The 49,297-nt window shown below is 61.4% G+C and carries 46 protein-coding genes and 1 pseudogene; 19 read left to right on the top strand and 28 right to left on the bottom strand.

Annotated features, from left to right (window positions below; translation table 11 throughout):
- Positions 1 to 203: 203 nt before the first annotated feature.
- Positions 204 to 551, bottom strand: coding sequence for a DUF6455 family protein (locus MXB90_RS13935; protein WP_250045904.1), 348 nt, complete (start codon positions 549 to 551; stop codon positions 204 to 206).
- 275 nt (positions 552 to 826) lie between these two features.
- Between MXB90_RS13935 and MXB90_RS17860 the strand changes: the two are divergent.
- Positions 827 to 934: pseudogene (locus tag MXB90_RS17860) on the top strand (IS110 family transposase); the annotation flags it as partial.
- Positions 935 to 942: 8 nt separating this feature from the next.
- On the opposite strand, the gene MXB90_RS13925 reads toward MXB90_RS17860, so the two are convergent.
- The 7 genes from MXB90_RS13925 to dctP all read right to left on the bottom strand — a co-directional run bounded on the left by MXB90_RS13925 (position 943) and on the right by dctP (position 7,100).
- Positions 943 to 1,287 carry an IS110 family transposase gene (locus MXB90_RS13925; protein WP_462982310.1) on the bottom strand — a complete coding sequence of 115 codons (345 nt, stop codon included), beginning with the start codon at positions 1,285 to 1,287 and terminating at the stop codon, positions 943 to 945.
- 127 nt (positions 1,288 to 1,414) lie between these two features.
- The gene (locus tag MXB90_RS13920; RefSeq protein WP_250045902.1) at positions 1,415 to 2,035 is read right to left on the bottom strand and encodes an EthD domain-containing protein; all 621 of its coding nucleotides are present in this window, start codon (positions 2,033 to 2,035) and stop codon (positions 1,415 to 1,417) included.
- A gap of 23 nt (positions 2,036 to 2,058) precedes the next feature.
- Positions 2,059 to 2,862 (bottom strand): sugar phosphate isomerase/epimerase family protein, encoded by an 804-nt coding sequence (locus MXB90_RS13915; protein ID WP_250045901.1) that lies wholly within the window; start codon positions 2,860 to 2,862, stop codon positions 2,059 to 2,061.
- A 9-nt stretch (positions 2,863 to 2,871) separates the two neighbouring features.
- On the bottom strand, positions 2,872 to 3,786 hold the full coding sequence (locus tag MXB90_RS13910) for an SDR family oxidoreductase (RefSeq protein ID WP_250045898.1): 915 nt from the start codon (positions 3,784 to 3,786) through the stop codon (positions 2,872 to 2,874).
- A gap of 27 nt (positions 3,787 to 3,813) precedes the next feature.
- Entirely contained in the window at positions 3,814 to 5,121 is a 1,308-nt protein-coding gene (locus tag MXB90_RS13905) for a TRAP transporter large permease (RefSeq protein WP_250045897.1), read from the bottom strand.
- Positions 5,118 to 5,660, bottom strand: coding sequence for a TRAP transporter small permease (locus MXB90_RS13900; protein WP_250045895.1), 543 nt, complete (start codon positions 5,658 to 5,660; stop codon positions 5,118 to 5,120). Before MXB90_RS13900 ends, MXB90_RS13905 begins: the two co-directional genes overlap by 4 nt.
- A gap of 138 nt (positions 5,661 to 5,798) precedes the next feature.
- Complete coding sequence (gene dctP / locus MXB90_RS13895; protein WP_250045894.1) at positions 5,799 to 7,100, bottom strand: TRAP transporter substrate-binding protein DctP; 1,302 nt, start codon at positions 7,098 to 7,100, stop codon at positions 5,799 to 5,801.
- Between the two features lie 330 nt (positions 7,101 to 7,430).
- Here dctP and MXB90_RS13890 point away from each other — a divergent pair, with 330 nt between their 5' ends.
- The 4 genes from MXB90_RS13890 to MXB90_RS13875 all read left to right on the top strand — a co-directional run bounded on the left by MXB90_RS13890 (position 7,431) and on the right by MXB90_RS13875 (position 11,690).
- The gene (locus tag MXB90_RS13890; protein ID WP_250045892.1) at positions 7,431 to 9,386 is read left to right on the top strand and encodes an oxidoreductase; all 1,956 of its coding nucleotides are present in this window, start codon (positions 7,431 to 7,433) and stop codon (positions 9,384 to 9,386) included.
- An 89-nt stretch (positions 9,387 to 9,475) separates the two neighbouring features.
- Positions 9,476 to 9,883, top strand: coding sequence for a hypothetical protein (locus MXB90_RS13885; protein WP_250045891.1), 408 nt, complete (start codon positions 9,476 to 9,478; stop codon positions 9,881 to 9,883).
- A complete protein-coding gene (locus tag MXB90_RS13880) occupies positions 9,880 to 10,209 on the top strand; it encodes a MaoC family dehydratase (protein ID WP_250045889.1) in 330 nt (109 codons plus the stop codon). Before MXB90_RS13885 ends, MXB90_RS13880 begins: the two co-directional genes overlap by 4 nt.
- Positions 10,206 to 11,690 (top strand): class I adenylate-forming enzyme family protein, encoded by a 1,485-nt coding sequence (locus MXB90_RS13875; protein ID WP_250045888.1) that lies wholly within the window; start codon positions 10,206 to 10,208, stop codon positions 11,688 to 11,690. The genes MXB90_RS13880 and MXB90_RS13875 overlap by 4 nt, the downstream gene beginning before the upstream one ends.
- 21 nt (positions 11,691 to 11,711) lie before the next feature.
- Here the strand turns inward: MXB90_RS13875 and MXB90_RS13870 are convergent, their stop codons facing one another.
- The 8 genes from MXB90_RS13870 to MXB90_RS13835 all read right to left on the bottom strand — a co-directional run bounded on the left by MXB90_RS13870 (position 11,712) and on the right by MXB90_RS13835 (position 20,432).
- A complete protein-coding gene (locus tag MXB90_RS13870; RefSeq protein ID WP_250045887.1) occupies positions 11,712 to 13,940 on the bottom strand; it encodes a 3-hydroxyacyl-CoA dehydrogenase/enoyl-CoA hydratase family protein in 2,229 nt (742 codons plus the stop codon).
- On the bottom strand, positions 13,940 to 15,076 hold the full coding sequence (locus MXB90_RS13865) for a thiolase family protein (protein WP_250045885.1): 1,137 nt from the start codon (positions 15,074 to 15,076) through the stop codon (positions 13,940 to 13,942). The genes MXB90_RS13870 and MXB90_RS13865 overlap by 1 nt, the downstream gene beginning before the upstream one ends.
- 74 nt (positions 15,077 to 15,150) lie before the next feature.
- Positions 15,151 to 15,963: a sugar phosphate isomerase/epimerase family protein gene (locus tag MXB90_RS13860; RefSeq protein ID WP_250045884.1), complete on the bottom strand. Its 813-nt coding sequence runs from the start codon at positions 15,961 to 15,963 to the stop codon at positions 15,151 to 15,153.
- Positions 15,964 to 15,966: 3 nt separating this feature from the next.
- Positions 15,967 to 16,668, bottom strand: a complete 702-nt coding sequence (locus tag MXB90_RS13855; RefSeq protein WP_250045882.1) for an ABC transporter ATP-binding protein — start codon at positions 16,666 to 16,668, stop codon at positions 15,967 to 15,969.
- A gap of 5 nt (positions 16,669 to 16,673) precedes the next feature.
- Positions 16,674 to 17,438, bottom strand: coding sequence for an ABC transporter ATP-binding protein (locus tag MXB90_RS13850; RefSeq protein ID WP_250045881.1), 765 nt, complete (start codon positions 17,436 to 17,438; stop codon positions 16,674 to 16,676).
- On the bottom strand, positions 17,419 to 18,321 hold the full coding sequence (locus tag MXB90_RS13845; RefSeq protein WP_250045879.1) for a branched-chain amino acid ABC transporter permease: 903 nt from the start codon (positions 18,319 to 18,321) through the stop codon (positions 17,419 to 17,421). The genes MXB90_RS13850 and MXB90_RS13845 overlap by 20 nt, the downstream gene beginning before the upstream one ends.
- Positions 18,318 to 19,208 (bottom strand): branched-chain amino acid ABC transporter permease, encoded by an 891-nt coding sequence (locus MXB90_RS13840; protein WP_250045878.1) that lies wholly within the window; start codon positions 19,206 to 19,208, stop codon positions 18,318 to 18,320. The genes MXB90_RS13845 and MXB90_RS13840 overlap by 4 nt, the downstream gene beginning before the upstream one ends.
- 81 nt (positions 19,209 to 19,289) lie before the next feature.
- Positions 19,290 to 20,432 (bottom strand): ABC transporter substrate-binding protein, encoded by a 1,143-nt coding sequence (locus MXB90_RS13835; RefSeq protein ID WP_250045876.1) that lies wholly within the window; start codon positions 20,430 to 20,432, stop codon positions 19,290 to 19,292.
- 301 nt (positions 20,433 to 20,733) lie between these two features.
- Here MXB90_RS13835 and MXB90_RS13830 point away from each other — a divergent pair, with 301 nt between their 5' ends.
- Together MXB90_RS13830 and MXB90_RS13825 are read left to right on the top strand one after the other, a co-directional pair.
- A complete protein-coding gene (locus MXB90_RS13830; protein ID WP_250045875.1) occupies positions 20,734 to 22,362 on the top strand; it encodes a class I adenylate-forming enzyme family protein in 1,629 nt (542 codons plus the stop codon).
- Entirely contained in the window at positions 22,359 to 22,742 is a 384-nt protein-coding gene (locus tag MXB90_RS13825) for a nuclear transport factor 2 family protein (RefSeq protein WP_250045873.1), read from the top strand. The genes MXB90_RS13830 and MXB90_RS13825 overlap by 4 nt, the downstream gene beginning before the upstream one ends.
- Before the next feature lie 42 nt (positions 22,743 to 22,784).
- Here the strand turns inward: MXB90_RS13825 and MXB90_RS13820 are convergent, their stop codons facing one another.
- Together MXB90_RS13820 and MXB90_RS13815 are read right to left on the bottom strand one after the other, a co-directional pair.
- Positions 22,785 to 23,102, bottom strand: coding sequence for a 2Fe-2S iron-sulfur cluster-binding protein (locus MXB90_RS13820; RefSeq protein WP_250045872.1), 318 nt, complete (start codon positions 23,100 to 23,102; stop codon positions 22,785 to 22,787).
- 60 nt (positions 23,103 to 23,162) lie between these two features.
- Positions 23,163 to 23,687, bottom strand: a complete 525-nt coding sequence (locus MXB90_RS13815; RefSeq protein WP_250045871.1) for a VOC family protein — start codon at positions 23,685 to 23,687, stop codon at positions 23,163 to 23,165.
- Between the two features lie 125 nt (positions 23,688 to 23,812).
- Here MXB90_RS13815 and MXB90_RS13810 point away from each other — a divergent pair, with 125 nt between their 5' ends.
- Genes MXB90_RS13810 through MXB90_RS13800 form a run of 3 tightly spaced genes read left to right on the top strand, consistent with a single transcriptional unit; the run spans position 23,813 to position 26,730 of the window.
- The gene (locus MXB90_RS13810) at positions 23,813 to 25,060 is read left to right on the top strand and encodes an aromatic ring-hydroxylating oxygenase subunit alpha (protein WP_250045866.1); all 1,248 of its coding nucleotides are present in this window, start codon (positions 23,813 to 23,815) and stop codon (positions 25,058 to 25,060) included.
- Positions 25,061 to 25,066: 6 nt separating this feature from the next.
- A complete protein-coding gene (locus MXB90_RS13805; protein ID WP_250045865.1) occupies positions 25,067 to 25,867 on the top strand; it encodes an enoyl-CoA hydratase-related protein in 801 nt (266 codons plus the stop codon).
- Complete coding sequence (locus MXB90_RS13800) at positions 25,864 to 26,730, top strand: SDR family oxidoreductase (protein WP_250045864.1); 867 nt, start codon at positions 25,864 to 25,866, stop codon at positions 26,728 to 26,730. The genes MXB90_RS13805 and MXB90_RS13800 overlap by 4 nt, the downstream gene beginning before the upstream one ends.
- Positions 26,731 to 26,779: 49 nt before the next feature.
- On the opposite strand, the gene MXB90_RS13795 is transcribed toward MXB90_RS13800, so the two are convergent.
- Complete coding sequence (locus MXB90_RS13795; protein ID WP_250045862.1) at positions 26,780 to 27,517, bottom strand: SDR family NAD(P)-dependent oxidoreductase; 738 nt, start codon at positions 27,515 to 27,517, stop codon at positions 26,780 to 26,782.
- Between the two features lie 72 nt (positions 27,518 to 27,589).
- Between MXB90_RS13795 and MXB90_RS17805 the strand changes: the two genes are divergently transcribed.
- From MXB90_RS17805 to MXB90_RS13780, 3 genes are all read left to right on the top strand, one after another.
- Positions 27,590 to 28,546, top strand: a complete 957-nt coding sequence (locus tag MXB90_RS17805; protein WP_250045860.1) for an AMP-binding protein — start codon at positions 27,590 to 27,592, stop codon at positions 28,544 to 28,546.
- 96 nt (positions 28,547 to 28,642) lie between these two features.
- Positions 28,643 to 30,394 (top strand): FAD-dependent oxidoreductase, encoded by a 1,752-nt coding sequence (locus MXB90_RS13785; RefSeq protein WP_250045859.1) that lies wholly within the window; start codon positions 28,643 to 28,645, stop codon positions 30,392 to 30,394.
- Positions 30,395 to 30,399: 5 nt separating this feature from the next.
- Positions 30,400 to 32,112, top strand: a complete 1,713-nt coding sequence (locus tag MXB90_RS13780; protein WP_250045857.1) for an FAD-dependent oxidoreductase — start codon at positions 30,400 to 30,402, stop codon at positions 32,110 to 32,112.
- Here the strand turns inward: MXB90_RS13780 and MXB90_RS13775 are convergent.
- Genes MXB90_RS13775 through MXB90_RS13755 form a run of 5 tightly spaced genes read right to left on the bottom strand, consistent with a single transcriptional unit; the run spans position 32,098 to position 38,232 of the window.
- Positions 32,098 to 33,468, bottom strand: coding sequence for an FAD-dependent oxidoreductase (locus tag MXB90_RS13775; RefSeq protein ID WP_250045856.1), 1,371 nt, complete (start codon positions 33,466 to 33,468; stop codon positions 32,098 to 32,100). The genes MXB90_RS13780 and MXB90_RS13775 overlap by 15 nt on opposite strands.
- A 9-nt stretch (positions 33,469 to 33,477) precedes the next feature.
- A complete protein-coding gene (locus tag MXB90_RS13770) occupies positions 33,478 to 35,097 on the bottom strand; it encodes a GMC family oxidoreductase (protein WP_250045854.1) in 1,620 nt (539 codons plus the stop codon).
- Positions 35,090 to 36,031: an aldo/keto reductase gene (locus MXB90_RS13765; protein ID WP_250045853.1), complete on the bottom strand. Its 942-nt coding sequence runs from the start codon at positions 36,029 to 36,031 to the stop codon at positions 35,090 to 35,092. Before MXB90_RS13765 ends, MXB90_RS13770 begins: the two co-directional genes overlap by 8 nt.
- Positions 36,032 to 36,041: 10 nt before the next feature.
- Positions 36,042 to 37,469, bottom strand: a complete 1,428-nt coding sequence (lpdA, locus tag MXB90_RS13760) for a dihydrolipoyl dehydrogenase (RefSeq protein ID WP_250045851.1) — start codon at positions 37,467 to 37,469, stop codon at positions 36,042 to 36,044.
- A 1-nt stretch (position 37,470) separates the two neighbouring features.
- Positions 37,471 to 38,232, bottom strand: coding sequence for an enoyl-CoA hydratase/isomerase family protein (locus MXB90_RS13755; protein ID WP_250045850.1), 762 nt, complete (start codon positions 38,230 to 38,232; stop codon positions 37,471 to 37,473).
- A 304-nt stretch (positions 38,233 to 38,536) separates the two neighbouring features.
- Between MXB90_RS13755 and MXB90_RS13750 the strand changes: the two genes are divergently transcribed.
- The 3 genes from MXB90_RS13750 to MXB90_RS13740 are packed head-to-tail and all read left to right on the top strand — an operon-like array spanning position 38,537 to position 41,794.
- A complete protein-coding gene (locus tag MXB90_RS13750; RefSeq protein ID WP_250045846.1) occupies positions 38,537 to 39,298 on the top strand; it encodes an SDR family NAD(P)-dependent oxidoreductase in 762 nt (253 codons plus the stop codon).
- Between the two features lie 10 nt (positions 39,299 to 39,308).
- Entirely contained in the window at positions 39,309 to 40,130 is an 822-nt protein-coding gene (locus MXB90_RS13745; RefSeq protein ID WP_250045845.1) for a ThuA domain-containing protein, read from the top strand.
- A complete protein-coding gene (locus MXB90_RS13740) occupies positions 40,127 to 41,794 on the top strand; it encodes a class I adenylate-forming enzyme family protein (RefSeq protein ID WP_250045843.1) in 1,668 nt (555 codons plus the stop codon). Before MXB90_RS13745 ends, MXB90_RS13740 begins: the two co-directional genes overlap by 4 nt.
- A 2-nt stretch (positions 41,795 to 41,796) precedes the next feature.
- Here MXB90_RS13740 and MXB90_RS13735 read toward each other — a convergent pair whose 3' ends face one another.
- Entirely contained in the window at positions 41,797 to 42,717 is a 921-nt protein-coding gene (locus tag MXB90_RS13735) for an SDR family NAD(P)-dependent oxidoreductase (protein WP_250045842.1), read from the bottom strand.
- 320 nt (positions 42,718 to 43,037) lie between these two features.
- On the opposite strand from MXB90_RS13735, the gene MXB90_RS13730 reads away from it, so the two are divergent.
- Positions 43,038 to 43,688 (top strand): GntR family transcriptional regulator, encoded by a 651-nt coding sequence (locus MXB90_RS13730; protein ID WP_250045840.1) that lies wholly within the window; start codon positions 43,038 to 43,040, stop codon positions 43,686 to 43,688.
- Between the two features lie 75 nt (positions 43,689 to 43,763).
- On the opposite strand, the gene MXB90_RS13725 is transcribed toward MXB90_RS13730, so the two are convergent.
- The 3 genes from MXB90_RS13725 to MXB90_RS13715 are packed head-to-tail and all read right to left on the bottom strand — an operon-like array spanning position 43,764 to position 47,150.
- Complete coding sequence (locus MXB90_RS13725) at positions 43,764 to 45,158, bottom strand: 2-oxo acid dehydrogenase subunit E2 (protein WP_250045839.1); 1,395 nt, start codon at positions 45,156 to 45,158, stop codon at positions 43,764 to 43,766.
- Between the two features lies 1 nt (position 45,159).
- Positions 45,160 to 46,173, bottom strand: a complete 1,014-nt coding sequence (locus MXB90_RS13720) for an alpha-ketoacid dehydrogenase subunit beta (protein ID WP_250045837.1) — start codon at positions 46,171 to 46,173, stop codon at positions 45,160 to 45,162.
- Positions 46,174 to 46,184: 11 nt separating this feature from the next.
- Positions 46,185 to 47,150, bottom strand: a complete 966-nt coding sequence (locus MXB90_RS13715) for a thiamine pyrophosphate-dependent dehydrogenase E1 component subunit alpha (protein ID WP_250045835.1) — start codon at positions 47,148 to 47,150, stop codon at positions 46,185 to 46,187.
- A 133-nt stretch (positions 47,151 to 47,283) separates the two neighbouring features.
- Here MXB90_RS13715 and MXB90_RS13710 point away from each other — a divergent pair, with 133 nt between their 5' ends.
- Positions 47,284 to 48,447, top strand: a complete 1,164-nt coding sequence (locus MXB90_RS13710; RefSeq protein ID WP_250045833.1) for an acyl-CoA dehydrogenase family protein — start codon at positions 47,284 to 47,286, stop codon at positions 48,445 to 48,447.
- Positions 48,437 to 48,781, top strand: coding sequence for a Rieske (2Fe-2S) protein (locus MXB90_RS13705; protein WP_250045828.1), 345 nt, complete (start codon positions 48,437 to 48,439; stop codon positions 48,779 to 48,781). Before MXB90_RS13710 ends, MXB90_RS13705 begins: the two co-directional genes overlap by 11 nt.
- The last annotated feature ends 516 nt before the right edge of the window (positions 48,782 to 49,297 follow it).

The following is a 49,297-nucleotide window of genomic DNA, read 5'->3' as shown; positions in this document are numbered from 1 at the left end:
TCTTCATCGGAATCTCCTCGTCCATCATGCCGAGAAAATTCTACCTTCGCATCCCCTTAACCACGGGGAGGATTACCCTTACAAGACCTCCATCTGCTCACGCAGGCCTTCTCACAGGCGTGTCACGCGTCAGGAACACATCAATTCAATGGGTCGGAGCCACCGTATACGGACCACGTTTGCGGCAGCGGGTCCATGCCTGTTTACTCGGCCAGTTGTTGGTACAGTTCATAGTTCGGACAAAACCTGGCCGAAGCCTCCGCAGGTACATCCGAGGCCAGGTAACTGGCGCATTCCTCTACGTGGCCACATTCCGCGCAGGCCTTATTCGACGCGATCAGGTCCTGGGGATGCCGACGCAGGCAATAGGAATCAAGCCCGTGACGCTCGGCCATCGCCATCTGGCGAGTATCGACTTCGGCGCCGAAGCCAACGATGGATCGCAACTCGTTGCGCGACACGCCCATGTCGTTCAGGTCGACATCTGATATCATTCTGATCTCGGCAAGATCGCGGGTCTTCTCCTGCCACTTCTTGATACGTTCGAACATTGCGCTTCCTCTACTGAACCACAGCAATCCCAAAGCCATAATTCAAGATAGCGGCGCGCGGCGCGGCGCGACTTGATCTATATCAAGATTCTTTCTCAGGCGCTTCGGCGTCGATAGTCATCTTCAATATACCACCATCTCCAGCAAAATGAGATAAGCTGTCCCCAAGCGAACTCGAGGGAGACGTGCGCCGATTTGACAGCCCGCGCACCCCCAACCTTTTACTGAGTGCTGTCGGATCGGTCCGGCCCTACCGAAGGAGCCTTCTACGTCCCGAGCTACTGATCCGTCAGCGCACTCAGGCGATCAATGCGCTTCATGGCTATCTTGGCGAGTTCGGGCAGATTGTACCGCAGGGGACAGCCAATGCGGCGCGGCTGATCCCCTTTCCCTAGGCAGGCGTTTCCCGCGCCTTGACGCGCATCATCTGGGCAATCCCACGCGCGTCATTGCGGTCGCTCTTGTTGACTTGCGCCCTCAGAAACGCCTTGGTGTGCCGTGTCTCGACGCAGATCACCGGCAATCCAGCGCGCGCCATACCCTCAAACAGCCACTGCGACAGTGGACCAGCTTCGAGCTCGATCCGTTCGATACGGAAACCTGTCTCCGCCAAAGCCTTCGACAGATCCTCGGGATGGCTGATGACCTTGGCTTCTCGGCAAATTCGTCCGTTCTCATCGACGATGCAGATGGCGGTCTCTTTCACCGAAACATCCAATCCGGCATAGTGTTTCATGCTGAGCTTCCTCCCTGATGCTTGTGGCTGCTTCAAACAGACCACGTTCTACCATCAGCTCGAAGCCCAGCACCTCCACGAACGTCGACGACGGGGATCGGGCGCAAGCCGAATACCCCATCTGACCCTAGAAGCGATCGAATGGCAGACGATTGACCTGTGTGTAGGTAAGATAGGCTAGGCCCGATCCACCTACTTCTGTCACATGCCGCAGCATGGGACCTGTCACCGACAGCATTTGCCGCATGGAATTTGCAGCTATCCGTTCCGGCGACAACTCCACAAATACGATCCAGTCGATTGCGCCGGCATCGCCGTCCAGAACCGGCTCGGCATGGCAGGGCGCATGCTGGGAAATGGCCTGCACTGCGTCCCGCACCGCGGCCGCGCTAGCCCCACACAAAAGCAGGATCATGCGACGATGGGCAATGCGGGGGGGATTATCCGGGTGCTGCGTCCAATTCCCGATGCGCGCGCCTAGAAACCGCGCCTCGTCCTCGTGCAATTCGGCGCGCCGCGGCCATGTGGCGATGGTGTCAAGAAGCCGGTCGGGATCGGCAAACATCACTTCGGCAATGCCAAGAAACAGATCCTGCGCCTGACCGCCCTGCCAGAGCGTGCGCATTACATGGTTCTGAACATAATAGGTCAGGCCGGGCAGATCCTTGGCGATCTCGGCATGCGGACCGGACCAATGGGCGTGAAACGCGGCGGCGGTCATGCCCACGCGCGGACCGATCAGGGTCACCCGTTTGTTGGCCCTTGGCGCGTTCATGCCACGTCCGCCTGGTGCAAAAGCCGTCGGGCAGCGGTCAGCACCGCTTCGCAACGCGCAAAGTCAGAGCCGTTTGGAAAACGCGCAGCCGCAGTCGGAACCTCGACGTCGATACGCACATCGCGCGGCAGGGCGCGCAGAAAGCCGATCAGATCAAACGCCCCCTCGCCGGGGATCTTCCGATCCGCGACCGCCTCATGCAGCCATTCGTCCCGCGGGCGTTGCAGCGGGCCGTCGCATAGTTGCGCATGGCCAATAGGCACGGCGCAGGGCTGCGACATCGACGTGAGCCCTCCCTCATTGCGATAAAAATGCAAGACATCCGCGCTGATCGTCACCGGTGCATCAACGCCCTTCAAAAAATCGCAGGCCTGTGGATAGGTGTTCAGGTTGCCGAAAGCATGAAACTCCAGATGGACTGATATTCCGTGCTCTGCGGCACAGGCCGCGAATTGGGCAAGCGTATCGCGCGCGCGCGACAGGTCATCATCGCTGATCACTGCGGTCAGCCGCCTGGCGCCAAGCGTGCCCCCTACATCCAGCCCCTGCCGGATCGGATCGGTGATGCCCGCAGGAGTCATCGCGAAGACCTCAAGGCTGTAAATCCCGACGCCCAGTTCATCGGCCCTCGCCTTGAGCGCCCGCGCCTGTTCGACCGTCTTGACATAGGGCGCGTTGCTGTTCGCGCTGTGCTGGGCAAACAGGGTGACTGTCGGACATTTAAGCCTAGCGGCAATCTCGATCAATTCATCAGGCTGCGTTCCAATCGCGGCCAATTGATGCAATGATAGACGTTCCATTTTATCCCCTTACCCCGCGCTCACGGGCAATATCTGACACGCAGCCCAGTCTTCCACAGACGTAAGTGTTACCGGCAATTCTGCCAGAACCGGCCCCATGTCGATGAAAAATGGACGGGCGGTCGCATCATTGTACCAAGCGTATTTCAACGCCATTTCCCGCGCGAGCGTATCCGCATCCAGTGTCGCGATATTCCGGAACACCTGCGCCATGATCGCGCCACAGGTGTCAAGCGGCATGCTCTTGAACCGCAGCGGACGGCCCCAGACGCGGCCCAGCCGGCGCGCAAGATCGGGGCCGCGAATGGCCTCGGGCCCGCCAACATCAAAGGTCCGGCCTGCAAGGCCAGGCCGCTCGGCCGCTGCCACCATCAGCTTTGCCAGATCGTCATGGCTGATCCAGCAGACATCTAGCGTTTCTGCATGCGGATAATGGATCAGGTTGTCGTGTTCAATGGATGGCCAGGCCCATCCCCGCAACAGGTTGTCGATATAGACCACCGGCTGGATCGTGATGATTCGCGCACCGCTTGCCCGCAAGATCTCGCGCATCTCAAGCCGTGCATCCTGCGCCGCGATGCCCATTCGGTTTTCCGGCACGGGCATCGAGGTGTTGAACACAAGAACCTTCAGCGTCTTTGACGCAGCCGCAGCCGCCGCAATCGCCCGAGTGGCCACGATCATGGGCTCAGCCGCTTGGAAAGAGGTCGAGGGCAGGTTCAAAAGCACGGCCTCCGCCCCCTCCATCGCGCGCCGCAGGCTGTCGTGATCGGCATAATCCGCCGCCACCGGCCTGACACCCGCAGGCAGTGGCGCGCGTGTCGGATTACGCGAAATCGCGGTGACATCATGCCCGCCCGCCACCGCCGCACGAACCTGCGCGATCCCCTGATCGCCCGTCGCGGAAAACACGGCAATTTTCATGGCTTTGTCCTTTCTTCGCGGCTCAGATCAGTTCAGCAGGCCGGGCAGGAACAGCACAAAGGCCGGAACCAGGGTGATCAGCAAAAGCACCGCCATATCAACAGCCACAAAGCGCGATGCCCCGCGGAAGATCTGGCCAAGCGTGATCCCCCGCCCGACGATCCCGTTCAGGACAAAGACGTTAAGCCCGATCGGCGGGGTAATCATGCCCACCTCCAGCAGCTTGGCGATGAAGATCCCGAACCACAATTCATTTACCCCCAGCGTTGACGCAACCGGCAACACGATGGGCAGGGTGATGATCATCGCCCCGGTGGGTTCAAGGAACATTCCAAGGATCAGATAGACGACAACCACACCGGCAAGGAAAAGGTAGGATGACGAACTCATCGAGGTGATCACATCCGAGATGTAGCTGTCCACACCGCTTAGCGTGACGAACCGGGCCAGAAGATTGGCGCCGATCACGATCAGCAACAGCGCCGAGGTGGTGGCAAAGGCTTCGGCCACGGATGTGCTGAAATTGTGCCAGGTCAGCTTGCGCTGTGCCGCCGCGATCAGCGCACACATCGCAGCACCCACCGCGCCGGCCTCGGTTGGCGTGAACAGGCCCGCAAACAGCCCGCCAAACACCAGGAAGGCCAGCAAAAGCGCGGGGGAAACCTTGCGCAATTCGCTTAGCCGTTCGCGCATCGTATGTTGCTCATGCGAACGCGGGGCCACTTCGGGTTTCAGCGTCGCCCAGCCAACCACAAGGATCACATAGGCGGCCGCCGATAAAAGCCCGACCCCGACGCCGCCCAGAAACAGCTTGTTGATCGGCACCTCTGCGATGATGCCATACAGGATCAGCAGGATGCTTGGGGGGATCAGCGCGCCGATCGTGCCGGCGGCCGCAACCGTGCCGGTGGCAAGGCGCGGGTCGTAACCGTGGCGCAACATTTCAGGCACCGCGATACGCCCCATCGCCGCCGCCGTTGCGACAGACGACCCCGTTACTGCGGCAAAGCCAGAGGCGCCAAAGATGCTTGCCACCGCAAGCCCGCCTGGCAATCGCGCCAGCCAGACGCGCGCCGCCTCAAACAACCCGGCCGTGATACCCGAGTGATAGGCCAGATAGCCCATCAGCAAAAACATCGGGATCGAACTTAATTCCCAGCTTGCGGCAAAGTCGAAGGGAATGACCTTCAGCGCGCCGAAGGCAGGACGCCAGCCGAACATCGCGTAAATTCCCACAAAGGGCACGCTGAACAGCGCGATCGCAATCGGAACGCGCATCGCGATCAGAACCAGAAGGATGCCGATCCCGGTCAGGCCGATCTGAACATCGGTCATTGATCTTTCCTCTCCGAGGTCGAAAAGGTCGGGAACGCGGGCTGATCGTCATCAAAGACCGGACTACGCAGGATGTAGGCAATGAATTTTAAAACGAACAACAGCGACAAAAGCCCATAACTTGCCGGCGCTACGAAACGCGTGGGCCATGTCGGCACTTTCATGCCGCGTTCCATGCTGAATGAGCCTATGTGGAACTTGTCGACCGCCTCAACCCATGTGGCATAGCTGAGAAACGCGCAAACCACCGCGCTGAACAGAAAGATCCAGCCGGCAAGGTGCTTTTGCCCGCTTCGGGGCAGAAATTGCGTCACCACATCTGCGGCAACATGCTGGTTCAGCCGCTCGACATAGACCAGCGGCAGGAAGGTGACCATCGGCATATAGTATTTGGCGACCAGCGTCAGCGTCGCGGGCAACGGTTTGTTGAAAACCAGCTCCATAACGACGTCCAGCGTAACCTGAACCATCATGACGACGACCGCCATTGCGGCCAGGATACTTAAGACGGACGTGATGCCGTCGAAGATTTTCAGCACGGACCTCATATTGCCGCTACGCCTCCGCCTCGTCTCGGGCATCGAGCGAGGCCTGATGTCGGTTGAATTGGCCAGAACAGGCCGTTTGAGGCCCGTCCCGACGGTGCAATGGCGGGCACCTTGGGGTGCCCGGATCGGTCATCCGTCGATGCCGTAGGTCGTGACATCGACCTTGGACATGATTTCGTCGATATACAGCTGCGCGAAGGGTTCGACCTCCATCGTGTCGACCTGGTTCGTCAGACCCTTCCACTTCTCGATCAAGCCGGTGATGACCTCGATTTTTTCATCCACGTTCTGAAGGCCGTATTCCTTCTTGAACTGTTCGCGCACCACATCCAGATCCTGCGCGACGAATTCGGCGATCCGCAGCTTGTCTTCGTCGGTGACCTCATAGACATTCTTGCCTGCGTCGCGGAACTGCTTGACCCCGTCGAGATTGCGTTCCTTGCCGATGATCCAGCTGACAATCGGCTGCTTGGCGGCCGCGTTCAGCACAGCGCGGCGCTGGTCTTCTGTCAGGCTGGCCCAAGCGTCGCGGTTCATGTTGGCATTGCCGATGCCCGCGAACATGCTGCCTGGCATCATGTTCGTAAAGTGATCGGCAACCTCAATATATCGCAGACCGGTCAGGTTTTCGCCTTGGTTGGCCGAGCAATCTACGTTGCCGGTGCTCAGAGCGTCATAGATTTCATTGCCCGACAGGGCGACGCGCGTGCCGCCGAAATATTCGACGAAGCGGCCTAGATCAGCAGCGCCAGTCCTTACTTTCAGACCCTTGAGGTCGTCCAGGGCCTGCACCGGCTTGTTGCAGACAAGACCATATTCGACGGACGCCCCGCCGTTCAGGTAAACGGCGTTCAAGCCCTTCAACTGCGTCTGACAATCTTCGCAGTGAAGCATGATGTATTCCATCGAGGCGCCGATCATCGCAGGTCCCGGCCATTTCGCCTCGGTGCCCGAAATTGCAAGCAGCGCAAGGTTTGCGGGCAGGTTGAGTTCGGAATATTCGGCTGGGAAATAGGGGAACAGCGTAAAGCCGATATCGGCCAGGCCGTCGCGCACGCCGCCCGACATCTCATTCAGGCTGAGCAAAGACATCGCATAAACCTGCACTTTGAGGTCGCTGTTTGCCTCAACCGCTTCGGCAAAGGCCACGGCGGCGTCATGGTTGTAACTGGTTTCCGGAAGCCCCACTGCAAAGCGTAGCGTCTGGGCCTGTGCGCCTGTGACAGACAGGCCAAGTGCAAGGCCGGCGATTGCTGTGTATATATGCCGGGAATGCCCGGAAGCGTTCTTCTTCAGGTTCATATTGTCCTCCCTTGTGTCTTGCCGACGACGGGACTTGCCCGCCCGCCCTCTTCTCGCGGCCGTTCCCTGATGCGACATGCCTCCCCGCCTGTCGCACCCCTGGTCGCGAATCCGATGCTTCATCAGCATTACCGAAACCGGGCGTTGTGTATACTCATATCTTCTTTGTGTGCACGATGTTTCGAACTCTGCGTATGCTCTACCCGAAAAAATTGATGCGAAAGCCAGTTCAGGTGCGTGCGCCCTTTGAAAAAAACACGTTACCTGAAAGAAAATTTCCTAAGACTGCTGCCAAAGAGACCATTTCGCCCGAGTCCGCTGGGGGTTTAGGGTTGCTTAGTGTGTAGACAAAACTATAGTCTAGAGCATACAAAAATGTGATCGAATATGTAATAGCGTCACATGAGCCTGCGGATCCGAGTTTGCAGGCGGACGCATCTGACCGCATAGGAACCTCGCATGACCACCGAATTTCCGCACCTGTTCAAACCCTTTCAGATCCGCGGCATGGCGCTGCGCAATCGGATCATCGCGCCGCCGCATGGCCGCATCATCGCCGACCCGCAGGTTTCCGAAGCGGACTATGCTAAGTACGCGGCCTACTGGCTCGCCCGGGCAAGGGCGGGGTTGGGATGGATGGATGGGGTGAACGCCTTCATTGACAACCGGATGGTGCCCAAGGGGCTTCGGCTGGCCGGTCTTGGGGCCGTCATCCGCGGAACCATGCGGAAACCCAACTTTCGCGATGTATTTTCGCGCTTCACCGATGAAATGCATGCCGAGGGTACCGCCGTCACCGCCCAGATCATCATGCAAGGCGCTCAGCCCCATTCCGCATCGGGCATCCTGGCCAACTATACCAACAACCAATCCACCCACATTCTGACCCATGACGAAATTCAGCGCACGATTGAAGAATATGCCTTCACCGCGCGCGAAGCCGAAGCCGCGGGTCTTGACGGGGTTGAGATGCATGCCAATCACGAAGATGTCATGCAGCTGTTCATCTCGCCCTATACAAATCGCCGGACAGATGGCTATGGCGGCGACTTTGGTGCGCGGTTGCGCTTGCCGATGGAATGTCTTGCCGCCATGCGCGCGGTAACCGGGCCGAGCTTTGTCATCGGCATGCGCTTCAACATGGACGAATTCTTTGACGGCGGTTACGGGCTGGAAGAAGGGCTTCGCATCGCCAAGGCGTTCGAAGCCTCGGGGTATATCGACTATATCCATTGCGTGGTCGGCAATAACTGGGGCGCGCCCAGCTACGTGCAGCCGCATGTCTTTCGGCCGGCCGCCTGGGCGGAAATGGCGGGCAGGTTCCGTTCAGAACTGTCGATCCCCGTCGTCTATGGCGGGCGCGTCAGCGACCCTGTGTCAGGCGAGGCGGTGATTGCAAACGGCCATGCCGACTTTGTCGCGATCGCCCGCGCCTTCTTTGCCGATGCCGATTTTGTCGCCAAGGCCAAGGCGGGCGCACCCGATACCATTCGGCCCTGCATCGGCTGCAACGACTGTCTGCATGCCGCCGGGATCGAGGGCCTGCCCTTCGGATGTTCGGTGAACCCCCGCGCCGGGCGCGAGGCGGAACCCCTGCCCGCCAGGGTCGACGCAGCCCGTCGCGTAACGGTGGTGGGCGGTGGCCCCGCAGGCATGGAAGCGGCCGCCATCGCCGCCGAACGCGGCCATGATGTCACCTTATGGGAACGCGCCCCGAACCTGGGTGGCGCGATGCGTATCGCCGGCGCGGTGCCTGAAAACGCACAATATCTGAAGTTCATCGAGCATCAGCATAAACGCCTTGCCGATGCGGGTGTCACCATGCGGCTGGGAGAGGCCGCAACCGCCCAGACCATCCTGGCCGAGAAGCCCGATGTCGTCTTTCTGACCACAGGCAGCCGCCCGCGCGGGATTGATGTGCCCGGCGCGGATCACGCCTTCGTCGTCGAGGGGCGCGACGTCATGGCCGGGAAGGCCCAGGTCGGCAAAAACGTTGTCGTGATCGCCAAGGAAGATCATATGCAACCGCTGACCGTGGCCAGCTATCTTGCCGAACAGGGCTGCGCCGTTCGCGTGATCTATCAGGCGCCCGGTGTCGCGCCAGGGGTCGGCAAATATTCGATCGGCGGCATCCTGGGTAAGCTGACCGGGCGCGGCGTCGCGTTTACGGTGATGACACGCGTGGCCGAAATCGCGCCAAACCGGCTTGTGCTGCGCGATGTCTATTCCGGCGTCGCGCATGAGATGACGGGTTTCGATACGGTGGTGCTGGCCTGTGGCGGAACCCCGGATGCGGGTCTTTACGACGATCTGCTTGGCAAGGTGCCCGAGCTGCGGATCTTCGGGGATGCATATGTGCCGAACCGAATTCTTCATGCCACGCGCCAAGCATATGAAAACGCCTGTTCGATCTGAGGACGCACGGCGCCGCCTAAGGCGGCGCCGCGCTGGACCCGCCGGGGGAATGGTCGTCACGTTTCACACTCAAATATGCAAAAAGTGCCATGGACCAATTCGCAATTCCCGATGGGCGCTACCTGCTAAGCGCCGGAATGGACGACCTTGTGCGCCGGATGGCGCAGGCACCGGCGCGGACGGATCAACGCGCGCATCCGATCTTTGCCTTTGTCGCGGCACTTGGCGGGCTGGGGCTGAAGATCGCCGATCTGTCAGCCGCGCTTGGCCTTGCCTTTGAACGGGGGCCGGTTCTGGCGCGCTGCCGTATTGGCTACAACGCCCCACTTCTGGTTGACCGGCACTATGACGTTCGCGCGGATATCGAAGCGCTTGAACGCAAGCCAAGCCGCACATTCGGCGCGGCCGATCACCTGCATCTGTCGATCCGCCTGTCCGATGACTATCCGCGCAGCCAGACCCGGCTGCATATCATCTATCCGGCGGATCGCGCATGAGACGGCGGTTTGAGGATATTTCCGGGGATGATATGGCCGCCTGGTGCGCCCTACTGAATGACGACAACGCCATTCATCTAAGCCGCGAGGCGGCCGCAGCCGCCGGTTTTGGCCCAAGGCGGGTAAATCCGGGCCCCGCCAATCTTGCCTATCTCATGACCCTTGTCGGTAGGGATTTCGCCGTGCTCGACGCGCAGTTCGCCGGCAATGTGTTCGAGGGCGACGATCTGACCGCCGAGGTAAGCCAGCAAGACGATACCACCCACGCCCGCCTGCTGCGAGGCGCAGAGGTTCTTGTAACCGCCGTGTTCAAGGAGAAGCCATGACCACCCCGTTTGACGCCGCCCAGACCACGGTCTATCCGCTTGTTGCCATGCGCGCACGGGTCACACCGGATGCGCCGGCGATTGCGGATGCGCGGATACACCTAAGCTATGCCAGCTTGCTGGCGCGGGTTGATGCGGTCGCGGCAGGTCTTGCCGCGCGCGGGCTTGCGCGCGGTGACCGGATTGCGGTGATCTCGGAAAACCGTGCGGAATACACCATCTTGCAGCTGGCCGCCGCCAAACTGGGCCTGATCACCGCCTGTCAGAACTGGCGGCTTGCGTCGGCGGAACTGGCCTATTGCGTTGCGCTGGTGGCCCCTGCCCTGATCGTCGCGTCGGAACGTTTCCTGTCGCTGGTCAGGGATCTGGCCGATGGCGTGCCGGTTGCGCCCATCGACGGGCTGGACGGGGCCGGCATGACGCGCTGTGTAGCCGAACCGGAAGACGGGCTTTTCATTATCTACACTTCGGGCACGACGGGGCGGCCCAAGGCTGCGGTGATTTCACACCGGGCACAGATCGCCCGGATGAGCGCGCTGCGGCTGGATCTGAACATCCGGCCGGATGATGGATATATCTCTTGGGCGCCGATGTTTCATATCGGCGGAACCGAACATCTGGTTTCGGCCCTGATGTCGGGCGGGCCCGGCGTGATCGTTGATGGCTTTGATGCCGATGCGATCATCGACGCGCTGGAGGCCCAGCCGATCGGCTGGCTGATGCTGGTGCCGGCCACGATAGAGCCGCTGATCACTCGCCTGAAACAGCGTCGGCCCGCAATCCGGGCTGTGCGCGCGGTCGGCTGCATGGCCGATCTGGTGCCGCTTGCGGTGGTGGATGAAATCACGACGCTGCTGGATGCGCCCTATCTCAACTCTTTCGGCGCGACGGAAACCGGGATGCCTCCGCTTTCGGGCGACCTGATCGCGCCCGGGCGGGCGCGCGACAGCCTTGCCAAGCGCCTGTCGATCCTGACCGAATTGCGGCTGGTAGGACCGGACGGGCAAGAGGTGGCCGCAGGCGATGCAGGCGAGGCCTGGGTGCGGGGGCCCACATTGTTTTCAGGTTACTGGAACAACCCGGAGGTCAATGAAAAGGATTTTGCCGGCGGCTGGTTTCACATGGGCGACATGTTTCGCCTGACCGAACGGGGCTATGAATTCGCGGGGCGTTCAAAATATCTGATCAAATCCGGCGGCGAAAACATCTATCCCGCCGAGATTGAGCGCGTGTTGCTGGCCGATCCCCGGGTGGCCGATGCCATCGTCGTGAAAAAACCCGATCCGCGCTGGGGGGAAATACCGGTGGCGGTGATCGTGCGTCAGGATGAAACACTGACCGAGGACGCGGTGATGGATCTGTGCCGCGCGGCACTTGCGGGCTACAAGCGCCCCAAGGCCGTGCTGTTTGTCAACATGGAGGATCTGCCCCGCTCGGTCAGCGGCAAGATCATCCGCGAAAAGATCGAGGCGATGGTCTGAACCATCGCCCCGTCTGTGGTGTTACCGTTTCAATGTCGCGTACATGGCGGCGCGGGTTTCATCACGCGCGGCCATCCGCAACACGGCGGCGCGCTCCAGCGCAAGCATATCGCCTTCGGGCATCGGTCGCGACGGATCGCCCGTGGCGCCGCCGGTAACGACGCGCGCAAGATCCTCGGCAATCGCAAGCACGCGCCCGTCGATACGTCCCGCCGCATGATGCGCGCGGGTCGCATTCAGCGCACCGGCCATGCCGGCAGGCCCGGCCACCGCCAACAGCGCATCGACCGGCGGCTTGTAATCCGCGGCCATCGCGCGGGCGATCCCGATCGCCGCAGGTTCGACATCGTCGACATGCATCACGATCTCATCCTCGGGCCGCAAAAGGTGCAGCGCACGGGCCTCTGCGGCCGAACGCGTCATCGGGCCGGGCAGCAGCAAATCGACCGTTCGGGCCGCCACAGCCGCCGGACCCACCATGCCGGTGGCCGGATCGGACAGCCGCTGGAACATACGCGTGGTCCCGCCCCAGCCCGGCAAGATGCCCAGGCGGGTTTCCGGCAGGCCAAAAGACGCCTCGGCATGGGCGACGACACGGTCGGCATGCAACGTCACCTCGCAGCCCCCGCCAAGCGCAAGGCCACGCACGGCCGCCACCACCGGAATTGGCACGCCCCGAAGCGCGGCAAAGGTCGCCTGCCCGCGCGCCAGGAACGCATCCAGCAGCGCGGGATCTTCGGCTAGCTCAAGGAACCGGGCCAGATCGGCCCCTGCGGAAAACGCCCGCGCATTGCCCGGCGCCAGAACAAGCGCCGACAGCCTGCCCCCCGCTTGGCCGATCGCGTGATCAAGCAGGTCGAACACCTCGGGCGAAAAGACGCCCATCTTGGTCTTGATCCGGAAAAGCCCCAGGCCATCGCCCGCGTCTTGCAGCACCGCGGCTTCGTTTTCGGCCAAAACCGCCGCGCGCGTGGTGCCGGCGCGCGTCGCCTTGGGGTAAAAGCCGCCGTCGCGCGCGGCCTTGGCGATCAGATCGGGCACGGCTTCGCCCGCCGCAGCTAGCTGTTTGGCAATATAGTCGGCCCCCACACGATCAGCCTGGCGAAATGGCCCCTCGCGCCAGCCGTAACCAAGCGCCACAGCGGTGTCGATCGAGGGCAGGTCATGGGCGATTTCATCCGCCACATTCGCCGTATAGGTGACAAGCCGCGACAGAACGGTCCAGGCATAGGTGCCAAGTTTGCCGCCACCTTCGATCAGATCACGCAGATCGCCCGGCTTGGCGGGCCGGTCCAGCGGGCGATAGCTTTGTGCGGCCAGATCAAGCGCCTCACGGCTGCCATCCTTGGCCTTGCGATAAAACCCCGCCCCTGACTTGCGCCCCAGCCGGCCGGCCGCGTTCATCTGTTGCGACAGCGCGCTTGCGGCCAGATCATAGGATTGAAAGCCATCGGTCGCCGGCAAGGTTTCGACCAGCCGCCCCCAGACCAGCGGAATTAGGTCGATCCCGATCAGGTCCAGCAGGCCGAAAACCCCGGTGGCCGGCACGCCAAAGGCCGAAATGACCGCATCTGCCTCTTCCACGGTCAGGCCCTGGCGTTGCGCTTCCAGAACCGCCATCGCCATCCAGTAACAACCGATCCGGTTGGCGATAAAGCCGGGCGTGTCGCGGCAATCGACCACGGTCTTGCCCAGAACCTGCCGCCCGGCACGGCGCAGGCGTTCAACGCCCGCCAGATCCGACGCCGGACCCGAGACGATTTCCAGCAGTTGCATGTGACGCGGCGGGTTGAAAAAATGCGAGATCACGAAATCCCGGTTAAACCTCGCGCCAAGCCCCTCAACCAAAGCCTCGCGCCGGATGGTCGAGGTGTTGGACGACACGCTGGAACCGTCTTTGCGAACCGCCTCAAGCCGGGCATAAAGATCGCGCTTGGCGCCAAGATCCTCAATGATCGCCTCGACGATCCAGTCGGCTTCGGCCACCCGGTCAAGATGATCTTCGGTATTGCCCGCGCGCACAAGCGTCGCCGCCTCGGCTGACATGAAACCGCCGGTCTTGACCTGGCGCGCGATCCCGGCCTCGGCGGGACCATTGCGATTGCCATCGCCGCCGGGAATGTCGATCAGATCAACCAGGATGCCGGCATTGGCGAATTGCGCGGCGATACCGCCCCCCATCGCCCCCGCGCCGATCACCGCAGCGCGCTTGACCCCCGCTGCCAGGGCATTGAACGCCACCTTGCCCATCACGCCGCCTCCAGGATCATGGCGATGCCCATGCCGCCGCCGATACACTGGGTGGCCAGGCCATATTTGCCGCCCTCGCGCTGAAGCAAGGAGGCGCTTTTGCCCACCAGCCGACCGCCGGTGCCGCCCAGCGGATGACCCAGCGCAATGGCGCCGCCGTCAATGTTCAGCGTCGCCGGGTCAATATCCAGCGCGCGGCGGCAAGCCTCGGCCTGGCTGGCGAAAGCCTCGTTCATCTCGACGATGTCGAGATTGGCGATGGTCAGCCCCGCCCGGGCAAGCGCCTTACGGCTGCTTTCGACCGGTCCCATCCCCATGATCCCGGGCGCACAGCCCGACACGCCAAAGCTGGCGATCCGGGCAAGCGGGGTCAGATTGTAGCGTCTTAACGCATCTTGCGAACAGATCAGCAGCGCCGTCGCTCCATCGGTCATGGGCGAGGATGTGCCCGCCGTCACCGATCCGCCCTCAAGAAAGGCGGGCTGAAGGCTGGCAAGCTTTTCAAGCGTTGTCGCACGCGGGCAACCGTCGCGATCGACGATGCCGTCGGCGGTTTCTACCGGCGATATCTCGGCGTCCAGACGCCCGTCGGCCTGGGCGGCAAGCGCCTTTCGCTGGCTTTCGATCGCGAATTCCTCTTGTGTCGTGCGATCAACGCCATATTCACGCGCCACGCGTTCGGCAGTCAGCCCGACATTGATGAAATCGCTGACAAGTTCGGATGACCATTCCGGCGGCGGCACGATATTGAAGCCCATCATCGGCACCCGCGTCATGCTTTCGGCGCCGCCCGCGATGAAACAATCCCCCGCGCCCATCGCGATCATCCCCGCAGCCATCTGAATTGCCTGGATCGACGAGCCGCACCAGCGATTGACCGTAGCACCCGGCACCGTATCGGGAAGCCCGGCAAGCAGCCCGGTGACGCGGCCGATATTCAGGCCCTGTTCCCCCTCGGGAAAGGCGCAGCCCCAGACAACATCCTCGATCTCATCGGCGGGCACGCCGGTGCGCGCAAGAAGCCCGCGGATCGCCGCCGCGCCAAGATGATCGGGGCGCATAGCCGCAAGCGCCCCCTTGCGGGCAGGGGTGAAAGGCGTGCGGGTATAGGCCGCGATATAGACATCTGTGGTCATGGATCATCTTCCGTCAGTTGTTTTTTTGGATGCAAGGCTGTGCGGCATGGCGGTTCCCCGCAACGCGTGCCGGATCAGCCTCCCGCACCATCGCGAAGCAACGCGCGGGTCGCGGCGACAAGCCGCCTTGCACGCTCAACCGGTGGGACGCCGGCATCGGCGAGCCGTTTCAGCGGCACTTCGATATCAATCGGGCAATCGGCGGGAAGGGCCGCCAGAAACGCGGACAATGGAAACGCGCCTTCGCCCGGAATTCCACGGTCTTCAACCGCTTCGGCAAAGGCATTGGCGGGGGCAAGGAACGGCCCGTCGCAGATCTGCGCCGCGCCAATCACGCGCGGGTCGGTGGCGGCCAAATCCGCAACGCTGCCCCCGGTGCGGAAAAGATGCAGCGGATCGACAAGCAAGGTCAGGTTCGGGTGCCCACTGTCGGCGATGAAACGCGCACCCGCGCCGATGTTGCGTAACTCTGAGAATTTCATGAACTCGACCGATACCGCGATCCCCCGCGCGCCCGCCGCATCGGCCAGCGCGCACATCTGGTCAAGCGCGCGCGCCCGGTCCGGGTCTTGCACCAATGCGGTAAGACGACGCGCGCCAATCTCGGCCCCCATATCCAGCGCGGCGTCGAAATCAGCGATTTCGGTTTCCGGCGCGACCGAGAATACCTCAATATTATGCACCCCGACCCCGTGCCCGCGACAGGCGGCGACAAAGTCACGCAGCCCCTGCCCCGGCGGAATCCGGGGAAAGATGTCAAGCTTTGCTGACGGCGGGATCACGAACACCGATACAGACCCCAGCCCGACCTGCGCCGCAATGGCGGGCAGATCGGCCGGGGCCACATCGCGCAGGCAAAGCTGGTGCAAGGTCAGCGCAGGGTTCATCGCTCAGGCCCCCAGATAGCTGTCGATGATCGTCTGATCGCCGGCCAATGCAGCCGATGGGCCCTCATGGGTGATCAGGCCCCGGTCAAGCACATAGGCCCGGCTGGTCGCCTCAAGCGCGCGCAGCGCGTTCTGTTCGACCAAAAGCACGGTCAGCCCCTCTTGGTTCAGCTTTGTCAGCGCGTTGAACACCTGATCGGTGATCAGCGGCGACAATCCCAGCGAGGGTTCATCAAGCAACAAAAGCTTGGGCCCGCCCATCAAGGCCCGGCCAATCGCCAACATCTGCTGCTGCCCGCCCGACAAAGTCCCCGCAATCTGGTCACGGCGTTCTTCCAGCACCGGGAACAGTTCATAGACATGTTCAAGCGTATAGCGCGTGGTCCGGCTGCCCAGGGCGATCTGGCCAACCAGAAGGTTTTCATAAACGCTCATATCAGCAAGGATCTGGCGCCCTTCGGGCACATGCAGCAACCCCTGGCGGGCAACCGTATGCGCGCTTTGCCCGCGGGTTTCGCGCCCGGCGAACACGATATCGCCCGACTTGCGCCGGACCATGTTCGACAAGGCGTTCAGCAGGGTGGATTTACCCGCGCCATTCGACCCGATAAGCGCGACCATCTCGCCTTCCTCGACATGCAATGACACGCCGCGCAGCGCCTTGATCCCCTTGTAGGAGACGTGAAGATCCTTGACATTCAGCATATTGGTCAATGTTTCGATGTCCCGATATAGGCCGCGACCACCTTCGGATCGCGGGTGACCTCGTGCGGATCGCCAGCGGCGATCATACGGCCCGAGTCGAGCACGTAGACCTGTTTGCACAGCCGCGTGACAAAGCCCACATTATGTTCGATCAGCAAAAGCCCCATGCCGCTGTTGGCAAGTTCGCGGAAAATGGTGGCCAGCTCGTCGCTTTCCACATCGTTCATCCCCGCAACCGGTTCGTCCAGCAAGACGATCGCCGGCTCACTTGCGATTGCGCGCGCCATCTCAACCCGGCGCTGGTGACCATAGGCCAGATTGCCGGCTTCGAATTCGGCATATTCATCCAACCCAAACCGTTCCAGAAGCGCATGTGCGCGGTCGCGGAATTCACGCTGTTCACGCAGGGCAGCGCGCAGGCCGAACAAATTTGCCATCAAGCCCGACTGTTCGCGCCGGTGAAAGCCGATCATGACGTTTTCCAGCACTGTCGCCTCTGGCAACAGGCGGATGTTCTGGAAGGTGCGGCTGACGCCCTGGCGCGCGACAATATCGGCGCGGTCGGTAGAGATAGAGGCCCCGCCAAGACGGATATCCCCATGGGTCAGCGACAGCACGCCCGAAATCAGGTTCACCACGGTCGATTTGCCCGCCCCGTTCGGCCCGATCAGGCCGGTGATCTCACCCGGCGGCACGGCCATCGTGATCCCGTCGACAGCCTTGAGACCGCCGAAATGCTTGGAAACACCCTCAAGATGAAGTGACGGCATTCTTCGCCTCCTTGACTTTGACGCGGTTCGCGGCGGCAGCGGCGTGACGGCGACGGCGGAACCAGAACACGATCTCGTCGCCCACACCGTTCGGCAAGAAGGTGATGACAAGGATCAAGATCACCCCGTTCACCGCCGGGCGGTATTCGGCAAGCGGACGCGCAAGTTCGGGCAGGATTGCCATGATCGCAGCCCCCATGATCGGGCCAAGCAGCGTGGTGCGACCACCCAAAATGACAACGGTCAGAACGTTCACCATGAAGGCAAAGCCAAAGTTATGCGGCTCGATCTGGAACACGTAAAGCGATTGCAGCCCGCCAAACAGCCCGCCAATCGCGCCCGAAAGGATGAAGGCAAACGCGTGATAACGGCCGATGTTGACGCCAAGCGATGCGGCAACGCTTTCTTCCTGACGCAGCGCATCGAAGATGCGGCCCAGCCCCGTGCGTCCGATCGACCACATCACATACATGACGAAAGCCACGATAAAGATCAGCACGCCCGTATTGACCACCCGCGGAATTCCCGTGATCCCAAGCGCGCCGCCGGTGAAATCCTCGGCAAACAGCAAAAGCGAAATCACGATCTGCACAAAGGCCAGTGTGGCGATTGCCTGAAACGCCCCGCGCAGACGCGCAAGCGGCAGCGACAGCACAAGCCCCGCACCCCCCGCGATAACCATGCCCAGCACCACCGCCCCGACAATGGGAAAGCCGGTCTTGGTCACTAGGATGGCAACCGCATAGGCGCCGATGGCCGCAAATCCCGCAGTGGCGATGGAAAACACCCCCGCACGCAACGCGATCTGTTGCGAATAGCCAAAGCCGACTGACAGCAGGAAAAAGTCGATAATCGGCTGGTAGGCATAATATAGGTTGATCATTGGCGCGTCCCCCCCGCAACAGCATTGGCGTCACCGAACAGCCCGTTCGGCCGGATCAGAAGCACAATGAACAAAAGTGTGAAGATGATCGCATCCGTTAAACCAGAGGGCAGATAGGCAACCGTCAGCGATTGCATAACCCCCAGCATCAGCGAGGCCACAATCGCCCCCGGCACACTGCCAAGCCCGCCGATGACCACCACGACAAAGGCGCGCAGCATATAGGGCTCGCCCATCAGGAATTGCATCGAGTTGAACAACAGCCCGATCAGCACCCCGGCAAGCCCCGCAAGCGCGCCTGCGATGAAGAAGGTTTGCAAAAAGACGCTTTGAACATTGACCCCAAGCAGCGCCGCGGCGCGTTCATTGGTGGCAACGGCCCGCACCTGGCGACCGAAGCTTGTCTTTTTAAGGTAGAATATCAGCAGCACGACCAGAACAGCCACCGTCGCCAGAATGACGATTTGCAAAAGAGAGATCCGCAGTCCCAGGAAATTGAAAAACTTCACCGGGAAGGTGCCGAAGGGAAAATTCAGCACCTGCGTTTTGGAAACCTGCTGCGCGATTGAGATCAGGACCAGATCGACGCCGATCGAGCTGACCAGTGCCGGGAATTCGGCATTGCCGCGCTTTCGCAACGGGCGGAAGGCAACCAGATCGACCACAATCCCGATCACGCCCGTCGCCACCATCGACAAGCCGATGGCCAACAAAAAGGGCATGCCGCTGATCGTGCAGTAATAGGCGATGAAAGCACCGGCCATGAAGGTCGCGCCATGCGCGAAATTCAGCAGCTTCTGCACACCGAAGATCAGCGTGAAGCCCAATGAGAATAGCGCATAGACCGATCCTGTAACGAGACCATTCAGGATTTGCTGTGAGAGCATGAAGCCACCCTATTGTCGGGGCGCGACACCCCGGTTCCGTCTGCCCGGCAAGCCCCCGAAAGGGCGTGCCGGATTTTCCGCTTACTGTTCCACGACGGTGAAGGCGCCGTCTTTCACCTGCATGACCTTCATGCCGAAGCGCGGCACGCGATGTTCGTCATAGCTATAGGTGCCCTCGCCGATCACGACGGGGATGTCGGTCTGGGCGCCAAGCGCATCGCGTACACCTTCGCGCGTGACCTTGCCCGCAGCGACCGCATCCTTGATCGCATTGGCAATCACCTGCATCCCGGAATAACCCACCGCGTGCCATTCATCGGCCGAAACGCCGGTTTTCGCCTGGAAATTCGCCGCAAATGCCTGCGAGAATTCATCGTCGCCCCCCGGAACCCAGGCACCGATCAGATAGACATTCTCAACCGCAGCGCCGCCCTTTTCGATAAAGGCCGGCGAGGCAAAGGCATTATGGCCCAGGATCGGGATCGAGGGGTCAAGACCCGCCTGGCGTAGCTGAATCACCATATTGGCGGCCTGCGCGGCGGGGGTGCCGATAAAGACACAATCCTGGTCAGAGGTGGCAATCTTGGTGGCCAGCGCCGAAAAGTCGCTATCGGCCAGCGCAACCCCGTCGACCGAGGCAAGGGACACACCCTGCGCCTGGATCAGCTCTTCGTATTTGCGCTGAAGCGCCACATAGGCCTCGTTGTCCTTGACGCCGATGATCGCGCAGCTTTTTGCCCCAAGCGTCTGAGCGGTGAAATCAGCAAGATAGGGAATGGTCACATCCGCCGGCTGGGTCAGGATGAACGACCAAGGCCCGTTCTCGACCACTTCCATCGAGTTTGTCGTGGTCAGCACCGGAAAGGCGCGTTCATTGGCCACATTGGCCCCCGCCAGTGCCACCGACCCCGAGGTCGGCCCCATCACCAGCAACACCTTGTCATCCGCCGCAAGACGCGTGATGAGCGAAAGCGTCTGGGTGCGGTCTGTGGCATCATCGGCCACTTCGTAGACCAGGCTGTTGCCCGCGCCGAAAAAACCCTTCTCGTTCAACTCATCTGCGGCCATCACCGCGCCATCGGCCACATGCTTGCCGATAAAGGCGGCGCCGCCGGTCAGCGACTGCAACACCACGATCTTGTATTCATCGGCCATTGCTAGGGTCGACGAAGCCATCACCGCCGAAAAGGCTGCGACAGACATCCCAAGCTTCAGTAATTTCATGCCTTCCTCCCGTTTGATGCCGCGACATCGCCTTCTGTCCATGACGGAAGGTTCACACGGCAAGCACCTTCCGCTGTCGGTGTACGTTAGACCTGGTTAAAAATATACACAACATTTGTTTTCAATGCTCGCAACATCTCCAACACAGGCCGGAAATTCGGCTAAATATCTGTTTAAAAATGACATTTCAAAAAAAACCCACATGAAATACATGCGTGTGTGAATTTTTCTTGTATACGGTGGTATTGTTTTACATATTCAGCGAAACGCGTTCGGACCGATAGCGATACAGGGAGGCGAAATGCTCGCATTTCAAGAATTCACCGCAGTCACCACCATCGGCGATCTGCTCATGCATGCAGCGGCGGCCTATCCAGACAAGGATGCGATCGTCTTCCCCGAGCGCCGCCTGAGTTTTGCCGAGCTGCGCGAGCGCGCGATTCGCTTTGCCCGCGGGCTGCGCGCGATGGGTGTTCAGGCCGGCGACCATGTCGGCATGCTGCTGCCCTCCTCGATCGAAACGGTCGAGGCGTTCTTCGGGATCGCACTGATCGGGGCGGTATCGGTTCCGATCAATGCGCGTTTTCGCGCGCGCGAGCTGACCTATATCACGGGAAATGCCGACCTTGTGGCCATCGTGACCAGCGGCAAGATCGCCGAGGGCGTGAATTTCATCGAACGGCTGACCGAAAGCTTTCCCGAACTGGCCGATCAGCCCGAAAACGCCAATCTTCAATTGCCCCGCGCACCACGGCTTCGGCGTATCCTGCTGGTCAGTGACGATCACGCGCCGGGCTTTACCACAGCCCGTACCTTTGCCGAGGCCGTCGAAACCGTGCCGGCGGCAGAAATCGCCCAGGCGCGTGTGCGGGTGCGCGTGGCCGATACCGGGTTGATCCTTTACACCTCTGGCACGACGGCGGACCCGAAGGGCTGTCTGATCAGCCATGAATCGCTTGTGCGGACCGGACAGGCGATGGCCAAACGCTATGAAATGACCGAAGACGATGTCTTCTGGTCACCGCTGCCGATGTATCACATCGGGGCGATGTTCCCGCTTTGCGCGGCCTATTCGGTCGGCGCGACCTATCTATCGATGCAGTATTTCGACGCCGGGGTCGCGATGGCGATGATCGAGCGTGACGGCGCCACGGTAGCCTACCCAAGCTTTGGCACCTTCATTGCCGACATGATCTATCACCCGGAATTCGAACAACGCGACCTTAGCTCGATCCGGATCATGAATTCCAACATGGCAATGCAGCCGCCCAGCGTTGCGCGCACGATCCAGGAAAAGATCCCCGGAATCATTCAGGTCGGCACCTACGGCATGACCGAGACATCAGGCACCGTCACCACCAGCTATCCCACCGACAGCTATGAAAGCCGCACGGGGCGCCTCGGCAAGCCGTTCGACGGTCTGGAAGTGCGGATCTGCCGGCCCGACGGAACGGCCTGCGAAATCGATGAGGTCGGAGAAATCTGCGTACGTGGTTTTTCGATCTTCACCGCCTATTACAAGGATACAGAAAAGACCGCCGAGGCCAAGCGCAACGGCTGGTTCCATACCGGCGACCTTGGCTCAATGGATGCGGCGGGCACGCTGATGTTTCATGGGCGGCTGAAGGATATGCTGAAGGTCGGCGGCGAAAACGTGGCCGCGCAGGAAATTGAATCGCTGGTCGGCACACATGCGGCGGTCAAACTGTGTCAGGTGGTCGGCCGCCCCGATGCGCGCCTTCAGGAAGTGCCGGTCGCCTTTGTCGAACTGAAACCCGGCATCGACACCACCCCCGAGGACATCATCAAGTTCTGCCAGGGCAAGATTGCCAGTTTCAAGGTGCCGCGCGATGTGCGCTTCATCGCGGAATGGCCGATGTCATCGACGAAGATCCAGAAATTTAGGCTCAAGGAAATGCTCGAAACATGACAACGCGCACAGATGTCATCCGGCTTGTACAGGGCACCTATTATGACGGGATCGACGCGGGTGACATGGCCCGCGCCGTTTCGGCGCTTCATCCCGATGTTGATTGGAGCCATACTCAGGTCTGGTCCCACCACGGGTTCGAACGGGGCGAAGCCTCGGGCTGTCGGGGTCGGCAGGCGGTGTTTGATCTGCTGTCGGCGCGGGTGACAGAGCTCGCACAGGCGCAGATCACGCACAGGATCGAAGATATGATTTTTGCAGACGGGCGAGGCGCTTTTCTGGGCTATGTCGAGGGGCCGGGCGGCGCGCGTAAGCCCTTCATGGTCTGGTTTGAACTTACCGGCGGCTTGATCGGCCGCTATACGTTGCGGCCGATCTGAAACGTTGCTGGCGTTTTACCGCTGCCCCGCTCGCAGGGCGCCCTATTCCTGGGGCGCCAATGTGATGCGGATCCCATCCAGCGCATCGGTCATCTCGATCTGGCAGGACAGGCGCGAATTTTCCTTGTAGTATTGGGCAAATTCGACCAGTTCAAATTCATCCGGTGACTGCGGATCCAGCTTTTCCAGCCAGTCAGCATCAACATAGATATGGCATGTGGCGCAAGAACAGCTGCCACCACATATCGCCGCGATATCAAGCCCGCCGTTGTCGCGCAGGTTCAGCATCAAGGACAGACCCGTTTCGGCCTGAATCAACTTTTCGTTTCCGTCGCGGTCAGTGGCATTGATAATCGGCATGTAACTCTCCCGGTTTTTGGCGACGCTATTGTATTCACAAAATGCTGTCAAGGTATACAGCTAGCGAAGGTCGATCCGCGCATCCTGCCCGTCCCACGACCGGCCAGCCCCGTCGATCTTGGCGAAAAACCGCGTCAGACCGGGCGACGGCTGCACCAGTTCCAGCACGCGCCCCCTGTCGTCAGGATCGGTCGCAAGATAGGCGAAGGGAATCCCCGCCATGGTCACACCGCCCTGCAAAACATCGACGCCGCGCGTCTTCCAATCGGCCAGATCGCGCGTAAGGTCATCGGTCAGGGCGCAGACATGATGCAGCCCACCACCGGTGCGCGCCATGAAATCGGCGAAAATTGACCGTCCGCCGCCAACCTGCTGAATGATCTCGATCTGCATCCCGCGATGGCTGGCCAATGCAACCGAAATCTCCGCATCGCAGGGCTGGCCAAGGTAGGAAACCTGGGCATAGGGCACACGGTTTGCAACGAAAAACGGCCCGACGCCAAGAACCCGCGCCCAGTGGTCGATGGCGCGATCCATGTCGTCGACCACATAACCAAGCTGCATGACATCGCCGAAACCCGCCATTTCGCCCCCATGATAAAATACGAAACTTAGGGTTTGCATATAATATATGGCAGGTTAATATACAAGGCGTCCCGCAGCCAGCGGAAACCTTAGCCGATTCCTTGCGGCATGGAGGAGCCCAGACCATGAATCCGACCGAAATTCAGAAGATCCGCGATCAACAGTCCTATGAGTCACAGCGCGGCGGCCCACCCGAAGGCTTTCCGAAATTGCCCGACATTCCCGGCGACCGCTATGTTGACCCAGCGTTCAACGACCTGGAGCGCGATCGCATGTGGCACAAGTCCTGGGTCTATGCGATTCACGCGGATGAGGTGCCTGAGGTTGGCTCATACGTGCAATGGACCCGCCTTGGTGAGCCGTTGTTTTTCATCCGTGGCGAAGACGGCACTGTGCGGTGCTTTTACAACACCTGCCGACATCGCGGCGCACCAGTTGTCACCGAACCTTCGGGGAAATCGCGCGGCGTAACCTGCAAATACCACGGCTGGACCTACAACACCCGCGGCGAGCTGATCAACCTGCGGGACCGGCGCGATTTCGTTAATCTTGATCTGACCTGCCGGTCCTTGATCGATGTGCGCTGCGAAAACATCGGCAATCTGTATTTTGTCAATCTTGACAACGATGCAACCAGCCTGCGCGAGTATCTTGGCCCGGTGGCCGACAGCCTTGATGAGGCCCGCCCCGACACGCTTCGGCTGATCGACAAGACCGCGATCAAGGTGGATTGTAACGTCAAGATCCTGCTCGATGCCTTCCTTGAGGTCTATCACCTGAAGTCGATCCACCAAAATACGGTCGACCGCTTCCTTGACCACCGGGGCAGCGCTATCACCCTCTGGCCCGGCGGGCACAGCCGGATGGTCACCCCCTACAAACGCGAGGGCTGGACCGATCCGGGCATCAAGGGCTTGCCCGAAGTGGAAGGCATGGACCCGTGGTTTGCCAATACGAATTATTCCGTTCTCGCCTATCCCAACTTTGTGTCGCCGATCGCAACCGCCGGTATTCCGGTGCTGTGCTTCTGGCCTGAAACCATTGACACGATGCTGATCGAGGTGCATTGGTTCGCGCCCTCATGGGGCGATGGGCCACGCCCGGAAATCTGGGATACCCGGCTGCAAAACTTCCTGGCCATTCTGGATGAAGACCTGCAATTTGCTGACAAGATCCAGAAATCTGTTGAAAGCAAGGGGCTGCGGGGCTTCCCGCTGAATTATCAGGAACGGCGGATCTATCACTGGCACGAAGAGCTGGACCGGCGCATCGGCGCGGCCGATATTCCTGCGGCCCTTCGCGTGCCCCAGCAGCTTGGTGAATGGGTGACCGCCCCTGCGCCGGCTGTTGCTGCGGAACCAGCCGAAACCTGATCCGCGATGCCTAATGTGACAGCCGATCATCCGCCGGTTCTGACCGAGCGGCGCGGCGCGGTTCAGGTCATAACCCTGAACCGCCCGCATGCGTCAAACGCGATGGATGCCGCCGGGTCCTATCTGGCCGACCGGTATCTGCGCGAAGCCGAGGCCGATCCGCAGGTCGGCGCCATCGTTCTGACCGGCGCGGGAAATCGCTGTTTCTGCGCCGGGATGGACCTGAAAGAAGCCGCCCGGCGCGGCGCGGGTCACGGCCTTGTGCCCGGCGCCGGTTTTTGCGGGGTTACCGAGCGGGTCATCGGCAAGCCGGTCATCGGTGCGATCAACGGTGCGGCGGTCGCCGGCGGGTTTGAAATCGCCCTTGCCTGCGACATGCTTGTCGCGGTTGAAGGGGCGCTTTTCGGACTGCCAGAGGTCAAGCGCGGCATGGTCGCCTTTACCGGTGGTGTTCAGCGTCTGGCCCAGCAACTGCCGCGCCAGACCGGAATGGAAATAATGTGCCATGGCACGCTGCTGACTGCCGAGCGGCTGAAAGATCTTGGCGTTGTCAATCGCGTGGTTCCGCCGGCGGCTCTGCTTGATGAAACACTCGCCTTTGCCAGCCTCATGCTGGAAAATTCGTGGAAGGCCATCGCTTTCGGCAAGGAACTGTTCAATCACGCCATGCACGAACCGCTTCCCGATGCGATCGCGCGGGGCCATGCCGATGCCGACCGGCTGATGCGCTCGGACGAGAGCCGCGAGGGGATCGCGGCCTATGTCGAGCATCGCACCGCGACGTTCAGGAAGGAAACGCCGAAATGACCGACGCCACACCGATGAAGTGGGGCCTTTCCCCCGAGGAAATGGCCAGCCTGCCAACCGTTTTCGCGCCGGATCTGCTGGCGGGGCAACGGTTTCTTGTCTCTGGCGGAAGCCAGGGGATGGGCAAGGCGATGGTATTTTTGCTGGCCCGGCTGGGCGCACGGGTGATGATCTGCGGCCGGACCGAGGACAAGCTTGTCCGCACCCAGCAAGAGGTAAAGGATCTTGTCGGGGTCGACATTTCCTGGCGCGCCATGTCGATCCGTGATGTCGATCAGGTCGACAAGCTGCTGGACGATACGTTTGATGAATTCGGCGGCCTCGATGCGCTGATCAACAATGCAGGCGGGCAATTCCCGCAAAACGCCATCGACTTTTCGCGCAAGGGCTGGAACGCGGTCGTCGACCTGAACCTGAACGGCACCTGGTGGATGATGCAGGGGGCCGCGCAACGCTGGCGCGACCGGGGCGAAGGCGGTCATATCGTGTCGAATGTCGCCCATGTCGAACGCGGCATGCCGCAGGCCGCCCATACCTGCGCCGCGCGGGCGGGGGTGATCTACATGTCGCGCACCGTCGCGACGGAATGGGCGCCGCTTGGCATCCGGGTGAATTGTGTCGCGCCGGGCGCCATAGCGACCGAAGGTCTTAGCCTTTACCCCCCCGAGGCCACCAAACGCTTCAACAACGTCAACCCGATGCGGCGCATGGGCAATTCCTGGGATGTGGCCGAGGGGGTGGTATATCTTTCCGCGCCCTCGGGAAATTTCATCACCGGCGAAGTGCTGACCATCGACGGCGGCATGCGGATGTGGGGCACGGTCTGGCCCGCAGGCGTGCCCGAACACTTTCAGGTCTATTGATCCTGATTACATCCCGGCGCGACAGGGTCGCGCCGAGATGCGGGTTTGCCTAGCGCGGGATCATCGACATCGTGGCCTTGGTCACACCGCCATCCACCACCAGCTCATGACCGTTCACATAGGACGCGGTATCCGAAGCCAGCCACATCACCGCTTCGGCCACATCCCGTTCTGTCCCCAACCGGCGGCTGGGCACCCCCATGCGGCGCCGTTCGACCACCGATTGTTCGTCATATACGGTCGAGGACATCCCGCCATGGATCATCCCCGGGGCGACCGCATTGACGCGAAGGCCAAGCGGGCCCCATTCCTGCGCCATTAATTCCGTAAGCGCCGCAAGCCCGCGTTTCGCACCGGCATAGGCATGCGTGCCCGGGCTGGTGGCGATCCCCCCTGTCGAGGTGATGTTGACGATGCTGCCGGATCCGCGCGCGATCATCCGCTCCGCCACCAGCCGGGCCACGGTAAACGCGCCGGTCAAATTGACCGCAAGAACCCGGGCGAATTCCTCGGTCGAGGTTTCCAGCATCGGCTTAAAGATCACGATCCCCGCATTGTTGACCAGCAGATCAGGCACGGCATCCAGCGCGTCCAGCGCGGCAACCACCGTTTCTTCCCGGGTTACATCGCCCTCAAAGAATCTGGCATCCGGCAGTTCCGCCAGAAGCGGTTCCGCGCGGGCGCGCGACAGATCGAACAGTGCAAGATCCCACCCCTTCGCCTGTGCCAGCCGTGCGGTTTCGGCGCCGAGTCCAACCCCGCCGCCCGTGATGAATGCAAGCGGCATTGCCACCTCCTATTGTATACGCTAATATCTTATTATGGACACAAATAAGCGGCAATGGAAGGATAAACAAACGTGCAACGCAGGCCCGACAGCGTTATCTCGCGCCCCGTATCCAATACCCTCGCCGGATTCGTCGCCTATTGGAGCGTGGCATCGGCCCATGCGCCCGCGCTTGGGAATTTAAGCTGGAAGTCCCTGCACGACGCGATCGTCGCGGCTAAAACATCTGCTTCGGTCGTTGCCCTGCCCGCGGATGATCTGCACATGACGGTGCCGCAGGCACTAGGCGCATTGGTCAGCGCGGCCGCCCTGATCGCACCGGCGCAAAAAACCCAAAGGGCAAAACCGGGGGAGGTCATCCTGCCACAACGCCGCCCCGGGGGCGGTGAGGTGCTGATGCGCTTTTCCGAGGGGGGGCTGGTCGCGATGGGCCGGGCTTTGGCTGACCGCTATAGTATCGGGCCTGATGACCGCATCTGGCTCGACGGCACCCTGACCGATCCCAGCACCTGGCTGATCCTTGCGGCGGCATTTTATGCGGGCTGTCCTATATCGTTTGAAGCGCAGGGTGCGACGATCGCCTGGCATTTGCGCGGCGGCCCCCCAATAACCGGTGACACTTTGCGGCTTGTCCATCTGCGTGCCGGCCGCGACACACTCGCAAGCTTGCAGCGCAGTCGGCCTGACCTGACCGTCGTGAACGGGTTAACGCTGGCCGAGGCCGGAGGCCTTCCCCTGTGTTCGGACCCGCGCGATCCTGCGGCCACCGTTGCGGCGACAGTTGGGCGTCCGCTGCACGGCATGGAGGTGATGATCGTCGATCCGCGCACCGGGATGGATATGCTGCTTTACGAAACTGGAGAGGTCTGGCTGCGCGGTCCGGGTGTGATGGCGGGCTTTGCCAATGGCATCGCCCCTTTTGAACCCGCACGCTTCCTGCGCACCGGGATCCTCGGGTTTCTGGACAGTGAAGGCCGGCTGGTGCTGTCGCGCAGCGAGGAAGAGGCCCTACTTGCCCTGCCCCATTAATCGTACACAAGAATTTCTTTCTAGTATATTTTGGCTTCAAATAGCTGATACAATCCGCAGGACGAAGTGCGGAACGCCCGGAGGGAGGACATATCTATGCGCAAAGATTGCACCGTTGATGTGCTTGTGATCGGATCGGGCGGCGCGGGGCTGACGGCCGCTGTTACGGCGATGAAGGCCGGGCTTGAGGTTCTTGTGGCCGAAAAGGACAAGGTCTTTGGCGGGACCACGGCGACATCGGGCGGCGTGATCTGGATTCCGATGAACCGCCATGCGAAAAAACTGGGCGCCGAAATCGGCGTAGCCGACAGTATCGAAAACGCCCGTCGCTATCTTCAGATCGAGACGGGCCAGTATATCGACCATGACCGGATCGAAGCCTATCTGGCCTCGGGCCCAGTGATGGTCGACTTCATGGAGCGCGAGACCGAGGTCCGGTTTCATGCGATGGACTTTCCCGATTATCACTCCGAAGAGGAAGGCGCCTCGCGCATCCGTTCGCTTGGCACGGTGGAATATGATGCCGGCAAGATGGGCGCATTGATGACCGGGCTGAGAGGCGAATTGCCCCAGACTCTGTTCATGGGGCTTGCGCTTGGCTCCTCGCTGGAAATGAAGAATTTCATGAAGGCGGGGCGTTCGATCACCGCGATGGGCTTTGTCGTCAAACGCATGATCCGTCACTTTCGCGATGTCGCGGTGCATGGCTCCAGCCAGTCGATCGTGCGCGGCCGGGCACTGATCGCCCGCCTTGCGCGGACATTGGCCGATGGCAATGTGCCCATCTGGCTTGAAAGCCCCGCGCAGGAATTGATTTTTGATGCGGGCCGGGTGGTGGGGGCCCGGATTGAATCTCCGGGCGGTCCGGTGACGGTGCGCGTGCGCCACGGTGTGGTGCTGGCGGCCGGTGGATACCCGCGTGACCGCGAGCGCCGGCGCGACCATCACCCCGGCGTCACGGCAACGATGGACCCGGTCCTGCCTGTGCCGATGGGCAATATCGGCGACAGCGCGCGCATGGCCGAGGCCCTGGGCGCCCGTTTCAACTGCAACCTTGCAACCGCAGCCGCCTGGATGCCCACATCGCAACTGCCGGGTGCGACCGATTTCACCGGCGTCTGGCCGCATCTGGTCGACCGGACCAAGCCGGGGTTCATCATGGTCACACCGGACGGGCGGCGTTTTGCCAACGAAAGCTGTTCCTACCGGGATCTGATCCCCGAAATGTTGCGCGCCTTTGAAGAGCGCGGCACCGATACCGCCTGGCTGATCGCCGATCACCGGGCGGTGAAACGCTGGGGCATCGGCTTTGTCCGCCCCTTCCCGATTCCGCATGGCAAATATCTGCGTAATGGCTATCTGAAGCGCGGCAAGACGCTTGACGATCTGGCACAGATCTGTGGCATCGACGCGGCCGAGCTTCACTCAACGGTCAGGCGCTTTAACGGCTTTGCCCGCACCGGCGTCGATCAAGACTATCACCGCGGTGCGTCAAAATACGACCGCCACCATGGCGATGAAGAGAACCACCCCAACCCGGCGCTGGGGCCGCTGGAACGCGGGCCGTTTTATGCCGTGCGGATCTATCCGGGGGAAATCAGCTCTTACAAGGGTCTTGCGACAGATGTGCATGCGCGCGTCCTGGATGCAGCGGACCAGCCTATCCCCGGCCTCTATGCGGTGGGCAACGATCAGGCCAATGTGTTCGGTGGGGCCTATCCCGGTGCGGGGGCAACGATCGGGCCCTGCATGGTCTTTGGCTGGCGTGCAGCGAAACACATTGCCGAAACCGCCGGATGCACACTTCCCGGCGTGAAAGAAGAAACCGAAAGGCTTGCGGCAGAATGAACGACATGTCCCCCCAAACCCGTCAGTGCGACGTTCTTGTAATCGGCACCGGAGGCGCCGGTCTGACGGCGGCGATCACGGCAAAAAAAGCCGGGCTTTCAGTGCTGATCGCGGAAAAAGACCGTGTGTTCGGCGGCACCACCGCAACATCGGGCGGCGGGCTTTGGGTGCCAGGCACCGGCAAATCCGCCGAGCTGGGCGAAAAGATCGGCGAAACCGACAGCCGCGAACGGGCACAGCACTACCTTGAAATCGAAGCAGGCCAGCGGCTTAACCCAGCCAAGATTGCCGCCTTCCTTGATGACGGGCCGCGCATGATCGAGTTTCTTGAGCGAGAAACTCATGTCCGCTTCATGGTAATGCCATTTCCCGACTACCATTCCGAACAAGAGGGAGCGTCTTCTATCCGGTCGCTGTTCACCGTGCCGATTTCGGCCGATGAGGTCGGCCCCGCGCTGGTCAATCTGAAACGTGAATTGCCGCAGACGTCATTTCTGGGGATGACCATGCGGTCGGGGGCCGAAGTCCAGCTTTTCTTCAGCGCCACCCGCTCCTTCGGGGCCTTCCGCCATGTCAGCGCGCGGATGCTGCGCCATATCTGGGACATGCTGCGCCATGGCGAAAGCCGGACCCTGACGACCGGGCGCGCGCTTGTCGCCCGGCTCGGGCGCAGCGCGCATGAGTTGGGCATCCCGATGCTGCTGTCCTCGCCGGCCCGGGCCCTGATCCGCGAGGGTGAGGCCGTGACCGGCGCGATGCTTGAGACACCAGAAGGACCGCTGAAGGTTACGGCAGGTGCGGTCATTCTGGCGGCGGGTGGCTATGCCCGTGACCCCAGGCGCCGCCTGGCAGAGCATCCCGAACCGGTCAATCGTCTGCCACTGATATCGCCCGTGCCTGCGGGCAACACCGGCGACAGCGCCAATATGGCCGAAGCCGTGGGCGCGCGGTTTCAGTCGAACGGGGCCAATGCCGGTGCCTGGATGCCAGTATCGCAGATGCCCGGGATTGACGATTTCACCGGCGTCTGGCCGCATCTTGTCGACCGCTACAAACCCGGTTTCATCATCGTCCTGCCCGATGGAAAGCGCTGCGTGAATGAAAGCGCCAGCTATAACGATCTGGGGGAACAGATGATTGCGGCGATGGCCGCGCGCGGGGCAAGCCACGGCTGGATCATTGGTGAGGGCCCCGCGGTGCGCCGCTGGGGCATTGGCTTTCAAAAGCCCTGGCCGATCCCGCAGGGCAAGCTGCTACGCAATGGCTATCTGCTGAAGGCCAACAGCCTAGAGGCACTGGCCCGGAAGGCCGGGATCGACCCCGAAACCCTGACCGAGACGGTTGCGACATTCAACAGCCATGCCCGAAACGGCGAAGATCCCGCATTTCACCGCGGGCGCGCGCCTTATGACCGCTATCACGGCGATGCCAGCCACAAGCCGAACCCGGCGCTGGGACCGCTGGCGAGCGGGCCCTATTACGCGGTAAAAATCCACGTGGGCGAGATCGGCAATTTCAAGGGCATCGCGACCGATGAGAACGCGCAGGTCCTGGACCGGTCCGACAGGCCGATCCCCTGTCTTTATGCGGTGGGCAATGATATGGCGAACGCCTTTGGCGGAAGCTATCCTGGCGCGGGCGGCACGCTAGGGCCGGGGATGACCTTTGCCTACCGCGCCGCGCGCCACGCCGCCAGCGCGCTGTCAGCCAAGCGCTAACTGTGCCGCGTTGCGCCCGGCGATGCGTCCGAAGATGACGGCATTTCCGACCGACGCGCCGCCACCAGCATAGCAGGGACCGGCGAAGCCCCCGGTGGTTTCGCCGGCCGCAAACAGCCCCGGCATCGGCCGGTCGGCCAGATCAAGCACCCGCGCCTCGGCGTCGATACGCAGGCCCATCCCGGTCCAGCAGACCACAGCTGGGCGGATCCGTGCGCCGTAAAACGGCGGCGTTTGAACCGGGCGCAGATGGCGGGGATCCTTGAAAAAGGCGCTGTCGTCACCGGCGCGGGCATCGGCACTGTAGCGCGCGGCGGTAGTGACAAGGGCCGCGGGGCGAATCCCAAGGGTATCGGCCAGCGCCTCCAGCGTCTCGGCGCGGGCAAGCCGCCCTGAAACCGCGAATTCGGCAAGGCGATCAGCCGACCAGTTGGGCGCAGGCGTGGCTTTGGCGGCGGCGCGCGCGGGCTCATCGAAGATCGCGAAACATTCGCCGGCTGTCTGGCCGCTCAGCACCTCGGAAAGCACCGAATATTCGGTCGATTCATCAATAAACCGCCGCCCCTCATGAGTCACATGCATCAGCCAGGGAGGCAGGTAGGGTTCCAGATCGCGGGTCAAGCCGGGGGTCATCAGCAAAAGGCCACGGTCACGCCCGACTGTTTCGGCCCCTGCGCGCCGGGCCATCTCGATCCCGTCACCGCGACATTCGTCCGCCCCTATATACCAGGCCAGATCGCCCTGTCTGGCCGCGCTTGGGTAATGTTCGGCCCACATCCGCCGGTTGTTGCCGAAGCCGCCTGCCGCGATCACCACCGCGCCCGCCGTCACCTGTTCGCCCCCTACGCGCACGCCGCACACACGGCCATTCGCGACGATCAGATCCTCGACGCGGGCATGGGTTGCCACATCGACGTTGCGCCCCGACAGCGCACCTTCCAGCGCATCGGCAATATCTTCGCCGTGACGCGCCGCGCGATGGCCCCGCGCGATCTTGTCCACCCCCGAAACATAAAGGTTTTCCACCGGAAAATCGGCGCCAAGGCCCACCAGCCATTCAAATGTCGGCGCCGAAAGATCACAATAGCGCCGCACCAGCGCGGGATCGACTTTGTACTGATTGACGGTCATGTAATAGTGAAACTGATCGTCGGGGTTGTCGTCGATCCCGGCCTTGCGCTGAAGGCTGGTGCCCGCCGCCCAGAACACACCGCCCGACAGCCGCGTCGAGCCGCCGGCCCGTGCCCCGGCTTCAAGTAGCAGCACCCGAGCACCCGCGGCGCGCGCCTCGACAGCGGCGGCAAGCCCCGCGCCCCCGGCACCGATGATGATGACGTCAAAATCCGTTTCGGCCATGCCGCGCTCCTATGCGTGGTCGGCCCGGATCATGTCGGCGACTTTTTCGCCGATCATGATGCAGGGCGCGTTGGTGTTACCTGCGGGCAGCCGCGGCATGATTGAGGCATCGGCCACCCGCAGCCCGTCGATGCCGTGCACCCGCAGCCGCGCGTCCACCACCGCGCCCTCTGCGGGGTCCGGGCCCATCATGCACGACCCGACCGGGTGCAGATTGGCAATCGCCGCCCCCCGCAGCCAGTCTTCGATCGCGGCCGCGTCGGTCACCCCGGGGCCCGGTGCGATTTCAGCTTCCATAAAGGCGTCAAGCGCAGGCTGGCTGGCGATGCACCGCACCAGTTCAACCGCGCGCACCATCGCGGCGCGGTCGATCGGATCGGCGAAAAAGTTCATCCGGATCGCTGGGGCGGCCAGCGGATCGGGGCTGGCAAGCCGGACGCTGCCCACCGCGCGCGGATCAAGATGTACGGGGCTCATGGTAAAGCCGGGAAAATCATGCGCCTTCATCCCCGCCTTGCTGCGCCCGGCCACGGACCAGATATTCGTGTTGATCTGGATATCCGGGCGGTGCCTGTCGGGCGTTGAACGGGCGAAAATGCCGCCGAAAATGCCGTTTGACGCCAGCGGGCCGCGCTTGAACAACACATATTGCGCCCCGGCGATCACCTGACGGAGGCGCGAATTGGCCAGTTCATTGATCGTGATCGGCTGTTTGCAGCGAAACATCATCGAGCAATAGAAATGATCGCGCAGATTGCCGCCCACGCCGGGCAGATCATGCGTAACCGCCAGCCCCATGGCCCGCAGTTGATCGGCCGGGCCGATCCCTGAAAGCTGCAACATCTGTGGCGATCCGAACGCCCCGCCCGCAAGCACCACCTCGCCCCTTGTGGCAAGATCGGCCTGCACCAGACCTGCGGCTGTGCGATATTCGACGCCGGTGACCTTGCGGTCCCGAGTGATAAGCCGGGTCAGATGCGCGCCGGTCACAACCCGCAGGTTCGCCCGCGACCGCACCGGGTGAATATAGGCCCGCGCCGTCGAAAGCCGGCGGCGGTTGCGGATCGTGGTCTGGTAATAGCCCGCCCCCTCTTGTTCGGCGCCGTTGAAATCAGGGTTGCGCGGCAACCCGGCCTCAACCGCAGCGGCAACGATCGCATCGGCAACCGCCGATCCGCCGGCCTGATCGCTGACGGTAAGCGGCCCGCCCGTGCCGTGAAACGCATCCGCCCCGCGGGTATTGTCCTCGGCCTTGCGGAAATAGGGCAGAACATCATCCCAGCCCCAACCGGGATTGCCCATCTGCCGCCAGCCGTCGTAATCTTCGCGGTGGCCGCGGATATACAACATCCCGTTGATCGCCGAAGTGCCCCCCAGAACCTTGCCGCGCGGGTGATACATCCGTCTGTCGTTCAATTCCGGCTCTGGTTCGCTTTCGAACATCCAGTTCACGCGCGGATCGCTGAACAGCATCGGATAGCCCATTGGCGGCGTGATCCAGAAGGCGCGATCCTCTGGCCCTGCCTCGAGCAGCAAAACCCGGGTGCGCGGGTCTTCGGACAGGCGGCTGGCCACCACACAACCCGACGACCCGGCGCCGACGACGATGATGTCCCAAGGTTCAGACATCGCCGCGTCCCAGACGGTCGATCTCGGCCAGATCATCGGCATCCAGCGCCCAGCCGGTGGCGGCGACATTGGCGATGATCTGTTCGGGCCTGGTTGCCCCGGCCATGACCGAGGCCACGGTGGGGCGGGTCAGTAGCCAGGAAAAAGCAAGTTCGACAAGGCTACGCCCGCGTTCCTCGCAGAAGCGCGCCAAGGCCTCGGTGAGGGCCCAGTTCGACTCGGTTAGGTAACGGTCGGCAAGACTGCCAAGCTTGGCAAACCGGCTATCTTCCGGCACGCCGGCATTGCGGCGGTACTTGCCTGTTAGGAGCCCGGAGGCGAGCGGAAAATACGGCAAAAAGCCTAGGCCGTAGCGCTGCAACGCCGGGACCAGGCTGGTTTCCTTTTCGCGCACCAGAAGGTTCAGTTCATCTTGTATCGAAATGAAACGATGGGTGCCCAGTTCACGAGCCATATATTCGGCCTCGACCACCTCCCAAGGCGCAAGATTGCACGCACCCACATAGCGCACCTTGCCCGCGCGGATCAGGTCGTCGAAGGCGCGCAGGGTCTCATCGATCGGAGTGGCGGGGTCCGACCAATGCAACTGATAAAGATCAATCCAGTCGGTCCTGAGCCGGCGCAGACTGTCTTCGACAGAACGGATCACATTGATCCGGCTGCCGCCCTTGCTGCCATCGGCCATTTCTAGCCCGACCTTGCTCGCCAGCACGACGTTATTGCGGCGTGTGCCCAGGATTTCGCCCAAAATCTGTTCGGAGCCACCCGATTTGCCATAGACATTCGCCGTGTCAAGAAAAGTGACGCCCTGCTCAAGCGCCGCATCGACGACAGCGCGGCTTTGCTCAAGCCCGATGGTCCAGCCGAAGTTATTGCAGCCCAACCCGACAACCGACACTTTCAGACCGGATCGTCCGAGATTCCTGTAATCCACCTCGAGCTCCTCAAATGTTGATTGCCCGCCCGAACGCGGCCAAAGCGGCCTGTTTCATGACTTCGGAAATCGTCGGGTGCGGAAAGACCACATCGAACAATTCCGCCTCGGTTGTTTCCAGCGCCATCGCGGTGGCGAAGCCCTGGATCATTTCGGTGACCTCTGCCCCTGCCAGGTGCGCGCCAAGCAGCTCGCCGGTGTCGGCATCGAAGATCACCTTGGCCAGCCCCTGATCCTCGCCCATCGCGATCGCCTTGCCGTTGCCGACAAAGGGGAAGCTGCCGACCCTCACCGCAAGACCGTTCTGACGCGCGGCCGCCTCGGTCAGGCCTATGCTTGCTACCTGCGGATCGCAATAGGTGCAGCCGGGAATACGGTTTCGGTTAAGCGCGTGGGGCCGGTGCCCGGCAATCGTCTCGACACAGATCACGGCCTCATGCTCGGCCTTGTGGGCCAGCATCGGCGCGCCGGTGATGTCGCCTATCGCCCAGATGCCCGCAGCAGCCGTCCGGCCTGCCCCGTCAACACGTATAACGCCGCTCTCAAGTGTGACCCCAGCCGCCTCCAGGCCCAGCCCCTCGGTATTCGCAACGACACCTGCGGCGCTGATCAGGCGCTCGGCCTGAAGGGTTTCGCCGCCCGCCAGCGCAACCGACACAGAGGTGTTGCCCGGTTTCACCGCCTCGACCCGCGCGCCGGTGCGAAAGCTGATCCCGCGCTTGCCAAGGGCCTTTTCCATGAAGGCTGAAATCTCGGTGTCTTCGGCGGGCAGGATACGGTCCAGCAGCTCGACCACCGTGACCTTGGTGCCCATGGCGGCATAGAAGCTGGCGAATTCCACGCCAATGGCGCCAGAGCCGATCACGATCAGCGACTTTGGCAGGCTGACAGGCTTCAGCGCTTCGAAATAGGTCCAGATCCGGTCGCCATCCGGCTCTATGCCTGGCAACACGCGGGGCCGCGCCCCGGTGGCAAGGATGATATGTTCGGCGCTGTAGCGCCCTGCGGGTTTAACCGATTTCGGGCGCGGTGCCTGCGGCTCTTGCACGGGTTTGGCGGCTTCGATCACCTCGACGGTGCCGCCGCCCAAAAGCCGGGCCTCGCCCCAGATGACATCCACCTTGTTCTTGCGCAAAAGCATGGCCACGCCCCCCGCCATCCGGTTGGCCACGCTGCGCGAGCGTGCAACGACCTTGGCGATATCGGGCATAGCTGCGCCGGCAAGGGTGATGCCGTATGTCTCAAAATGCGCTGCATGGGTCATCATCTCGGCCGAGCGCAGCAGGGCCTTTGTCGGGATACAACCCCAGTTCGAGCAGATTCCGCCTAGGTGTTCACGCTCGACCAGGGCCGCCCTGAGCCCGAGCTGTGCGGCGCGGATAGCGGCGGTATAGCCCCCCGGCCCGCCTCCGATGATTATGACGTCGTAATCGGCCATGTTACTGTCCTCTGAAGTCCGGTTTTCGGCGCGCGACAAAGGCCGCGACCCCCTCCTTGAAATCATCCGACCGGGCAGAAGCGACAAAGGCCGCGCGCTCGGCGTCAAGCTGATCCGCAAGCGCCACACCCGGTGCAGCATCGATAAGCCGTCGGAACCGGCCAAAGCTGCGGGTTGGACCCGCCGCGACGCGCGCGGCCAGCTTGCGCGCCCTGTCATCCACTTCATCGGCCGGGCAAATCTCGGTGACCAGCCCCGCGGCCAGCGCCTCTTGCGGCGTCAGCGCACGGCCGAGCAGCATCATTTCCGTCACTCGGCCCCGGCCAATGCGATGGGTCAGGAACCAGCTTCCCCCGCAATCAGGCACACCGGCAACCTGATCATAAGCAAGTACAAGCCGGGCCGCAGCGTCAAGCACGACCAAATCCGCGCTAGCCAGAAGCGAGAGCCCGGCCCCCGCGGCGACGCCACGCACGCCCGCGATCACCGGCGCATCGTTTTGGCGCAACGCAAGGATGGCGGGGTTCAGTACCTCAAGCAGCGCATCGACGACCTGATAGCCACGCTCGGGATCTGCGGCCATTGCCGACACATCGCCCCCGGCGACAAAGCCCTTGCCCTCGGCTGTGATCAAGATCGCGCGGACATCGGCGCGCCCCGTCACTTCGGCCACGGCCGCCCCGAACGCGCGCGCCAGCGGGAGATCCAGCGCATTAAGCGCCTCGGGGCGGTTGAGGCGGAGCTCGGCAACCGCCCCGCTCACGGCGATTCTTACAAGCCCGGCAGTCATGACTGCGATATCCCAGGCATTAAGGCGAGTCTGTTCACGGCAAGTCCTCCTTCTCCTGTATAGGTCGTAAATAATTTGTGTGTAAATAATGTTGTTTCTGCATACAGCATGAAAAGGCGGAAATAGCCAGTCAAATATCGAGAAATCATCACGCCATGGCGGAAAAACCCAGATTCAACACAGATATTTTTGGGTTGCTTTCGCGGAAAATATCGTTTTTGTGTATACAGTATTTTCCAGTGGCCGCTACCGGCCGGAACCGTTTGGGAGGAAGCTTATGGATCTGGGTCTGAAAGGCAAGAAAGCCATCGTAACCGGCGCCACCAAGGGCATTTGCCGCGCGCTTGTCGAGATTCTCGCGCAGGAAGGTTGCGAAATCGCATTCTGCGCCCGCAGCCAGGACGATGTTGACGCCACCGCCGAGGCGCTCCGCGCCCATGGCACCAAGATCGTGGCCGGCACCGCCAATGTGAAGGATGTCGAAGGGTATCAGAAATGGCTTGTCTCGGCAGCCGAGGAACTTGGCGGCTGCGATATCTTCGTGCCCGGCGTGTCGGCCGGTGGCGGCATGGAAGGCGAAAAAAGCTGGTATCGCGCGTTTGAAATCGACCTCATGGGGTGTGTGCGCGGGTTCGATGCACTGTTTCCCGCGCTCAAGGCATCGGGCAATGCCAGCGTCGTATTCATCTCAACTACGGCAGCGGTCGAAACCTTTATCGCGCCGATGCCCTATAACGCGATCAAGGCATCGCTGATAACCTATGCCAAACAGCTGGGCCAGGCCCATGCCAAGCGCGGCATCCGCTGCAACGTCGTCTCACCCGGCCCGATCCTGATCGAGGGGGGCAGCTGGGACCAGATCCGGCAGAATGATGAAGCCTTCTTCAATTCGATCCTCGCGCAGCAGCCAGACGGGCGCATGGGTGAGGCCGATGAGGTCGCCCGCTGCATAGCCTTCCTTGCCTCGGATGCCGCCAGCTGGGTGAACGGGACGAATCTGATCGTCGACGGCGGTTTCACCAAACGCGTGCAGTTCTGAGGCCGGGCGGATGGTCATCCGCTATGATGCCGCGTTGAACCTTCTGGTTTCGACCAAGGGTCATCCTTTTGACAAGCCAGCGTTCTTCGGGATGTTCGACGCGATGAAGGGGATGACCTGGACCCATGTCGAACAGCCCGCGACCACGGCGCTGATGTCGCCTGCGGGCTGTGCAGATTTTGGCGCGCTGTTGTTCTATGATGTACCGGGGCTACAGTTTCGCACCCCGAACCCGCCCGACCTGTTCGCACCGCTGGAAGCCTTCAGGCAAGGCTTCCGCGCCTTGCTTGAGGCAGGCAAGCCGATGATCTTTTTGCATCATGCGATCGCGGGCTGGCCGCTTTGGGACGATTATGCCGAGGCGATCGGCGCCCGGTTTTTCTATCAGCCCGGCAGCTACAAAGGCCGCAGCTATCCCGACAGCGGCTATGTTTTTCCCGCGACCTACCGCGCCCGCCCGCTGGCCGATCACCCGGTGCTTGCCGGGCTTGAGGACGGTTTCGAACTGACCGACGAGCTGTATCTGTTTGACACGCTCGAAGATGATATCGTGCCGTTGCTTGCGGCGGATTACACCTTTGATCGCGCGCATTTCTATTCTGCGGCTAATGCCCTGAACGCTCGGATGTGGACCCGCGACGGCTGGGATCACCCGCCGGGGACCAACCTGATCGCCTGGGCAAAACGTTCGGGCAATGCGCCTGTAGTCACAATCCAGTGCGGGAATGACGGCGCAACCTTTGGCAATGGACATTTCCGTCGTCTGCTGCGCAACGCGATAGACTGGGTCACCAGCGATGCGGCGGCACAATGGGCAAGAGAGGCCAAATGAAGACGCCATCACAAGCCATCATCGACGCAGGAACGCGTAACGCGGCACAAACCCTGGCAGAGGCCGCCCGCAAATGGCCCAATACGACCGCACTTCTCATCGACGGCACCCGGTTGACATGGGCCAGCCTTGACGCTGAAGCGCGGCTATGGGCTCGCGGGCTGGTTGCGGCCGGGGTGCGACCGGGGGCCCATGTTGGCATCCTGATGCCCAATTGCGCCGATTATGTGCGGCTGTTCTATGCCTGTGCCATGATCGGTGCCACGGCGCTGACCATCAACGCCCGGTTCAAGGATGATGATCTACGCTATGCCATCCACCACTCCGACATGGACATCCTGTTCATCGGCGGGCAGGCATATGAATATACCGATTTTCACGCCATGCTGTTGCGGCTTTATCCCGAACTGGCGGACTGGACGGGCGGGCCGCTAAACCTGTTGGACGCGCCACGGCTGCGCATGATTTATAACCTGTCCGACCCCCGCGATCATGGCTGGCCCGATGCCGATGCCCTGCACGAAGGTGCAAAACGCATAAACCCTGCCGAAATCGCCCAGCTGTGTAACGCCACCTCGCCCGACACCCATGCGCTGATGATGTATTCCTCGGGCACCACGGCACATCCAAAAGCCTGCATGCTGACACATCGTACGCTGGAAATGATCGGGGCGGCCTTTGCCGAACGGTTCCACCTTGCGCCCGGCGACAGCGTGATGAACCCCCTGCCCTTCTTTCACATGTCGACGATGCTGCCGATGGCCGCGTGCCGGGCCGCAGGCGCCGCCCAGATCACCACGGCGCATTTCGACCCTGGTGACGCGTTGCGACTGATGGAGGAAGAACGGGTGACCTTCGGTTACCTGTCATTTCCAACACTTGTGAACCAGATCATCAATCACCCCGATTTCGCGCGAAGCGATCTGTCGAAGCTGCAGTATCTGCATTGCGTTGGCCCCGCCGAGACGATGCAGAAATATACCCGCGCCTTCCCGAGCGCGCAGTATATCAACGCCTATGGCCTGACCGAAGCCACCGGGGTCCCCTGCTTCACCGATCCCGAAGACCCCAGGGACGAGGCGCTTCATATATCGGGCCGGCCGTTTGACGGGATCATGGGCAAGGCGGTTGATCCAGAAACCCGCGCCGATCTGCAACCGGGCGAGCGCGGCGAAATCTGGCTTTCGGGCTGGTCGCTGTTCGACGGCTATTACAAAGATCCCGAGGCGACCGCGCTTGCCTTGGTCGATGGCTGGCTTCGGACCGGCGACATGGGACATGTCCGCGCCGACGGGCGCATCGTTTTTGACGGACGGCTCAAGGACATGCTCAAGATCGGCGGAGAAAACGTCGCCGCCCTAGAAATTGAAACCTGGCTGTGTTCGCATCCCGGCATCCAAATCGCGCAGGTGATCGGCGTGCCCGACGACCATCTGTTCGAAGTGGCCGCGGCCTATGTCGAGCTGACACCCGGAGCCCTCATCACGCCGCAACAGATCGTGGATTACTGCATCGGCCAGGTCGCCACCTACAAGATCCCGCGTTATGTGCGGATCGTGGACAGCTGGCCGATGTCCACGACCAAGATCCAGAAATTCAGACTGCCCCGGGACTTTCGGCCAGACGAAAAGATCGACCCGAAATCCCGGACAAAAGCGGGCTGATTTCAGCCCGCGTCCCGTGCTTCTCGCGCAACCTTGGCGGCGGCAACGATTTCGGCATTGGTGGGATTACGCCGCAACGTCACACCGCCGTTCACCTGCAACACCTCGCCGGTGATGAAACAGGCGTCACTGCACAGCCAGGTGATTGCCTCGGCTGTGTCCTGCAGCGTCCCCACGCGACCCAGAGGATATTCCTTGGCAAAGGCCCCCACCACCCCGGGGTTGCGCGCCGCGCGCTCTGTCATCGGTGAGGCAGTAAAACCGGGCGCCACACTATTGGCACGGATCCCGCGCGTGCCGAATTCATTGGCGATGCAGCGGATCACATGATCCATCCCCGCCTTAGTGCCCATATAGGCGGCGTGATCCTCCATCATGATCTTGGCTGTCGCGCTTGAAACCTGCACGATCGCCCCATCATCGGCCATCACGCGAAGCATTGCTTGGAAAAACTGATACGGCCCGATGAATTGTAACGACACCATGCGTTCCAGTTCCTGACGCGTGGTATCAAGAAAGGGGGTCAACAGCCCCCATCCGCTCGAATTGACTGCGATATCAACGCCGCCAAGCGCCTCAACAGCCGTCGTGGCAAGCCCCGCAAGCGCGCTTTCATCCGTGATGTCACACAAGGCATATGCGCCGCTGATCTCTTGCGCGAGCTCGGCAAGCGGTGCCTCGTGGCGCCCGGCGACCAAAACATGCGCGCCTTCGCGGGCAAACTGCCGCGCGGTGATCTGCCCAAGATTACCCTTTGCTGCCGCGCCAATGATGACCGCGCGTTTTCCTTCCAGTCGTTTCATGATCTCTCCATTAAAGGCGTTGTTCCGACCAGCCACTGCGGATCGGGTCGGTCCCATCCCGATCCGCGGTTGCCGCGCAGTACGACGTACCCGGGCCCCGGCGCCCGACGGGAAGGTCAAGGATGCTGCAGCAAATCGGCAACACAGTCGATCAGGTGCAGCTTATTAGAAACAAGACACATCGCGACCATTTTGTATATCCATAACAGCAAAACGCATACAAAAAAGAACATTTCAATATCCCGTCCGGGATCAAGCCGGACATCATGCACTCATGCCGAGCATGAGCCCGCATCAAAGTGCCCTTCCCGTAAGGAATGTCTGGAAAAATCATTATCCGTAGTGCTAATATAAAAATACAATAATCAGAAGCCCCGGGATTCACAGAAAAGGAACCCAATCACATGCCAAAAACGGCCGGCCTTACACACGCCGAATCCGTGCGCCTTTCTCTTGAAAACGACATTTTCACGGGCCGCCTGGCGCCCGGGGCGTCGTTGGATGAAGAAGCGCTTGCCCGGCGCTTCTCGGTGTCGCGCACGCCGGTTCGCGAAGCGATGTTACAGCTCATTCAATCGGGATTGGTTGAGAAGAAGCCACGCCAGGGCGCAATCGTCACCCAGATCGACCTTTCGGACATGATCCGCCTGTTCGAGGTGATGTCCGAACTTGAAGGCATCTGCGCCAAATTCGCCGCCCGCCGCATGACCGCGCAAGAACGCAAGGCCTTGCGCAAGCTGCACGAGCAATCAGTCGAGGCTTACGAATCCGGCGATCACGACAAATATTATACCCTCAGCCGTAAGTTCCACCTGATGGTGATCGAGGGCACGCATAATCAGGAGCTGATCGAGACGACCAATCGGCTTGGAATCAAGCTGGTGCCGTACCGCCGGTTTCAGCTTTCCTATCCCGGCCAGTCCGAAAACAACCTGCGCGATCACGAAGCGATCATGGAGGCCATTGTGGAGGGCCAATACGAACTGGCCTCCGAACTGTTTCGCAAACACACCAATGTGCAGGGCGACGTTCTCGCGGAATATATCGCGATGGGTGACCGCGTCGCGAAAAAGCAAAGCGTCGCGGGCTAAACCTTCCGGCGTATACCCCCCGAATACAAAACCGCCGGGATCGTTCCCGGCGGTTTGTTTAACTTGTTTCGACTGTTACGATAGCAGGCGCATCGGATCTTCGATCAGTTCGCGCAGTGTTGTCAGGAACTGTGCCGCCAGCGCCCCGTCAATGGCCCGGTGATCGGCCGAAAGCGTGGCCGAGATCATCGTCACGAATTGCACATCCCCCGCAGCCCCCTCTACAGCCTCACGCCGCGCTCCGCCAACGGCAAGAATTGCTCCCTGCGGTGGATTGATGATCGCGTCAAACTCTCGGACGCCGAACATGCCCAGGTTGGACACGGTGAAAGTGCCGCCCTTCAGCTCGTCCGCCGTAAGTTCGCGGGCTCGCGCCCGAGCAGCTAGATCTGCCGCGCTGGCCGCAATATCGCGCAACCCGCGATTGCCCGCATCACGCAGAACCGGGGTAATCAGCCCCCCGTCGATGGACACAGCCACCGATATATCGGCACGCGGAAACAAGGTCACCATGTTGTCCGAGACATGGACATTTACCCCAGGATGTTCAGAAAGGGCTAGGCCGCAGGCGCGAATCAGGAAATCGTTGACCGAAATTTTTGCCCCGCCCGCGCGGTTCAGCGCTTTTCGCAGGTCCGTCAGGGCGTCGATGCGCAAATCGACCGTGGTGTAGAAATGCGGCACGGTCTGTTTCGAAACGACTAGCGCCTTGGCGATAGATTTACGCATCCCTGTAAAGGGCTGTTCGACACCATCCTTGGCTGCCATGACCGGGTCCGCTTCGTGCTGCGTAACCCTGGCGGAACGCTTCCAAAGCCCGGCGCGGATCGCCGCCTCCTCGGCGTCGGCCAAAGAGACCCTACCCTTGCGGCCGTGACCTGTGATCCCGGCAAGTTCCAGCCCGACCTCGCCAGCGAATTTGCGCGCGATGGGGCTGGCGTGAACGCTCTCATTTTCGGCTTGAATCTGTTCGATCGAGCGCGCCGGTACAGCGGTGCCGGCCAAATCATCGCGCACGATCTTGCCGCGATGCCCGCTGCCCGAAACCGACGCCAGATCGACCCCCGTCTGTTCGGCCACACGCTTGGCAAGCGGTGTGGCGCGCACATCCACCGGTTCCAGTGCCGCGCCAGCCTGCGCGTCCGCATCCTGATCGGAGGGCTCAAACGAGGCATCGACGGGCTTGAATTCCGCGATGAAAGCGTCGATCGCGCCGTCATCGACGGAAGGATCGGCCATCACCGCGATCAGCGCGCCGACAGGCGCGACTTCGCCCTCGGGCACAAGAATTCGGCGCATGGTACCGGACTGGTCCAGCTCGACGCTGTTCACGATCTTGTCGGTTTCAATGTCCACCAGATCGTCGCCCTTCTCGGCGCTTTGGCCCTCGGCAACATGCCAAGAAGTCACTGTTCCCTCGGACATTTCCAAGCCCCACTTGGGAAGTGTGATCGCAATAATCCGGCTCATCTCACACCTCCTTCATCACGGCGCGAATGGCCGCTTCGATATCGTTAGGGCTCGGCACATAGATCCGCTCAAGCTCGCGCGCGAAGGGCACGGGCGTGTGCGGCGCGGTGATCTTTTGCACCGGGGCGCGTAGATCGTGAAACCCTTTTGTCGCCGCCATGCTGGCAATCTCGGAGGCGATTGAACAGATGGGGTTCGATTCATCGACCACGACAAGCCGGCCGGTCTGCGACAGGCTTTCAAGGATCGCCTCTTCATCAATCGGTGAGGTGGTGCGCATATCGATCAAATCGCAGGTGATTCCTTCTGCCGCCAGCTTGTCTACCGCCTTCGCTGCGAAATGCACCATGCGCCCGATCGCCACCACTGTCACATCCCGGCCTTGGCGCAGCAATGCCGCCTCGCCGAAGGGCACAAGATACTCGCCCTCGGGCACGTCACCCTTGCGCGAATAAAGTGCCTTGTGTTCAAAAAAGATGACCGGGTCATCATCACGGATCGCCGCCGCAAGCATCCCCTTTGCATCGGCCGGGGTGGACGGGACCGCCACCTTCAGCCCGGGAATTGCCGACAGCATCGGATAGATGGTCTGGCTGTGCTGCGCGGCGGCATTCATCCCCGCACCCATCGCCATACGCAGCACGACCGGGGTCTGGGCCTTTCCACCGAACATATAACGGAATTTCGCCATCTGGTTGAAAATCTGGTCAAGCGAAACGCCGACGAAATCCGCGAACATCAGCTCGGCCACAGGCCGCATCCCCGCAAGCGCCGCGCCATTGGCAAGCCCGACGATCGCGCTTTCGGAAATCGGCGTGTCTATCACACGGGCCTCGCCGAAGCGCGGCAACAGGCCCTTGGTCACCCCAAAGATACCGCCCGCGGCATCTCGCTTGCCAGAGGTGCCGCCCGCCCCGCCGGAAACATCCTCGCCGATCACGATCACGCGCGGATCGCGCTCCATCTCTTGATGCAGCGCCTGGTTTAGCGCATCGCGCATTGTCAATTCAGCCATGACGGTGCTCCTCAATAATCGATGTAGACGTCGGACAGCAGGATGTCCGCGCCCGGCACGGGGCCTGTGCGCGCGCTTTCGACAGAGGCGTCGATCAAGGCCAGCACCTCCGCGTCGATGGCATCGAGTTCCTCGACCGTAAAAATGCCGGCCCCGGTCACCTTCTCGCGGATCTGCTTGAGTGCATCCACCGTTTCGCGGAAGTTCTTGACCTCATCCTTGGCGCGGTAATTTTGCGGATCGCCCTCGAAATGGCCAAAATAGCGGGTTGCGACGGCCAGAACAGCCGCTGGACCATTTCCAGCGCGGATGTATTCCAGGGCTTTTGCAGCGGCTTCGTATACAGAAAAGTAGTCGAACCCGTCGGCTTCCCAGACCGGGATACCGAACGCTTCGGTTCGAGTCTTCAGGTCCGATCCGATCCCGTAGCTTGCACCGGTGTGCTCGGAATAGCCGTTGTTCTCGAGCACAAAGAGCTTGGGCAGCTTTAGCACCACCGCCATGTTCATCGCTTCGAATACGGTGCCTTGGTTCGACGCCCCGTCGCCGGTGAAGCTGACCGAGACAGAACCATCCCCGCGCGCCTTGCACGCCAGCGCCGCGCCCACTGCGATCGGCTGGCCCGCGCCGACGATCCCGTTTGCGCCCAACATGCCCTTGGTCAGATCCGCAATGTGCATGGAGCCGCCACGGCCTTTGCACAAGCCATCGGCCCGACCATAGATCTCGTGCATCATGCCTTTAGGATCGCAACCTCGGGCTAGGCAATGACCATGTCCGCGGTGCGTAGAAATAATATAATCGGTCTCACGCAGGTTTTCGCAAACCCCGACAGCGATGGCCTCCTGCCCCGAGTAGAGGTGCGTGAACCCGGCGATCTCGCCTTTCGGGTTCTCGACATGAAGTCTCTCTTCAAACTCACGGATAAGCCGCATCTGTCGATACGCCTGCCGGATTTGGTCCGGACTTTGCTGCATGGAAACCTCCCTATCGCGACCGTCTTCACGCAGAAAAATACGCGTGCTCTGCGAATGTCTATACTCATCCCAGATTTTTGTGTATATGGAAAGTGCTATTTTTGTATTCACAGAACAGAAGGAACGTGGCCAGATGGACTTCCAGCTGACCGATGACCAGAAAAGCCTGCAAGAGGCCGCGCGCCGTTTCGCACAGGAACAACTGCCCGATCTCGCCCGCCAGCTCGAAGACAGCTGTGAACCGGTGCCGCATGAATGGCTCAAGCGCTATGCTGAACTGGGCTTTCTCGGCATAAACGTATCAGAAAAATACGGCGGTCTGGGCTTAGGCAACCTTGAGGCGCTGCTGGTGGTCGAAGAATTTGCCAAGATCAGCTCTGCCGTCGCCTTCCCGGTCTTCGAAAGCTGCGTCGGCCCGGTGCGCGCGATCGAGCATTTCGCGCCCGAAACCCTGCGTGAACGGGTGATTCCCCGCGTCTGCGCCGGCGAAGCCGTGGTGGCGGTGTCGATGTCCGAACCTGATGCCGGCTCCGCGCTGACCGATCTGCGCACAAGCGCTAGGATCGCTGGTGACAAGGTGATCCTCAACGGCACGAAACGCTGGTGCTCTGGTGGCGGTCATGCTGATGGCTACGTGGTCTATTGCCGGTTCGACGATGTCCCTGGCGCCAAGGGGATCGGCGCGGTCTATGTCGAGAGAAACACGTCGGGCCTTAGCTTCGGGCCGCAGGAACAGCTGATGGGCTTCCGCGGTGTGCCCTCGTCCGATCTCTACTTCGACAATGTCGAACTGCCGCTCGACGCCGTGATCGTGCCCGGCGGCGGGTTCAAGAAGCTGATGGAGGCCTTCGACCTTGAACGTTGCGGCAACGCCACGATGTCGCTGGGGCAGGCTTCGGGCGCTCTGGATGACGCGCTGGTCTATGTGCAGGAACGCAAGCAGTTCGGCCGCCCCATCGTTGAATTTCAGGGCGTGCAGATCAAGCTCGCCGAGATGAAACTCCGGGTCGAGGCCGCAAGGCTGCTGATTCACCGCGCGGCCAAGAACGCGGAAGACGGCATGCCCTCGATCCTTGATTCGTCGCTTGCCAAATGCTACGCGAACGAAATTTCGCGCGAGGTCACCGGCACCGCGGTGCAACTCATGGGCGGGTACGGCTATTCCAAGGAATACCCAATGGAGCGCCGTCTGCGCGACAGTTGGGGCTGGGGAATTGCAGGCGGGGCAATCGACATTCAGAAAGTGAACATCGCCTCGGCCATGGTGGGGCGGCGCTTTAACCAGCGTGCGGGATGACATCAGCATGATCTCGAGCGGCATGAAAGACTTTCAGGATGCCTGTTCAACGATGCAGGTGCCACGAACGGGTGTGTTCTTCACCTCGATCGGCTCGAACGAGATCATGCTCGCGCGCGATGCGGGCGGCGATATCGTCGCCTTCTCCGGCTTTTGTACCCATTCGATGGGCAAGCTTGAAGGCGGAGCGGTGGAGGGCGATGAAATCATTTGTCCGCATCACGGCGCGCGCTTCAGTTTCAGGACAGGACAGGCAAAAACGGCTTGCCCCAACCTGCCGAAATATGAGGTGAAGATTGAGGGGCGGCGCGTGCTCGTGCGCCCCGCCCGCTAACAGTTAGCTTAGATATTCGACGAGGCGGACCGGTTTTCATTCGTTCCGGGCTTCGCTGCCCGGCCTCGCGCTTTTGGGTTCGGAAGGCGTGTGTGCCCCATGGGTTTTCTCATCGTATTACACCACGCCAGGTCGCCCTTTGTCCGTCGTCGAATGATTTGGAACAGGCGGCCCATTTTCGGTCTGGAGGGTTCCGGCTCTTTTGGTTGATGCTATGCTGCGTGCCGCTGATGGATAAAATGCCGGGTCTGGATGGTTTTTACTTTGATTTTCTCCCTCTGTGGCAGGATGGCCAAACCGCGATCGAAGTAGACGTAGGCGGGGACAGATTGCCAAGGCTCTCGTGGTGGGCTCAAGACTCATGTCCAGGACAGGATTGTTGCGGTGATATCGACGGCGGAGAGGAATAAACTCGGACATCTATCGTAGGGTGTCGCTATGGCCTGCTGCCGGTTTCGTGGACGCGAAGATAAGATCGTGACCAAGGCAACGGAGATCGGACATGGTGAGACGGAA

It is taken from the genome of Phaeovulum molybdatiresistens, from assembly GCF_023544865.1.
Taxonomy (GTDB): Bacteria; Pseudomonadota; Alphaproteobacteria; order Rhodobacterales; family Rhodobacteraceae; genus Pontitalea.
The sequence above is the reverse complement of the archived record's forward strand: the minus strand, read 5'-3'. Positions and strand labels throughout refer to the sequence as shown.

Bases quoted from the DNA above. Each gene is read 5' to 3' on its own strand.
- MXB90_RS13935 (WP_250045904.1), bottom strand. From the start codon at position 551: ATGTTCGAACGTATCAAGAAGTGGCAGGAGAAGACCCGCGATCTTGCC.
- MXB90_RS13925 (WP_462982310.1), bottom strand. From the start codon at position 1,287: ATGAAACACTATGCCGGATTGGATGTTTCGGTGAAAGAGACCGCCATC.
- MXB90_RS13915 (WP_250045901.1), bottom strand. From the start codon at position 2,862: ATGGAACGTCTATCATTGCATCAATTGGCCGCGATTGGAACGCAGCCT.
- MXB90_RS13910 (WP_250045898.1), bottom strand. From the start codon at position 3,786: ATGAAAATTGCCGTGTTTTCCGCGACGGGCGATCAGGGGATCGCGCAG.
- MXB90_RS13905 (WP_250045897.1), bottom strand. From the start codon at position 5,121: ATGACCGATGTTCAGATCGGCCTGACCGGGATCGGCATCCTTCTGGTT.
- dctP (WP_250045894.1), bottom strand. From the start codon at position 7,100: ATGCTGATGAAGCATCGGATTCGCGACCAGGGGTGCGACAGGCGGGGA.
- MXB90_RS13890 (WP_250045892.1), top strand. From the start codon at position 7,431: ATGACCACCGAATTTCCGCACCTGTTCAAACCCTTTCAGATCCGCGGC.
- MXB90_RS13885 (WP_250045891.1), top strand. From the start codon at position 9,476: ATGGACCAATTCGCAATTCCCGATGGGCGCTACCTGCTAAGCGCCGGA.
- MXB90_RS13880 (WP_250045889.1), top strand. From the start codon at position 9,880: ATGAGACGGCGGTTTGAGGATATTTCCGGGGATGATATGGCCGCCTGG.
- MXB90_RS13875 (WP_250045888.1), top strand. From the start codon at position 10,206: ATGACCACCCCGTTTGACGCCGCCCAGACCACGGTCTATCCGCTTGTT.
- MXB90_RS13870 (WP_250045887.1), bottom strand. From the start codon at position 13,940: ATGGGCAAGGTGGCGTTCAATGCCCTGGCAGCGGGGGTCAAGCGCGCT.
- MXB90_RS13865 (WP_250045885.1), bottom strand. From the start codon at position 15,076: ATGACCACAGATGTCTATATCGCGGCCTATACCCGCACGCCTTTCACC.
- MXB90_RS13860 (WP_250045884.1), bottom strand. From the start codon at position 15,963: ATGAACCCTGCGCTGACCTTGCACCAGCTTTGCCTGCGCGATGTGGCC.
- MXB90_RS13855 (WP_250045882.1), bottom strand. From the start codon at position 16,668: ATGCTGAATGTCAAGGATCTTCACGTCTCCTACAAGGGGATCAAGGCG.
- MXB90_RS13850 (WP_250045881.1), bottom strand. From the start codon at position 17,438: ATGCCGTCACTTCATCTTGAGGGTGTTTCCAAGCATTTCGGCGGTCTC.
- MXB90_RS13845 (WP_250045879.1), bottom strand. From the start codon at position 18,321: ATGATCAACCTATATTATGCCTACCAGCCGATTATCGACTTTTTCCTG.
- MXB90_RS13840 (WP_250045878.1), bottom strand. From the start codon at position 19,208: ATGCTCTCACAGCAAATCCTGAATGGTCTCGTTACAGGATCGGTCTAT.
- MXB90_RS13835 (WP_250045876.1), bottom strand. From the start codon at position 20,432: ATGAAATTACTGAAGCTTGGGATGTCTGTCGCAGCCTTTTCGGCGGTG.
- MXB90_RS13830 (WP_250045875.1), top strand. From the start codon at position 20,734: ATGCTCGCATTTCAAGAATTCACCGCAGTCACCACCATCGGCGATCTG.
- MXB90_RS13825 (WP_250045873.1), top strand. From the start codon at position 22,359: ATGACAACGCGCACAGATGTCATCCGGCTTGTACAGGGCACCTATTAT.
- MXB90_RS13820 (WP_250045872.1), bottom strand. From the start codon at position 23,102: ATGCCGATTATCAATGCCACTGACCGCGACGGAAACGAAAAGTTGATT.
- MXB90_RS13815 (WP_250045871.1), bottom strand. From the start codon at position 23,687: ATGGCGGGTTTCGGCGATGTCATGCAGCTTGGTTATGTGGTCGACGAC.
- MXB90_RS13810 (WP_250045866.1), top strand. From the start codon at position 23,813: ATGAATCCGACCGAAATTCAGAAGATCCGCGATCAACAGTCCTATGAG.
- MXB90_RS13805 (WP_250045865.1), top strand. From the start codon at position 25,067: ATGCCTAATGTGACAGCCGATCATCCGCCGGTTCTGACCGAGCGGCGC.
- MXB90_RS13800 (WP_250045864.1), top strand. From the start codon at position 25,864: ATGACCGACGCCACACCGATGAAGTGGGGCCTTTCCCCCGAGGAAATG.
- MXB90_RS13795 (WP_250045862.1), bottom strand. From the start codon at position 27,517: ATGCCGCTTGCATTCATCACGGGCGGCGGGGTTGGACTCGGCGCCGAA.
- MXB90_RS13785 (WP_250045859.1), top strand. From the start codon at position 28,643: ATGCGCAAAGATTGCACCGTTGATGTGCTTGTGATCGGATCGGGCGGC.
- MXB90_RS13780 (WP_250045857.1), top strand. From the start codon at position 30,400: ATGTCCCCCCAAACCCGTCAGTGCGACGTTCTTGTAATCGGCACCGGA.
- MXB90_RS13775 (WP_250045856.1), bottom strand. From the start codon at position 33,468: ATGGCCGAAACGGATTTTGACGTCATCATCATCGGTGCCGGGGGCGCG.
- MXB90_RS13770 (WP_250045854.1), bottom strand. From the start codon at position 35,097: ATGTCTGAACCTTGGGACATCATCGTCGTCGGCGCCGGGTCGTCGGGT.
- lpdA (WP_250045851.1), bottom strand. From the start codon at position 37,469: ATGGCCGATTACGACGTCATAATCATCGGAGGCGGGCCGGGGGGCTAT.
- MXB90_RS13750 (WP_250045846.1), top strand. From the start codon at position 38,537: ATGGATCTGGGTCTGAAAGGCAAGAAAGCCATCGTAACCGGCGCCACC.
- MXB90_RS13745 (WP_250045845.1), top strand. From the start codon at position 39,309: ATGGTCATCCGCTATGATGCCGCGTTGAACCTTCTGGTTTCGACCAAG.
- MXB90_RS13740 (WP_250045843.1), top strand. From the start codon at position 40,127: ATGAAGACGCCATCACAAGCCATCATCGACGCAGGAACGCGTAACGCG.
- MXB90_RS13725 (WP_250045839.1), bottom strand. From the start codon at position 45,158: ATGAGCCGGATTATTGCGATCACACTTCCCAAGTGGGGCTTGGAAATG.
- MXB90_RS13720 (WP_250045837.1), bottom strand. From the start codon at position 46,173: ATGGCTGAATTGACAATGCGCGATGCGCTAAACCAGGCGCTGCATCAA.
- MXB90_RS13715 (WP_250045835.1), bottom strand. From the start codon at position 47,150: ATGCAGCAAAGTCCGGACCAAATCCGGCAGGCGTATCGACAGATGCGG.
- MXB90_RS13710 (WP_250045833.1), top strand. From the start codon at position 47,284: ATGGACTTCCAGCTGACCGATGACCAGAAAAGCCTGCAAGAGGCCGCG.